Origin of the sequence: Myxococcus sp. XM-1-1-1, assembly GCF_020037095.1 — a bacterium.
Lineage (GTDB): Bacteria > Myxococcota > Myxococcia > Myxococcales > Myxococcaceae > Myxococcus > Myxococcus fulvus.
The window spans coordinates 1-57035 of the sequence record NZ_JAIQDH010000016.1 but is presented as its reverse complement, the minus strand read 5'-3'; the positions used below and the strand labels follow the sequence as shown (position 1 = coordinate 57035).

General features: G+C 68.5%; 49 protein-coding genes and 2 tRNA genes (1 of these 51 running past the window's edge). 25 read left to right on the top strand and 26 right to left on the bottom strand.

Annotation, left to right across the window (positions count from 1 at the left end; genetic code table 11):
• Positions 1-342, top strand: the end of a protein-coding gene (locus tag K8640_RS27375; RefSeq protein WP_223749752.1) for a Dickkopf N-terminal cysteine-rich domain-containing protein. The gene continues 852 nt to the left of window position 1, outside the view; the window shows 342 of its 1194 coding nt (coding positions 853-1194); the start codon falls outside the window, past its left edge; the stop codon is at positions 340-342.
• Between the two features lie 48 nt (positions 343-390).
• Here the strand turns inward: K8640_RS27375 and K8640_RS27370 are convergent, their stop codons facing one another.
• On the bottom strand, positions 391-1482 hold the full coding sequence (locus tag K8640_RS27370) for a hypothetical protein (protein WP_223749751.1): 1092 nt from the start codon (positions 1480-1482) through the stop codon (positions 391-393).
• Between the two features lie 288 nt (positions 1483-1770).
• Here K8640_RS27370 and K8640_RS27365 point away from each other — a divergent pair, with 288 nt between their 5' ends.
• Positions 1771-2457, top strand: a complete 687-nt coding sequence (locus K8640_RS27365) for a LysM peptidoglycan-binding domain-containing protein (RefSeq protein WP_223749750.1) — start codon at positions 1771-1773, stop codon at positions 2455-2457.
• A gap of 84 nt (positions 2458-2541) precedes the next feature.
• On the opposite strand, the gene K8640_RS27360 is transcribed toward K8640_RS27365, so the two are convergent.
• Positions 2542-3417, bottom strand: coding sequence for a LysR family transcriptional regulator (locus K8640_RS27360; protein WP_223749749.1), 876 nt, complete (start codon positions 3415-3417; stop codon positions 2542-2544).
• Positions 3418-3523: 106 nt separating this feature from the next.
• Between K8640_RS27360 and K8640_RS27355 the strand changes: the two genes are divergently transcribed.
• Together K8640_RS27355 and K8640_RS27350 are read left to right on the top strand one after the other, a co-directional pair.
• On the top strand, positions 3524-3823 hold the full coding sequence (locus tag K8640_RS27355; RefSeq protein ID WP_074948559.1) for a YiaA/YiaB family inner membrane protein: 300 nt from the start codon (positions 3524-3526) through the stop codon (positions 3821-3823).
• A gap of 51 nt (positions 3824-3874) precedes the next feature.
• Entirely contained in the window at positions 3875-4579 is a 705-nt protein-coding gene (locus tag K8640_RS27350) for an ATP-grasp domain-containing protein (RefSeq protein WP_223749748.1), read from the top strand.
• Between the two features lie 146 nt (positions 4580-4725).
• Here K8640_RS27350 and K8640_RS27345 read toward each other — a convergent pair whose 3' ends face one another.
• The 5 genes from K8640_RS27345 to K8640_RS27325 form a co-directional block, all read right to left on the bottom strand.
• Positions 4726-5502 (bottom strand): DUF4157 domain-containing protein, encoded by a 777-nt coding sequence (locus K8640_RS27345; protein WP_223749747.1) that lies wholly within the window; start codon positions 5500-5502, stop codon positions 4726-4728.
• Between the two features lie 10 nt (positions 5503-5512).
• Complete coding sequence (locus K8640_RS27340) at positions 5513-5977, bottom strand: hypothetical protein (RefSeq protein ID WP_223749746.1); 465 nt, start codon at positions 5975-5977, stop codon at positions 5513-5515.
• Between the two features lie 220 nt (positions 5978-6197).
• Positions 6198-7808, bottom strand: coding sequence for a DUF4419 domain-containing protein (locus K8640_RS27335; RefSeq protein WP_223749745.1), 1611 nt, complete (start codon positions 7806-7808; stop codon positions 6198-6200).
• 161 nt (positions 7809-7969) lie between these two features.
• Positions 7970-8782 (bottom strand): Sir2 family NAD-dependent protein deacetylase, encoded by an 813-nt coding sequence (locus tag K8640_RS27330; protein ID WP_223749744.1) that lies wholly within the window; start codon positions 8780-8782, stop codon positions 7970-7972.
• A 61-nt stretch (positions 8783-8843) separates the two neighbouring features.
• On the bottom strand, positions 8844-9983 hold the full coding sequence (locus K8640_RS27325; protein ID WP_255653508.1) for a metallophosphoesterase: 1140 nt from the start codon (positions 9981-9983) through the stop codon (positions 8844-8846).
• A gap of 180 nt (positions 9984-10163) precedes the next feature.
• Here K8640_RS27325 and K8640_RS27320 point away from each other — a divergent pair, with 180 nt between their 5' ends.
• The 3 genes from K8640_RS27320 (at position 10164) to K8640_RS27310 (ending at position 12039) form a co-directional block, all read left to right on the top strand.
• Complete coding sequence (locus K8640_RS27320; protein ID WP_141324679.1) at positions 10164-10610, top strand: cytochrome c oxidase assembly factor Coa1 family protein; 447 nt, start codon at positions 10164-10166, stop codon at positions 10608-10610.
• A 36-nt stretch (positions 10611-10646) separates the two neighbouring features.
• Positions 10647-11180, top strand: a complete 534-nt coding sequence (locus tag K8640_RS27315) for a hypothetical protein (RefSeq protein ID WP_223749742.1) — start codon at positions 10647-10649, stop codon at positions 11178-11180.
• 64 nt (positions 11181-11244) lie between these two features.
• Complete coding sequence (locus tag K8640_RS27310) at positions 11245-12039, top strand: TIGR00266 family protein (protein WP_046710615.1); 795 nt, start codon at positions 11245-11247, stop codon at positions 12037-12039.
• Between the two features lie 65 nt (positions 12040-12104).
• On the opposite strand, the gene agmC is transcribed toward K8640_RS27310, so the two are convergent.
• The 4 genes from agmC to K8640_RS27290 all read right to left on the bottom strand — a co-directional run bounded on the left by agmC (position 12105) and on the right by K8640_RS27290 (position 16460).
• Positions 12105-14492, bottom strand: a complete 2388-nt coding sequence (gene agmC, locus K8640_RS27305; protein ID WP_223749741.1) for an adventurous gliding motility protein AgmC — start codon at positions 14490-14492, stop codon at positions 12105-12107.
• A gap of 62 nt (positions 14493-14554) precedes the next feature.
• Positions 14555-15052, bottom strand: a complete 498-nt coding sequence (locus tag K8640_RS27300; protein ID WP_223749740.1) for a hypothetical protein — start codon at positions 15050-15052, stop codon at positions 14555-14557.
• A 13-nt stretch (positions 15053-15065) separates the two neighbouring features.
• Positions 15066-15569 carry a cupin domain-containing protein gene (locus K8640_RS27295; protein WP_223749739.1) on the bottom strand — a complete coding sequence of 168 codons (504 nt, stop codon included), beginning with the start codon at positions 15567-15569 and terminating at the stop codon, positions 15066-15068.
• 108 nt (positions 15570-15677) lie between these two features.
• Positions 15678-16460 (bottom strand): class I SAM-dependent methyltransferase, encoded by a 783-nt coding sequence (locus tag K8640_RS27290; protein ID WP_223749738.1) that lies wholly within the window; start codon positions 16458-16460, stop codon positions 15678-15680.
• Positions 16461-16569: 109 nt separating this feature from the next.
• On the opposite strand from K8640_RS27290, the gene K8640_RS27285 reads away from it, so the two are divergent.
• The 4 genes from K8640_RS27285 to K8640_RS27270 all read left to right on the top strand — a co-directional run bounded on the left by K8640_RS27285 (position 16570) and on the right by K8640_RS27270 (position 25586).
• Positions 16570-17880 carry a citrate synthase gene (locus K8640_RS27285; protein WP_223749737.1) on the top strand — a complete coding sequence of 437 codons (1311 nt, stop codon included), beginning with the start codon at positions 16570-16572 and terminating at the stop codon, positions 17878-17880.
• Between the two features lie 749 nt (positions 17881-18629).
• Positions 18630-24713, top strand: a complete 6084-nt coding sequence (locus K8640_RS27280; RefSeq protein ID WP_223749736.1) for an RHS repeat protein — start codon at positions 18630-18632, stop codon at positions 24711-24713.
• A 32-nt stretch (positions 24714-24745) separates the two neighbouring features.
• A complete protein-coding gene (locus tag K8640_RS27275; protein ID WP_223749735.1) occupies positions 24746-24988 on the top strand; it encodes a hypothetical protein in 243 nt (80 codons plus the stop codon).
• A gap of 301 nt (positions 24989-25289) precedes the next feature.
• The gene (locus K8640_RS27270) at positions 25290-25586 is read left to right on the top strand and encodes a hypothetical protein (RefSeq protein ID WP_074948531.1); all 297 of its coding nucleotides are present in this window, start codon (positions 25290-25292) and stop codon (positions 25584-25586) included.
• A gap of 100 nt (positions 25587-25686) precedes the next feature.
• Here the strand turns inward: K8640_RS27270 and ychF are convergent, their stop codons facing one another.
• From ychF to K8640_RS27240, 6 genes are all read right to left on the bottom strand, one after another.
• Positions 25687-26796 carry a redox-regulated ATPase YchF gene (gene ychF, locus K8640_RS27265; protein ID WP_141324687.1) on the bottom strand — a complete coding sequence of 370 codons (1110 nt, stop codon included), beginning with the start codon at positions 26794-26796 and terminating at the stop codon, positions 25687-25689.
• A gap of 45 nt (positions 26797-26841) precedes the next feature.
• Entirely contained in the window at positions 26842-27393 is a 552-nt protein-coding gene (gene atpF, locus K8640_RS27260) for a F0F1 ATP synthase subunit B (protein ID WP_223749734.1), read from the bottom strand.
• 125 nt (positions 27394-27518) lie between these two features.
• Positions 27519-27749, bottom strand: coding sequence for an ATP synthase F0 subunit C (locus K8640_RS27255; RefSeq protein ID WP_141324688.1), 231 nt, complete (start codon positions 27747-27749; stop codon positions 27519-27521).
• A gap of 137 nt (positions 27750-27886) precedes the next feature.
• On the bottom strand, positions 27887-28933 hold the full coding sequence (gene atpB / locus K8640_RS27250; RefSeq protein WP_223749733.1) for a F0F1 ATP synthase subunit A: 1047 nt from the start codon (positions 28931-28933) through the stop codon (positions 27887-27889).
• Complete coding sequence (locus K8640_RS27245) at positions 28933-29340, bottom strand: hypothetical protein (protein ID WP_046710601.1); 408 nt, start codon at positions 29338-29340, stop codon at positions 28933-28935. The genes atpB and K8640_RS27245 overlap by 1 nt, the downstream gene beginning before the upstream one ends.
• Positions 29337-29597, bottom strand: a complete 261-nt coding sequence (locus tag K8640_RS27240) for an AtpZ/AtpI family protein (protein ID WP_223749732.1) — start codon at positions 29595-29597, stop codon at positions 29337-29339. Before K8640_RS27240 ends, K8640_RS27245 begins: the two co-directional genes overlap by 4 nt.
• A 326-nt stretch (positions 29598-29923) precedes the next feature.
• On the opposite strand from K8640_RS27240, the gene K8640_RS27235 reads away from it, so the two are divergent.
• From K8640_RS27235 to K8640_RS27225, 3 genes are all read left to right on the top strand, one after another.
• The gene (locus K8640_RS27235) at positions 29924-30442 is read left to right on the top strand and encodes a YbhB/YbcL family Raf kinase inhibitor-like protein (protein ID WP_223749731.1); all 519 of its coding nucleotides are present in this window, start codon (positions 29924-29926) and stop codon (positions 30440-30442) included.
• Between the two features lie 268 nt (positions 30443-30710).
• Complete coding sequence (locus tag K8640_RS27230) at positions 30711-33347, top strand: ATP-binding protein (protein ID WP_324289132.1); 2637 nt, start codon at positions 30711-30713, stop codon at positions 33345-33347.
• Positions 33348-33367: 20 nt separating this feature from the next.
• Positions 33368-34204, top strand: a complete 837-nt coding sequence (locus tag K8640_RS27225; protein WP_223749730.1) for a hypothetical protein — start codon at positions 33368-33370, stop codon at positions 34202-34204.
• A 7-nt stretch (positions 34205-34211) separates the two neighbouring features.
• On the opposite strand, the gene K8640_RS27220 is transcribed toward K8640_RS27225, so the two are convergent.
• A complete protein-coding gene (locus K8640_RS27220) occupies positions 34212-36953 on the bottom strand; it encodes a protein kinase domain-containing protein (RefSeq protein ID WP_223749729.1) in 2742 nt (913 codons plus the stop codon).
• On the bottom strand, positions 36937-38232 hold the full coding sequence (gene hemL / locus K8640_RS27215; protein ID WP_223749728.1) for a glutamate-1-semialdehyde 2,1-aminomutase: 1296 nt from the start codon (positions 38230-38232) through the stop codon (positions 36937-36939). Before hemL ends, K8640_RS27220 begins: the two co-directional genes overlap by 17 nt.
• Before the next feature lie 238 nt (positions 38233-38470).
• Between hemL and rraA the strand changes: the two genes are divergently transcribed.
• The 8 genes from rraA (at position 38471) to K8640_RS27175 (ending at position 46947) form a co-directional block, all read left to right on the top strand.
• Positions 38471-38971 (top strand): ribonuclease E activity regulator RraA, encoded by a 501-nt coding sequence (rraA, locus tag K8640_RS27210; protein ID WP_223749727.1) that lies wholly within the window; start codon positions 38471-38473, stop codon positions 38969-38971.
• Between the two features lie 370 nt (positions 38972-39341).
• Complete coding sequence (locus tag K8640_RS27205) at positions 39342-40589, top strand: ABC transporter substrate-binding protein (protein ID WP_223749726.1); 1248 nt, start codon at positions 39342-39344, stop codon at positions 40587-40589.
• Positions 40576-41382 (top strand): ABC transporter ATP-binding protein, encoded by an 807-nt coding sequence (locus K8640_RS27200; protein WP_074948513.1) that lies wholly within the window; start codon positions 40576-40578, stop codon positions 41380-41382. Before K8640_RS27205 ends, K8640_RS27200 begins: the two co-directional genes overlap by 14 nt.
• Before the next feature lie 17 nt (positions 41383-41399).
• Positions 41400-42170, top strand: a complete 771-nt coding sequence (locus tag K8640_RS27195) for an ABC transporter ATP-binding protein (RefSeq protein WP_223749725.1) — start codon at positions 41400-41402, stop codon at positions 42168-42170.
• Positions 42167-43987 (top strand): long-chain fatty acid--CoA ligase, encoded by a 1821-nt coding sequence (locus K8640_RS27190; protein WP_223749724.1) that lies wholly within the window; start codon positions 42167-42169, stop codon positions 43985-43987. Before K8640_RS27195 ends, K8640_RS27190 begins: the two co-directional genes overlap by 4 nt.
• Complete coding sequence (locus tag K8640_RS27185; RefSeq protein WP_046710593.1) at positions 43984-44877, top strand: branched-chain amino acid ABC transporter permease; 894 nt, start codon at positions 43984-43986, stop codon at positions 44875-44877. Before K8640_RS27190 ends, K8640_RS27185 begins: the two co-directional genes overlap by 4 nt.
• Before the next feature lie 21 nt (positions 44878-44898).
• On the top strand, positions 44899-45987 hold the full coding sequence (locus tag K8640_RS27180; protein WP_223749723.1) for a branched-chain amino acid ABC transporter permease: 1089 nt from the start codon (positions 44899-44901) through the stop codon (positions 45985-45987).
• 42 nt (positions 45988-46029) lie between these two features.
• Entirely contained in the window at positions 46030-46947 is a 918-nt protein-coding gene (locus K8640_RS27175; RefSeq protein WP_141330198.1) for a transporter, read from the top strand.
• A 475-nt stretch (positions 46948-47422) separates the two neighbouring features.
• On the opposite strand, the gene K8640_RS27170 is transcribed toward K8640_RS27175, so the two are convergent.
• The 5 genes from K8640_RS27170 to K8640_RS27150 are packed head-to-tail and all read right to left on the bottom strand — an operon-like array spanning position 47423 to position 53498.
• Complete coding sequence (locus K8640_RS27170) at positions 47423-48517, bottom strand: Zn-dependent alcohol dehydrogenase (RefSeq protein WP_223749722.1); 1095 nt, start codon at positions 48515-48517, stop codon at positions 47423-47425.
• A gap of 32 nt (positions 48518-48549) precedes the next feature.
• Complete coding sequence (locus K8640_RS27165) at positions 48550-49968, bottom strand: aldehyde dehydrogenase family protein (protein ID WP_223749721.1); 1419 nt, start codon at positions 49966-49968, stop codon at positions 48550-48552.
• Positions 49969-50000: 32 nt separating this feature from the next.
• Entirely contained in the window at positions 50001-51197 is a 1197-nt protein-coding gene (locus K8640_RS27160; RefSeq protein WP_223749720.1) for a 3-oxoadipyl-CoA thiolase, read from the bottom strand.
• Between the two features lie 5 nt (positions 51198-51202).
• Positions 51203-52726 (bottom strand): 3-hydroxyacyl-CoA dehydrogenase, encoded by a 1524-nt coding sequence (locus tag K8640_RS27155; protein WP_223749719.1) that lies wholly within the window; start codon positions 52724-52726, stop codon positions 51203-51205.
• A 1-nt stretch (position 52727) separates the two neighbouring features.
• Positions 52728-53498 carry an enoyl-CoA hydratase gene (locus K8640_RS27150; RefSeq protein WP_223749718.1) on the bottom strand — a complete coding sequence of 257 codons (771 nt, stop codon included), beginning with the start codon at positions 53496-53498 and terminating at the stop codon, positions 52728-52730.
• Between the two features lie 106 nt (positions 53499-53604).
• Here K8640_RS27150 and K8640_RS27145 point away from each other — a divergent pair, with 106 nt between their 5' ends.
• From K8640_RS27145 to K8640_RS27135, 3 genes are read left to right on the top strand one after another with little or no spacing between them, the layout of a single operon-like run.
• Positions 53605-54456, top strand: a complete 852-nt coding sequence (locus K8640_RS27145) for an IclR family transcriptional regulator (protein WP_141331840.1) — start codon at positions 53605-53607, stop codon at positions 54454-54456.
• An 11-nt stretch (positions 54457-54467) separates the two neighbouring features.
• The gene (locus tag K8640_RS27140) at positions 54468-55625 is read left to right on the top strand and encodes an acyl-CoA dehydrogenase family protein (protein WP_223749717.1); all 1158 of its coding nucleotides are present in this window, start codon (positions 54468-54470) and stop codon (positions 55623-55625) included.
• 36 nt (positions 55626-55661) lie between these two features.
• Positions 55662-56621: an alpha/beta fold hydrolase gene (locus K8640_RS27135; protein WP_223749716.1), complete on the top strand. Its 960-nt coding sequence runs from the start codon at positions 55662-55664 to the stop codon at positions 56619-56621.
• 102 nt (positions 56622-56723) lie between these two features.
• Here the strand turns inward: K8640_RS27135 and K8640_RS27130 are convergent.
• Together K8640_RS27130 and K8640_RS27125 are read right to left on the bottom strand one after the other, a co-directional pair.
• Positions 56724-56798, bottom strand: a tRNA-Arg gene (locus K8640_RS27130).
• An 18-nt stretch (positions 56799-56816) separates the two neighbouring features.
• Positions 56817-56889 (bottom strand) — tRNA-Glu (locus K8640_RS27125).
• Positions 56890-57035: the final 146 nt, after the last annotated feature.

Below are 57035 nucleotides of genomic sequence, written 5' to 3'. Positions count from 1 at the left end.
GACGCGGACCCGTCCAACCCTGGACTGTGCCGTCCCCGCCGCGCCGAGCGGCAGGAGTGCCGTCTGGACACCGAGTGCCAGGAGGGGATGTGGTGCAAGGACGCCCGTCCCGAGGCGGGGGTCTGGGGCATCTGCGTGAAGGCCACGGGTCCCGACGACGCGTGCGACAACGTGAGCCGCTTCTGCCCCAGGGGCTACGCCTGCCTCGAAGGCAGCACGTCGCGCTGCCTGCCCATCGTCCACGAGGGAGAGCGTTGCGGCCCCACGCTGGGCTTGTGCGACTTCGACAACAGCTGCGTGAGCGGCCGCTGCGTCGGCGCCGAGGCCTCGTCCTGTCAGTGAGGCCCCAGCGCGGGGGACCCGGCGCTCGGGCCCGGGTCCCCGTGCGACTCAGGCCTTCCGGGCGGACAGCTCGCGCTCCACGTACAGCCGCAGGATGTGCATGAAGTCCTGGGCGTTGGTCACCACGCCGAAGGCCTGGTGGGTGCCCCGGTCCTTGAGCTTGCTGACCACGAACTCGGACGAGTCCACGCAGATGGTGGCCAGCTCGCGCAGCGAGCCGTCCTTCTCCGTGACGAACGCGGGCAGCATGTTGCCGGTGGCGATGGCGTGCAGCGCGGTGGCCACCAGCACCGCCATGGTGGCCTTCTTCGCGTGCTGGCGCATGGCGTCCTGACCGCCCACGTTGTCCGTCACCACGTCCGGCAGCGGGCCGTCATCCCGGATGGAGCCGGTGAGGACGAAGGGCACCTTGTGCACCACGCACGCGTGCATGATGCCGTTGGTGATGACGCCCGCCTCCACCGCCTTGGCGATGGAGCCCGCCGCGCGCACCTTGTTGATGGCGCGCATGTGCAGGCCGTGGCCTCCGCTGGTGGCCTCGCCCGTGCCGCTCATGCCCAGGGTGGTGCCGAAGATGGACGCCTCGATGTCGTGCACCGCCACCGCGTTGCCCGCGAGCAGCGCGCCCACGAAGCCGTTGGCGATGAACCACGTCATGTCCGCCCGGGCTCGCGAGTGCACCAGCGCCGGCCCCGTCACCCAGATGGGATAACCGCCGCGCTCGCGCTCCTCCACCAGCACCCGCGCCATCTGCGCGTAGTCGATGGGCTTCTCGCGAGACACCTCGCTCGTCATGAACTTGAACTCGCCCTCCCCGCCTCCGCCCAGGTAGGCCATGTTCACGTACACGCCCTCGGAGCCGTCCTCCGCGTGCCCCACCACCACGCGCTCGCCCGCCTTCACGCGGCGCCCCTCGCGAATCCACAACTCGCCCTGTGCATCCAGCACCAGCGCGCCGTCCATGCGCGGCTCCCGCGGCATGCGCCACGCGCCATCGATTCGCACGTAGGTGGGCAGGTTCGTGGTGGTGAAGAAACCCTCCGGCAGCACGCCGTCCGCGGGCGCGGGTTCGAAGCGGGCGTCCGGGCAGCGGGTGAACTGCTCGGCCGCGAAGTCGGGATGAGGAATGGAGGTGCTCACGCCGGCCACCATGCGCGGAGCGTCCCACCTGTTCAAGGACCTTGGTGCCACGGCCGACTCAATGGCGGCTGTGTGACAGCACGACTCGCAGCGTGCATGACGCAGGGGGCCGAGGTCACACCCTCGGTGAGCCGCGCTCGCGCAAGTGCGCGACATGTGTCGGGGTGATCGACAGATCAGCGGAATTGGGCCCGCACCCACGCAACTCGGGCTCTTGGCTTCCGAGAATAGGGGCAAGTTGTACGCGACCTTCCTCGCGCGTCACCGCCCCCTTCGGAGCCTTTGCACATGAGCTACCGCGTCCAGTCCGGCGACAACCTGTCCACGCTCGCCCTTCGCTACGGCACCACCGTGGACGCCCTGCAGAAGGCGAATCCGCAGATCAAGGACGTGGACCTCATCTACACGGGGGACACGCTCAACATCCCCGGCGCCAAGGACGGCTTCGACTCGGCGCCGTCGCGCTCGGGTCCGAACCTCACGGGCGGCACGACGAACTACCCGGCCAACATGACGACGGGCGAGGGCACCAAGGGCCCCGGCGGCAGCCCGTTCGACATCGCGCGCTCGCACCTGAACAAGAACGCGGGCTCGCTGAAGCTCGAGGGCAGCGGAGTGGGGGCGGACATGGAGGACTGGGTCCCCAACAACGTCAACTGCGCCAACTTCGTCTCCGCGTGTCTGGAGCAGGCGGGCCAGATTTCCGACGCGCAGCACGACAACAGCGTGATGGGCCTGCAGGCCAAGCTGGACCGGGACCCGAGCTTCAAGCGCGTGTCGCTCCAGGACGCCAAGCCCGGCGACGTGGTCTCCATGAAGGTGGGCAGCGGCCAGCACGTGGTGATGTTCGCCGGCTGGGAGAACGGCAAGCCGATGTTCATCGGCTCCAACAACGTCAACTCCGACGGCTCGCAGCGCATCACCATCAGCAGCATGAACTACCCCATCATGTCGGTGCACCAGTACCAGGGCTGAGCCCACGCCGAGCCTTCGCTGTCCCCACGGGGCTTCGCCTCCGCCACGCGCGGAAGCGAGGCCCCGTCGCATGTCAGGGGCATCTCAAGGCTTCGGCGCGAGCGTGAGCGCGGCCTGGATGAGCGGGCTGCGCGCGGAGGACCGCCGCCACGCGGCGTGAATCGCGCCCGACGGTGCGCCCGGCAGCGGCCTCGCCACCACGCCCGCTTCGCGAGGACCTCCCGGCAGCAGCGAGGCGAGCAGCGAATAGCCCAGCCCCGCCGAGACGAAGCCGAGGATGGTCTCCGACGAGTCCGCCGCGTGCAGCCGCCGGGGCCGCACGCCCGCGCGCGCCAGCTCCGCCAGCTGGAGTTCGCGCAGGTACTTGTCCGTGCTGTACGCGATGAAGGCGTCGTCCCGGAGCAGGTCCAGCCGCACGCGCCGACTCTTCGCCTGGGGATGATTCGAGGGCAGCACCAGGAAGGGCGCGGTGTGGCCCACGACGCGGGTCTCCACGTCCTCGGGCACCTCCGGGAGGTGGTCCACCACCAGGTCCGTGTCGCCCGCGGAGAGGATGTCCACGGCGGGCACCTTGGACTCGTGCAGGACGACCTCGATGTCCGGGCGACGCGCCTGCAGTCGCCGCAGCCACGCGGGCAGCAGGTGACGCAGGACGTGGCCGGAGGCGTGGATGCGCAGCGTGCCGCCCACCTCGCCCTTGCGCAGCGACTGCACCACGGCGTCGAGCCCCTCCAGGAACGGCGCGACGTGCGAGTACAGCGCGCGGCCCTCGGGGGTGAGCACCACGCGGTCCTTGCCCACGCGCTCGAAGAGGGCCACGCCCACCTCGGACTCCAGTCGCTTGACCTGCTGATGGATGCCCGGCTGGGTGATGGGGTACGGGAATGAGCGGACGGCTCGGGCGTAGCCTTCGGCGCGGGCCACGCGGTAGAAGCCCTCGAGGCGCTGGAGCTGAATCATACACTCCAGGTTATCAATCACGCATCGATTAGTTCCATGCGCTTTGCGATGGGACGCGGCATGTTTTCCCCATCAGCGAGCCAAGGCTCGCTCCCGAGGAGAAACCATGTCCCGTTCCACGCCCAAGGTCGTCGTCGCGCACAGCTCCGCCTGGGTCATCCAGACCTGGCTTTCCTTCGCCCTCTCCGTGGGAGTCACCGCCATCGGCATCTGGCACCTGCCGGTGGACACGTGGGTGAAGTCCTTCATGGCCATGGGGCTGCTGTTCAGCGTGGGCTCCGCGTTCAGCTTGTCGAAGACGGTGCGCGACCAGCACGAGATGGAGCAGCTCGGCGCCCGTCTGGACGAGGCGCGCGTGGCGAAGATGCTCTCCGAGCACGACCCCATCGCGCCTCCGAAGCTGTAGCCGGCTTCCGCGTCACCTTTGGGTCCGCGCGGGATGCGTTAACGTCGAGCGATGATGTTCCAGGGACTCCAGTTGTTGATTCCAGCCAAGGTCGACCCGGAGCGCGACGCCGTGGCGCGCGCCTGGGAAGATGGGGGCGGCACGGTGCTGCGACTCGACCGCTTCTGGAGCCCGCCCGACGTCGAGCCCGCGCGGACCCGTCTGTATGGCAACGACACGTTCTGCCTCGTGGTCGCCCAGAAGCTGGGACTCACCCTCGTCTCTCCGCCCGATGACCTGTTGCTCCAGGCGGAGGCGGTCTGGGTGAAGCGCGAGGTGCACGGCTCCACGCTGGAGCGTGTCGTCACGGGCCCCTTCCCTCGCTTCATCAAGCCGATGGTCCCCAAGGTGTTCCGCGCGGCCGTGTGGCCCGGGCCAGGACCCTTGATGGAAGAGTGTCGGGGGTTGCCACCCGAGACGCCGGTGCTGTCATCCGAGGTCGTCGTCGTGCGAGCCGAGGCCCGTGCGTGGATGCTCGACGGCCGCGTGCTCACGTGCGCACTGTACGAAGGTGAAGGCAGCGTCGAGGACGCACGGGCATTCCTCGCCACCGTGGCGGCGTGGGAGAGGCTCCCGAGAACCTGTGTCCTCGACACGGCCCTCGTCGAGGGACGAGGCTGGGTCCTCCTCGAGGCCAACGCCGCCTGGGGCGCCGGGCTCAACGGCTGCGTGGCGAGCGAGGCCGCGCGGTGCATCGCCTGCGCCACCCAGGCCTGAGCGACGACCGCCCACAAGGGCCTCGTCGTGGGCTGGCTCCGAGCATCTTCACCGCGTCGCGGGCCTGGCGACGGAGGCGCCGCCACCGCGCCAACGTCCCGCGAGTTCGCGTGACGCCCCCTCACCCTGTCCGCGAGCCAGCGCTTCTACGGCGCGCCCCGCCCTGCCCGCAGGCTCGCGAGGGCCTCATCGAGCACCGGCAGCGCGGCCTCGGTCCATCCCTTCAATCGAACCCGCTGGGACAGCGCCGCCTGGCCCGGGTGGACCAGGCCCGACACGGTGGCGTCCTCGACGAGCTGCGCCTGCTGCTCGGGATTGAGTTCCTCCCAGCGCAGCCCCGCTTGCACGCCCTTGCGCCAGTCGTACCCGTCTCCCCAGAACTGCGCGGCGAGCGCGGCGCTCAAGTACGCCGTGCCACCGTGCTGGTGTTGCCACACATGCGTCAGCTCGTGCGCCAGCAACGCCGCGTCCGTGGGCCCGCTCCTGGGCGGGATGAACACGGTGTCCCCATGCACGAAGGCCCGCCCGGGAATGCCCAGCACGCCCACCGGTCCCTCCTTCACCCGCACCGCCGCGTAGTCGAGGCTCGTGCCGAACACGGGCCGCAGCAGCGACACCTCGAAGCCTGTGAGTCGACGCCCCACCGGCTCCAGGCCCAGCAGCACCTGCACCGCGCTGACCAGCCGCCCGGCCATCATCAGCACCGCGTCCACCGGCAGCTGCGCCACGCGCACCAGTCCCCGCCGCAACTGGAACCACCCCTCGCGGCGACGCCCCAGGACGAGCGCGACGAGCCCTCGCACCACGCCCGAGAGCACCACCACCAGCCCCAGCACCAGGCCGCGCACGGCGCTCAACGCACCGGTGAGCAGACCCCACCCCGCGTCCGCCAGACGGGCGGGAACCCCAGACACCCGACTCACGACGAAACCCTCAGCGCCCCGCGGCGGCGCGAAGCGGTGCGCGCTGTCCCAGCACCGACTCCACCAGCGAGCGCAGCATCCCCGGACGCCACGGCCGCGCGAGCGCGAAGTGCGTCAGGCACGAGCCGCTGAACGCCTCCGCCAGCTCCGGACAGAAGCGCGACGACACCAGCACCCGCGGCCCCTGGAAGTCCTTCTCCACCAGCCGCGCCAGGAACGCGTGCGAAACGGCACGAGGCTCCGAGTCCAGGTCCACCACCACCGCCGCCGGCACCGTCCCCATCTCCAGCCTGCGCCCCGCCGACGCCACGCCCTGCGCGTGGATCAACCCGAAGGACGGCGCCAGCTCCCGCCCCATCAGCAGCCGCGAGAACGGCGACTCGGAGACCACCATCACCGTCGGCCCACCCGAGCCCTTCAGGGAACGTCGCGCCCCGGACACGCCCAGGACGCCCACCTCCCTCAAGCGAGGCACGGAAACGGACTCGAGCAGCCGGGGCTGGGCAATCGTGGAGGGGGGCACGCATCGGACTGTAGCCAGCAATAGCGGAAATATCAAATTTCACTTCAATTATCCGATTAGTCCGCTCTTGCTCCAGGCAGCCATGGCACATCCCACGAGCCCCGTCACAGGCCCGTGGGATGTGCCATCCGTTCAGTGGGTCTCTTTCAACCCAACCCCTCGCAACACAGTGTCAGGGAGACGACGGTCGCCGTCGGGCCCCGGGGTTCTCCCAGGCCTCCAGCTGATCAGCGAGCGAGCCCGAGGCGGGCAGCTCGGTGGCGCCGCCCTGGTCCAGCGCCTGGAGGAGCAGCGCTGTCAGCGAGGTCCCCACGACGGGGATGTCGGTGGCCCGCTGGCGGGAGCGCAGGGGGGTGCGCAGCGTCTCGCAGTCCAACATCACCGTCTCCGCGGCCGTCACGCCGGGTGCCAGCACCATCGGCTCGAGCGCATCCGCGCGCAGCCGGACGAAGCAGGAGGGGCGCCGGCCACTGCAGGAGCGCAGCGCGAGCACCGTCCCGTCCGGAAGGTCCGCCACGCAGCGCACCGGCGTGAAGTCGTCGCCCTCGAGGGGGATGTGGACCTCGACATGCTCGGCGGTGGGCCGCACGCGCCAGGGCCGTGTCCCCGGGAAGAGCGTGGCGCTGGCCAGGTGGTCATAGAGCGCGTTGAGCTCCGCGAGGCCCCGGTACGTGCTCGGCTGGGTGGCCCGGACGACGGAGTGCTCCGCGACGAGCCGCTCGATGAGCAGGTCCACCGAGGCGCCCCCCGAGCGGACCATGACGCCCGCGCGAGGCATGAGGGCCCCGTCGGCCTCCACCGTCACCGCGAGCACGCCCGCCTCCAGGGACCACGTCTCCCGCCAGGTCATCGGCTCGTCCTGGACGCGCAACGGCACACACGACAAGCCCGCGGGCACCCAGTGCAGCGCGACGCCCGGCACATCGAAGTCGTCCAAGGCCGCGTCCCGCGACTTCAGGAACTCCGCGTGGGACTGCGCGAGCAGCGGGTTTCGCTGGTCGAAGCTCCCGGACTGGCCGATGTAGGGGAACAGCCGCATCACCCAGCCCGCCATGCGGTCCCAGCCATACGCGGCCGCGGGCTTGTAGAGCTCCGTCCAGAGCTGACGGTCCGGCTGCCCCTCCGAGGCGCGCACCAGCTCGTCCGCGATGGGGATGAGCGAGGACGTCCACCAGGCCAGGTCCAGCTCGGCGATGACGTCGATGCGGCGACGGATGGCCCGCCAGTCCTCGGGCGTGCCCAGCAAGGTGACCCGAGGGATGCCGCACCGGATGGCCAACGTGAAGTCGAAGTAAGGCGACATCGCATCCATCAGGACGACGTCGCCAGCCATGCGCTCGATGTCGGTGCTGGTGGAGAAGTCACACGACATCAGGCGGGGGAGGCCCGGTCCCATCGCCTCGCGGAGCTGTCCCCGGAAGTCCTCCAGGATGGCGAGGAAGTCCTCGTCCGTCCGAGGCACCGCGCCCACCTGGACCTTGAGATTCCGGCGCCCCTCGTGACGGACGAGTCGCTCCCGGAGCCGCTCGGCATTCAACCGGATGTGCTGGGCCACGCCCTGCGCCAGCGTGAGCCACACCACGTCCGGGGAGAGCACCAGGGGCCGGTGCTCGGCGAAGGCCTGATGCACCGCGGCGAGCAGCGGGTGGATGCCCTGGGGGTCCACCACCGGGGTGTCCGCGCCAGGCGCCATCCAGTGCGTCTTTCCCACCAGCGTCCCGAGCGGAACGGTGTCCAGCGGAGTCCTTGCTTCCTCGACAGCGTCCACTGCGAAGGTCGTCACGGTTACGCTCCCTCGTCATGTCGTGTGAACTCAAGCCGCCCGACGGCGGACGCCACCCGACGAGGGGTTTCTCATCGACCTGACAGGTGCGTCCGCGTGCCTCGGTTCGACATACAGCAGCACCTCCGGGCCGCAAGGGTGCCCGGAGGTGCTGGGATGACTCAGGACTGGAGCGCGCGAACCAGCTCGGGCAGGGCCTCCTCGGCGCGGGCCGTCACGGGCTCGATACCCCGGTCCAGCGACACGTTCGAGGGGTCGATGCTGAACATCCTCGCGTCCAGCTTCCGGCCCCGCCGGTAGACGAGCTCCGTCACGCCCACGGAGAAGGACGTCCCGACGAAGACAATCACGCGGCTCTGTCGCGCCAGGATGAGCGTCCGCTCGATTTCGTAGGTGTCGTGCTCCGTGTAGTTCTCATCGAACCAGAGCACGTGCGGCCGCAGGCGGCTGTTGCAGCGAGGGCAGCGCGGCACCGTCTCCGGGCTCGGGTTCGCGTGGAACGCCGAGAAGTCCACCGACGCCATCGGCACCGTGCCGCGAGGAGCGCCCAGCTCGCACCCCTGGGCGGAGCAGCGCGCCAATCGCAGGCTCCCGTGCACCTTCACGAGCTGCCGGCTCCCGGCGTCCTCGTGCAGCGAGTCCACGTTCTGGGTGACGACGGCGAAGCCGCGCCCCTGCGCCTCCTGCCACGCCTCCCACGCCACGAGCGCCCGGTGCGCCGCGTTCGGCTTCGCGGCCCGCGCCAGCTCGAAGCGCTGGAGGTACATCTTCCAGGACTCGTGCGGCGCGCGCTGGAAGAACGCGTGCGTCCCCTTCTCCATCACCTCGTTGGACCAGACCGCGCCCGGGTCCGTGCCCCGGAACGTCGGAATGCCACTGGCCAGGCTGATGCCCGCGCCGGTGAGGACCAGGACATTCACCGAGGCCGGTCCGCGCACGGCCCCGAGGAGCGCCTCGAATCCCGAAGACGTCATGTGAACACCTCCCCACGGCTCGACGATGGCACGTCGCCGAGCATGACACGCCCGGCCCCGTTCACGCCGTGGCCGGCACCAGCGTCAGCTCGGCGATTTCGGGCGACGGCCCCAGGCGCAAGGGCGGGCCCCAGTACCCCGTGCCCCGATGCGTGTACACGCGCACGCCGGCGATGGTCGCGAGCCCCCGCACCACGGGCTGCTGCAGCTTGATGAAGAACATGAACGGGAACACCTGCCCGCCATGCGTGTGTCCGGACAGCTGCAGGTCCACGCGCACGCCGTCGCGCGCCACGTGCAGCGCCGAGCGGGGCTGATGCGCCAGCAGCACCACCGGCACGCCCTCGGGAGCATTCGCGAGCGCCACGGAGGGACGGCTCGCATGAGCCGGGATGATGTGTCCCGCGTCGTGGTCCGTCACGCCCGCGACGACCAACCGAGCGCCGTCGCGATCCACCACGCGGTGCGAGTTGCGCAGCACGGTGAGCCCCAGCCGCGCCACCTCCGCCTCCCAGGCGGGACCTCCGTGGTAGTACTCGTGATTGCCCGTCACGTAGAACACGCCGAGCGACGCGCGCAGCTCCGCCAGGGGGCTCACCTCCTCGCGCAGCGCCTCCACATGTCCATCGACCAGGTCCCCCGTCACCGCGATGATGTCCGGCTTCAGCGCGTTCACCTGCTCCACCACACGCCGCAGCCATTTGCCATCCAGCGTGGGCCCCACGTGGACATCTGAAATCTGAACCACCCGCAGGCCATCGAGCCCCGGCCCGAGCCCCGTCATCGGCACCGTCACCCGCTCCACCGTCGCGCGCCCCCGCGCCGTCACGAACGCGTAGAGCACCGCGGGCACCGTCACCGCGCCCACCACGAGCGCCTTGCCTCGCGCGAGCACCAGCGCGTCCGGCACCACGCCCGTCCACCCCAGCACCGCGCCCACGAGGTCCGCCACCACCACGGCGCTGAGCAGGATGCCGAAGCTCCCCAGCCACAGGAACGACGTCCACTGCAACACGCGCTGGGCCGCAGAGGGCTCACCCCGCCCCGCGAACAGGCCGGCCGGAATCGACACGAAGAGCAGCACCATCAGCACCACGCCCAGCGCGCCCCAGGGCGGGGGCCACGCCGGGCTCACGAACAGGCGCACCGCCAGGTACGCGTGCAGCCCGCCCATCAGCGCGAGGATGCCGCCCAGGGACATCAGCCAGCGCAGCACCCGCCCAGGGCCCGCGCGGCGCTGTCGTGACTCCTGCTCCACCGCTCGAGACTGCTCCGCCACGTCCAGCACCTCCGCTGCGAAGGCGGAGCATAATGGCCGCCCGTGTCGCCTGCCCGGCAACCCGCGCGCCCGCCCGTTAGTGTGGGGCTCCCGGAGACCCGAATGCCTTCGCGCCGCGTGGACAGCCCCTGGCAGAGCTGGATGGTGGCGGCCGCGCTCGTCCTCGGGGGGCTCGGCTGCTTCGCCGCGGGGGTGGCCTGGGTGTCGCGCTCGCTCTTCCAGGACATCGAACAGGCGCTGCGCCGGGACGACGTGCACCGGCTCGCGCTGCGCACCGCGGAGGCCAGCCCGCTCGCCACCGAGCGGCTGGGCGCGCCCCTGACGAGCAGCTTCATCACGCTGCGCTCCCATGACGCCACCGACCGCCGGGGAGGACAGGTGGACTTCGACCTCACCGTGCAGGGCCCCAAGGGGCGCGGCGTGCTGGAGGCCCAGGTGGTCTACACCTCGGAGACATGGACGCTGCGCAGGCTGGTGCTGCGTCCGGAGGGAGAAGATTCCGTGGAGCTTCCCGCCGGAGGCAGCACGCCCGCCCTGCCAGCGGACTGAGCACACCCACGCCACGGGCTGCGTAGGTTCAAGGACATGAAACCCTCGCGCTTCCTCGCCCTCGGCCTGCTCGCCAGCGCTCCCGTGCTGGCGGCGAACTCCCCGGACCAGTACCTCGACCTGCGGACGCGGGAGCGCGCCGTGAGCCTCCGCGTCACGGAGGACAACCTCTCGGGGCCTCAGCTCCAGCTCTACTTCGGCGATGACGTCGTGCGCGGCCGGGCCTTCGGCCGACCGGTGAACCTCCAGGTGGAGGGCGACACCGTGAAGGGCATCTATGGCCAGGGGCCGGTGGACCTGAAGGTGACGGAGGACGGGGACATGCTCGAGGCCGTGGGGACGTTCGGCGGCCAGCTCTCCAACTTCCGGGTGAGCCCCGACCAGATCGCCGGGAACGTCGGCCGATGCAGCTATGAGCTCGTCACCAAGAGCAAGAGCAAGGACCTCTACACCGGCTGGCGCACCTGCGGCGGCAGGTTGGACAACGCCGTGACGCTGTCCATTCCTCCCGCGCTGGCCGAGGACGACGCCGGGCTGGTCACCGCGCTCTCCATCGTGCTCGCGCAGTAGACATCGGTTGAGCCTCGCGAGGGGGCGGCTATGGTGCGCCGACCCTTTTCGGCGGAGCAATCCCATGGCGCAGATGCACGAGGTCGACTTCCACATCTACGGCGATGACCTGCAGTTCGTCGAGGTGGAGCTGGACCCGCAGGAAGCGGCGGTGGCCGAGGCCGGCACCCTCATGTACATGGAGGACGGCATCGAGATGGAGACCATCTTCGGTGACGGCTCGGAGAAGAAGAGCGGCTTCCTGGGCTCGCTGCTCGGCGCGGGCAAGCGGCTGCTGACGGGCGAGTCGCTGTTCACCACCGTCTTCCTCAACCGGGGCGGCGGCAAGCGCAAGGTGGCCTTCGCGGCGCCCTACCCCGGGAAGATCATCCCGGTGAACTTGGGTGAACTCGGCGGCGAGCTGATTGCGCAGAAGGACAGCTTCCTCGCGGCGGCGAAGGGCGTGTCGCTGGGCATCGCGTTCCAGAAGAAGCTGGGCACGGGCCTGTTCGGCGGCGAGGGCTTCATCATGCAGCGGCTGCAGGGTGACGGCCTCGCGTTCATCCACGCGGGTGGCACGCTGCGCGAGCGCACGCTGGGCCCGGGCGAGGTGCTGCGCGTGGACACCGGCTGTATCGTCGCGTTCCAGCCGACGGTGGACTACGACATCCAGATGGTGAGCGGCATCAAGACGGCCTTCTTCGGCGGCGAGGGCCTGTTCTTCGCCACGCTGCGGGGCCCGGGCAAGGTGTGGCTCCAGTCGCTGCCCTTCAGCCGGCTCGCGGGCCGCATCCTCTCCGCCGCGCGCCCGGGGGGTGCGCGGGACGAGGGCAGCGTGCTCGGCAACGTCGGCCTGGGCTCGCTGCTCGGCGACGACTGAGGGACGGAAGTCTCCAGCGGCGGCGGAGGTCCGTGAGGCCTCCGCCCTACGCCCCCCTTCGAGTGCTAGCTGCGCCGACGACGCAGGAGCGCCAACCCGCCCACGAGCAGCACCCACGCCCCCGCGCCCACGGGCGATGCGCCGCAGCCGCCGCAGCCCACGTCCAGCGCCATGGGCCCGCGCACCTGGAACGCCGTGTCGGCGGACCGGGGCCCCGGCGTCCCGGACTCGCCGTTGAGCATGTACGCGGACACGGCATGCTCACCCGAAGCCAATGCGCTGTCGCTGGGCACCGAGTGACGGAACGCGCCCGTCGAGTCAGCGGTGACGGTGGCCACGCGAGTCCCGTCCACGTCGAGCGACACGGAGGCACCGGGCCGAGCCACACCCGCGAACAAGGGCGTCGGGTCGACGACCTCGCCTTCCGCGGGCACCACGAGCACGGGCGTGTCACCCGAGAACACGGAGCCTCCGTCCCCTGTACCCGGCGTACCAGCGTCCGGAGAACCCGCGTCCGGCGTTCCCGAATCAGGCGGCGTCGTTCCACCGTCGACATCCTCCACCACCTCGAAGACGGTGTTGGGCGAGTCCGGTCCATAGTCCTGGTTGTTCGCGGCATGCCCATGCGCGTTGACACGGTGGGGGCCGGGCCCGAGCGGCGCGTCGTCGGGGATCTGGTAGCGGAAGCGACCGAACGCGTCCGCGGAGACGATGACCTCCTCGCGGTCATCCACATACAGGCCCACCGTGCTCGCATTGAGCGCCACGCCCGCGATGTAAGGGGTGGGCCCCACCACTTCGCCCTCCTCGGGCACGACGATGATGGGCTGGGGAATGGCGCCCGCATCCAACCCCGAGACATTGAAGGCCACCAGGTCCGCGGGCTTGCTGTACGCGCCCAGCGAGTCGGCGATGGCCGTGACGGAGTGGCCTCCCGAGGACAGGGGCGGATGCCCATCGCCCACCGCGGCGGAGAAGTCACCACTGGCGCCCGAGGTCACCTGGGCCACCTCCACGCCATCCACGTAGATAACGATGCGCATGCCCGGGTCCGCGAGGCCCGTGATGCGGGGACGCTCGGAGACGTTGGTCTGATTCTGGGTGGGCGCGGTGATGACCGGCCTGGTCGGCGTGGCGTACGCATACGAGTACAGCTTCGCGTCACCTCCGCCACCGACGCCCGCCCCGTGCGTGGGGCCATGCGCCCCCACCGTGGACGTCACCCCCGCGGCGCCTCCCGAGCTCCCCATGTCACACGAGACCGACGAGCCATGGAGCAGCAAGGAGCCGCCCGCGCCGCCACCGCCCGGTCCGAACTGGGAGGTCGTGCCGCGCACATCGCCCCCGCGCCCGCCGAGCGCCGCGACCTTGCACGCCAGCGTGCCCGAGGTCCTCACGATGACCGAGCCACCCGCACCGCCGCCACCCGCACCGTCCTCCCCCGTCACCGAGAGCGCGGCCTGACCGTTGGCGGTGATGCTCCCGCTTCCAGAGAGGGAGGCGCTCCGGAAGAACACCGCGCCGCCGCCCGCGCCACCTCCGGTCGCCACGGTGTTGTCACCCTCGCCCGCGCCGCCACCGCCGCCGAAGAGGAAGGCGTCGACGATGGAGTACTCCATCAACGTGCCGCCCAGGCCACCCACGTCACGCGAGTTGTCGAGCGTGGAGGAGGAGCGTCCGCCCGTTCCACCGAAGCCCCGGTGTCCGCCACCGCCGCCACCGGAGTTGTGGCAGATACCGCCGCCGCCCGCGTTCACCAGGTTGCCGCGTCCGGAGGCCGTGCCGTAGCGCTGCACCACCACGCCCTCGCCCTTGAAGGTGCCGCCCTGGGACGGAGCGAGGTCGTTTCCCGCGCAGCCGGACCTCGAGATGTTGTTGATGGCGGCGCCTCCACGGAAGCCCGCGCCGTCGGCGGAGATGTTGCCCTCGAGGCTCACCGCGCCCGTGGAGAGGAAGGCCACGATGCCCCCGGAGCTCCCATCCCAGGGCCGCGCGACGAGCGAGCCCGAGGAGGACACGGTGACGCGGGAGTACTCGGGCACCGTGACGACCTGCGCGCCAGGCGCGGTGTAGGGATTCACGAGTGGCGCGGAGAGCTCGAGCACGGTGGGACTGCCAATCGTCACCCGGGACACGCGCGCGAACTCCCAGCGACCCACGCCACCGGGACTCGTCTGGCCGGTGCTGCCCGAGGGGGTGCTCGCCGGGAAGCCCATCGTCTGGTGCACCATCACCAGGCCGCCCACGGGAGGCGCCGCGGAGGACGTCACCGCGAGCGACCTGTCCCCGCGCGCCGAGCCGAGCGCCAGGGGCATCGCGGTGTTGATGACGGTGTTGGCGGTGGTGACGCTGAGCGCGCCGTTAAGCGCGTCGCCCAGACCGAACGAGTCAGGCTCGGCCAGGGCGGCCGAGGACCACAGCAACAGCAGCGGGAGGCAGGACACGAGACGCATGTCCCCCCATGCTGCCTCAGAACCCGGGATTATCGCGAGAGCGTGACAGGTCCTCCCGCACCTCACTCCCCCGTGCGGGAGCGCAAGTCTCGGGCGTTCCGAGGGGCGAAGAAGGGCTGCCGCGCGAAGCGTTGCAGGGTGCGCTTGTCGACACACCAGAGCTGGAGCGCGTCCTCCCACTCGCCCAGCTCGGCGATGGCGCGGGCGTCGGGGGCGTCCCGGTAGAGGTCGTTGAGGTTGTGGACGAGGACGGAGAGGTCCTCGACCTCCCACTTCTCGGTGACGTCGCCGACCTGGACGTGCAGTTCGAGGACGGGGCGCTCGCGGACGTCGACGACCTTGAGGTTTCGAGCGGGGCCACCCATGGCGGTGGTGAGGGGGCCCATGAGCTCATCGGGGCGGACGCCGTAGGCGACGGAGAGGCCACCCTGGAGGAGGCCCGCGTCGCACAGGCGCAGCAGGGAGACGTGGGGCGGCTCGCCGTGGCGCACGAGCTCGGCGGCGGCGGCGCGGTCCTTGAGGAGGCGCTCCTTGGCGAGGGTGTCGAGCAGGGAGGACATGAGGGCGCGGAGCCTATCGCTCCTCGCCGCTCCAGTAGTCCACTTCGGCGGAGAGGGGCAGGACGGTGAACAGCGTTCGAGAGGCCTTGTCGCCCCCGGGCGCGGAGCCCGCGGTGACACAGAGCTTCTTCGAGTCCGGGTACACCATGACGTCCGGCTCCACCATGGTGGAGAACGCGAGGTAGCGGAGTGTCCCGGTGCCGTCGTTGAGGAGCTGGTGCGCGGACTGTGCGCCCGGGGGAAGGGCCACGTAGTCACCGGCCTTCACGGGGAGCGTCGAGTCACCGAGGCGCAAGAGGCCGGTGCCGGAGAGGATGAGGTAGGCCTCCTCGTTGGCCAGGTGGAAGTGGAGCGGGAAGGCGTGCTTGCCCGGAGCGAGCTCCATGAGGCTGCAGCCGAGCTTCTGTCCCTTCGCCGCGGCACCGAGCTGCTTGCGACGGTAGGCCACGCGGGGGCCCTGTGTGACTTCCGTCCACGGGAGGTCCGGCTCGTGGATGAGGTGGGGATGTGAGGACATGGGGTGTGCTCCGTGAACGCGGGGAGGTGCGGCGCCCGAGGTGCAAGCACCGTGGGGATGTGACAGGGACGCGCGGCGAGGAAGATGGAGGGATTGACGGGCCCCCTCTCAAGGACGCGTGGCGAGGAGCGCGAAGACGCGGTGAGGGATGTCGAGCGTGTCCTGTGGGAAGCGCTCGGTGAGGAGACGAGCGTGGGCGGCGTCGAAGCGCTCCACGTCGTCGGGAGGCAGGGTCGCGGCGACCAGGGCGCTGGCGCGGCAGCGACCGCGCCAGGACTCGTGGGTGTAGGGCAAGAGCACATCGAAGGAGAAGGTCTCCAGGGGCGTGAAGCCAGCGTCGGTGACGTCGCGGAGCCACTGGGGATAGAGTCCCACGCCACAGCCGAAGCGTGCGTGGTCGGGAGGGTCGGGATTGAAGGCGCTCATGAGCGCCTCGGTGGCCTCGACGACATTGCCAGGCAGTGGAAGCCAGTCGAGGTGGGCGATGATGAGCCGACCACCAGGGACGAGCAGGCGCAGTGCCTCGCGAGCCGCTGCGGGGCGGTCGAACCAGTGCCAGCACTGTCCAGCGGTCACGAGGTCGAAGGCACTGGCGGGGAGCCCCGTGGCTTCGGCGGGGGCCTCACGGAAGTCCATCGAGAGCGCCGCGTCCGAGGCGAGCTGACAGGCCGCCGAGAGCATGTTCGCCGAGATATCGGTCGCGGTGACAGCGCAGCCATGGCGGGCGAGCCCCCGAGCCACAGTGCCGGTGCCGGAGCCGACGTCGACGGCGCGCAAGCCAGTGCGCAGCACGCCTTCACGAGCGAGGCGGGAGAAGAAGGCGTCCGGGAAGCCCTGGCGGTGTCTCGAGTAGTCGGAGGACGTACGTCCGAAGTCGACGACAGAAGGCATGACGGTGCTCCTCTCGGCGCAATCACGAGTGGGACGCGAGCGGAAAGGCTCACATCGACAAGTGAATCGAGTCGAGTCGAGAATGGAGAGACGGGGAGGTTGCGAGAGAATGAGTAGACGCAAGGGTGGACGCTCTCAATCTCGATTCGTCCATCGACCTGAGGACGAACTGGTGACGGCGGTGGAGGCCGCGGCGCTCCTGGGAGTGAAGCGGGCGACGCTCTACACCTACGTGAGCCGGGGGCTCGTGCGCTGCGTGCCGGAGCCGGGCTCGAAGGAGAACCGCTATGTGCGCTCGGACCTGGAGCGGCTGAAGGTCAGACACGACGCGCGGGCGGGGCACGCGGCGGTGGCGTCAGGTGCACTGAGGTGGGGAGAGCCGGTCATCGACTCATCCGTGTCCCAGGTGGGAGCGGAGGGGCTCGCGTACCGGGGGCACTCCGCGGTGGAGCTGGCGACGAGTGGGAGGAGCCTCGAGTCCGTGGCGGAGCTGCTGTGGTCGGGGGCGCTGCCCGAGGAGGACCCACGCTGGGCAAGCGAGGAGCCCGCGTTGCCGCCTTCCGAGTTGGCGAGACTGTTGCCGCGAGGAACGACGCCGGTGGCGGCGTTGTCGGCACTGGTGCCGTTGCTGGCGGCAAGGGATGCGGGGCGTTTCGCGGCGCCTCCGGAGCAAGAGAAGGCGCGGGCGCGAAGGCTGCTGCGACAGTTGGCGGGCTGGGCAAGCGTGGCGCAGGCACCCGGGCGCGTGGCCCGAGCCCTGCGAGCACCGACGGTGGCCGAGTCGCTCGCCATCGCGTGGGACACCCAGGTGAAGCGAGCGCCGGAGTTGCTCAATCGAGCCCTGGTGTTGTGCGCGGACCACGAACTGAACGTGTCGACGTTCACGGCCCGGGTGACGGCCTCCTCGGGAGCGGACCTCTATGCCTGCGTGAGCGCGGCACTGGCGGCGTTGTCAGGGCCGAGGCACGGCGGGGCCTGCGACAGGGTGGAGGCGCTGTTGTCGGAAGTGGGGAAGCCCGAGCGAGCGACGGCGGTGGTGCACGAGCGCCTACGTCGAGGTGACGCGGTGCCAGGCTTCGGGCACCAGCTGTACCCCGACGGCGACCCGAGGTCTCCGCCCATCATGGACGCGGCGCGAGAGGTGAAGCCCGAAGCGCAAAGTGTGCGCGTGGCGAGGGCGGTCCTCGATGCGATGCGCAAGGCCGGGCATCCGGAGCCGACGATAGACCTGGGGTTGGTCATGCTCGCGGAAGCCCTGGGCCTCCCACCCGGTGCCGCGGCCACCTTGTTCGCCGTGGGGCGCATGACAGGATGGGTCGCGCACATCCTGGAACAACGTGAGCAGGGACACCTGCTCCGCCCCAGGGCGCGATACGTGGCAAGCGGAACCACGACCAGGGACTCCATCCCAAATCCCTGAATAGCTGCGTCGTACACTCCTATTGCAACAAGAATGATGAGAGTGGCCCGACAGGTTCACGCCGAGGCGCGTCTCGCTACGCGGACTTGTGTCCAGCAATTTGGACGGCCGCTTTCATCAGAGCATCAACAATCCCTGGCACGAATCGTGCGTACCCAGGAAAGCGCCAGAACCCGTCGACGGCGCTGAGCAGCCAACCCATCGAAGTCAACGACAAACAGCGTATCGCCCACTCGCTGCCTCACTTGTCAGCCCGAGGGGGCAACATCGTCGTCCCCCGTTCCGGCGTAGCTGTGAGCCGATTCCCCGACCCGAAGGAGTCCATCCCACCCAATGGCCAAACGGCACCTCGCTCTCGCAGTCCTGCTGATTCCACTCTCATTCCTGATCACCCATTGCACCAAGGACACGGAGGAGCCCACTCCGAGCCCCCCCAAATCCACATCCTCGACAGCACACGTACTCAGCGAGCATCGCTTCAAGCCCGCCAGCAAAGAGACGCTCAAAGCCCTCGGCGAATCCTGCTCCGCATCCGGCCCCGCCGAATGCATCTCCAACGTCTGTATCCATCTCGGTACGTCCCGGGAGAGTGGCTACATCTGCAGCCAGCGCTGCGATCAGGACAGTCCGTGTCCGCAAGGTTGGCGGTGCGGGCGTCTCCATCCGTCCGACCCAACGGCCGCAGCGTGTCTTCCATACGAAACACCTCCCGACACAGTTCGTCCGTGAAAGAGCGTGAAGAGAACCGCATGAAACCAGACTCAATCGATCCCACCACCCATAGACGTCTACTCCCCATCACCCTTCCCTGGTGCAGCACACTTCTCCTTCTCTCTCTGCTCATCCCTTCTTGGGCAGCAGCCGGACAGTTCAACGTCTGCCATCCTCCCGATCCTGATGATCCTGCGCAGAGAAGCTACGTCTGGGTTTGTGCCTGCGGCAAAGATGCAACCGGCGAAGATGCCCAGATGTACTGCGACGGGCTTCATCAGCCGTCCTGCAGTGGCGGCAACTGCCTCTATCCTCCCTCGGGCAACCTCGAGGACATCGGCTACTACGAATGTTGCGTAACAGGCCTGCTTTGCAACGACAGCGATTCCTTCGCCATCCTGGGCGGAACAGAAACCTGCGACGAGCCGTGGGCAGACTGCACGGTCAACGAACGGTGCCAAAGCCAGACGGACTACTGTCAAGAAGGCACCTGTGCTGGCAGCGTCGGCAACATCAATCAGGACGGCGAGTACAGCTCTCCCGAAACCCACTGCAAGTACGAAGCCGAGCGCGACTGCTCCGACGAGAATGAAGGAGACGACGAGACGTGTACTCCTGACTCTCCGCGCGGAGGGGCTACACACATCGGAAATCCGGTCGTCCTGGGCTCTCGGACGACGCGACATGACTCGACCGACGTGGTGATTCCCGGCGTGCTGCGCAACCTGGAATTCAAGCGCAGCTATGTCACGACCGAGAAGAAGTGGGCTCTCGGCAAGAGCCTCCTCGATGACAATGAAGACTCCATCCCCACTCCTTTTGGGAACTCACCCGCCTACCCCAAGTCGCTGCACTGGTGGCACAACTTCTACAGTTTCATCTACCCCCACGCCACGCTCCCATCATCGTCAAGCGAAACCTGGCAGGTCCGAGAAGGCAGCGGCAAGCTGTTGGATTTCATCGGCTGCCAGCGCTCCCCTTCCTCGTGCCTCGCCCACCCCGCACCGAGCTCCGGAGAAACCGAAGGACGGCTTCTCTGGGAGAGCACGGGTTCCAGCAGCGGCTACTTTGTTCTGCACAAACCCGGCATCGGCCGCTTCATCTACGCAAGCATCTGGCAATCGAGCGGGAGCAGCACCGATACACGGTACTTTCTGACACGTATCGAGGATGAAAAGCAGTTGACTCCGTCTGGACAGGCCCGAGTCCTCGCGACCCTGACCTACGCCGCGCCTTCGGGACTCCTATGTCCTGGACTGAGCGCGGGCCCCAACAGCGGCGTCCCCTACCTCGCCTCTGTGGAAAGTACCGAGGGGACCCGACTGCGATTCGAGTACAAGTCTGTCTCGAGTGGCGCGCCCACCCAACCCGCGCAGTGTGTCCTCTCGCAGGTTCTCGTTGACTCCTCCGCCAGTCCCTCACCAGCGACCCCTGTCGTATCCTACAACTACACCAAGAATGACGCGGGAGTTGAGATCGCAGGGCTCATCGAGAGTGCCCCCCTCCATCATGAGGGCAAGGGGACCGACAGCTATACCTATCCAAACTTCCAAACTGGAAACGGTCAGTGGACCCGTCGTATCGACGGCGCAGTCATCACAAGCCACGTGACCCAGAATCGAAGAGTGAGCCAGGGCTCCTCATCGCGCAGAGGCAAGCGCGGAAGTGGCAGCGTCTCTTTCATCGGCCCGATGAGCTTCCTCGAGCCTTGTGACATCCTCTCATCCCCTGCCTGCGTGAAGCGAAAATCCGAGGCCGCCTACCTTTATGGCTACACAGGAGACGGAAACATATTCAGTCCCCTCGGAGGCTATCTTCATTCCTTCGAGATGGAGAAGACCACCTTCGCTGAATCCTGGCGGGTTCGCACCGTTGCCAGGCCTTGTCCAGAAGCATCATCTTGCACGCAGACGCAGGAGTTCGTCTGGCACCAGTTCGATACGGGACCTGCGGTAGTTCGCGCGGAGAAGGACTTCGAGGACAACTGGACCGTCCGCGAGTGGGAGGGTCCCGCTGATGGAGGAGTCGGCGGGTACGCCGAGCTCAAACGCGTCCATATCGGGGCCGAGGACCGCGACGGAGGAAGCGCCCTGGAGACGGTCAGCTTCGACTACACCGACGCCATGGCCGGCACGGGAAGCGTTGTCGGCGAGCGGATGCGCACCGAGGAGCGTCAGGACTCGATACTCTCCCCCTCGGGGGAAGTCGTCACCCGGTACGCGCATGACCCCGCCACGAATCGCCTGAAGTCGGTGATTCGAAGCGGCTACAGCCAGGGTCTGCAGGGTTCGACCTGGGATGCCACTCCTGTGCTCAAGCATGTGGCTACCTTCTATCTGACCAGGCACGCGTGCACCGGTTCATCGGTGGATGACCCGCTGGGCCGTGTTCTTGAGATTCAGGGGCCCTGCTGGGTCGATGGACCCACCGCGACCTCGTGCTCCACGAGCTTGAACAGCCAGGTTCCTGTCGCCCAGTACCACTACTGGCCAGCGAGCGCTTCTGGCTACAATGCACATCGACTGCAGAAGGTCGTTCGGTTTGCGTCGACGACTGGCAGCGCCAGCTGTACGGGGCATACGGGCCTTGAGACCGCCTACTCCAACTACAATCTCTGGGGACAGCCCCAGCTCGTGGTTGACCCCAATGGAGTCCAGACCAGCTACACCTATGAGCAGGAGCGAGTCACCTCCATCACGACCCAAGGGGCCACCTGGAATTACACCTATGACAACGGTGAACTGACGCTCGTCCAATCTCCTCGGGGAGACTACGAGCTCTTTTGCTATCGCGACAACTCGGGGGCGACCAACACTTGCACTGGGAACTGGTATGACGGCTTGCGCAGTCGAAGCAAGATCCCGTTCCTGGGAGGAATCCCCTATGAGTCCATTAGGTACTCCAAGGGAGACGACGGGCTTCCCAGGGAAGCAACTTATGTTGTCAGGTACGGAGGACAGGGTCTCGAACGACGCGCGCAGTATACACAGGCGAACCTTGATGGGATGCCTGCCTATACGCGCATCGGTGGCTCCTACGAATCCCAGCAGAGCCACTATGTGAAGCCGCAGCTCTTCGATGGAGCCCAACGGCTTGTCGGTGCCGGTGCGCCCTATGCGAGCCCTCCTGTCTCGTGTGGAAGGCTTGGCACGGACGGACGGCCCGTCTCTCCACTTTGCATGGCGTTCAGCTATGACCGGGCCAATCGACTGACAGGGACCGAGCAATACCCGAACATCGGCTCTCGCACGGATGGCGTGCGAGCCTGTTTCGCCTACGACGGCCAAGGCAATGTCCGTTCCGTACGCACGGGATGCCCAGCAGCCAGTGGCTCCGTGGGCGACTGCTCGGCCTGCACACAACCGGAGTCGCTCTATCAGTACGACGACTTCGGCAACATCATCGAGGTGTTCCTCCCCTGGCAGGGAGGTAGCGGCAAGACGCGTTTCAGCTATGACGCCATGGGACAGCTTCGTGCCAAGCAGACTCCTCAGATGGCTCTCGGCATGGAGTACCTCTCCTATGCCTATGACTCCATGGGGAGACCGCTGTCCTCCGCGCGTATCGTCACCGGAGCGAATGCCGTCACCGAGGTGCTCTACACGCTGGGCTACGACGCCAGCGAAGCACCCGACGCAAGCTGTCCTCAGCCCCAGAACACCCAGGGACGTCTGCGCTTCCGGAACGACTCCTTCGGGCAGACCTGGTACTCGTACGATGCTCACGGGCGTGTGACGCGCGAAATCCGCGCCCGCAGGAGTTCCACGAATGCGTTCACCTGCCCGGTCGACAATCCGGGTAGCACGCTTCACACGACCTATGGCTACTCAGCCGCGGGAGACTTGACGTCCATCGAGTACCCCTACGGGCACAGGGCCATCTACCAATACCGCCTCCATGAGGGCACATCCATCTCCTCCGACCGCGTGAGCGACATCCGATTGGAGCGTTGGTCCGGCTCGGCCTGGACGCTGCTGGCGTCCATCTCGAACATCGAATGGGAGCCCTACGGAGATGTGCGTGGATACCAGATCAATGCACCGTCTTCGGCGCAGCCAGTGGCTGTCGATTACTCCTACAGTTCCAGCACGGAAACGGCTCCCGCCTCATGCGCGGTCACGGCGGAAGGATGGCCAGGCACCTGGGATTTCAGTGGCCGGGTTCGGAGTCTCTTTGTCTCCACCGGTTCTCTGGCGCTGAATCAAGGCTCGGGAAACCTCTACAAGAGGTTCTACACGTGGAAGGCCGACCAGATCGTGCGGACGGACACGTGCCTCCTGGGTGCGACGACGCCCGTGACGGAGCAGTTCACCTACGATGGGCTCCTGCGACTCACCAGCGCGACGCGCCCAACCGGAAACTTCGCGGCGACAGGTGGAGCGTTCAGCTCGCGCGGCTACACCTATGACGGACGCGGGAACCGCCTGACAGAAGAGGTAGACGGACAGACGCTCTCGCTGACGCACGGGACGGGCGCATTCGTGGACAGGCTGAGCACCCGGACGGGCACGGGCACCTCATCCGCCTTGAACCTTGGCTACACTCACGATGCGGACGGTCGAGTGACGGTGAAGCGCTGGGGTCCATTGAGCGGGACGCCCACTCATCAGGTGGAGTTCAGTTCGGGACCTTCCGCCAATGGCGGCAACGAGACGGTCTTCCGCTCCGTTCAGGTCAACGGAAGTACTTATGAGTACTTCTACGACGCATTGAATCGGCGCCGACTCAAGCGGTATCCGAGCACGGCGGAAGATGAGTTCTTCCACGACATCTCGAACCGGCTCCTCATCGACCGTGGAAATCCCAGCGCGATTCCTCCCAGCGGGGGCTACGACCACTACGTGGACGACACCTATGTCTGGCTCGGACAGCGGCCTGTCATGGTGGTTCGAGGGAGACTGTCTCCTCAGATGAACCGGGAGACCGGATCCTCCGTCGACTGTGCGCGCAATGGAGAGGCAGCGACTTGTGGCGTCTACTTCCCCGTCACCGACATGATGGGCAAGACACTGGTGATGCTGGACGCCGCTGGCAAGGTCTCTGGCGCGGCGGACTACGACCCTTTCGGGTACGTCAACCGCGTCACCCAACCCGCCGAGACATCACATCCGTATCTTCCGAGCACGAACTCCACCCTCGCAACGTTCTCACAGGCTACGACCAGTTCTCTGATCAGCACACGGTTCCGCGCCCTCTTCGGGGAAGTCGACATCAAGGACAGTGCGGACACAGTTACCCTCGTAGACGTTGGCACGGGATTGCCGCAGGGTTCTGCCATTTCCCAACCTGCGAGCGGGCGGGTCTGGAGCCATTGGGCACAATCTTCCACACCAGCGCTTCGCGTACAGTTCGTCTCAGATGCACATCCGTCCATCTGCGGGACGTGTGACCTGAACCAAGCCCCCTGCAACATCAAGTGCGGCTCGGCCAATGGAGTCACAGTGGAGGGCTACGAGTATCAGCGGTTCCAATCGGGGGCGACGCCATTCTGGATTCCACTGCGATTTCCTGGTCAATACCACGATGCCGAAACTGACCTTTTCGAGAACTGGAACCGTTATTACGAGCCCACTGCAGGCAGATACATTCAGCCAGAACCGATGCTCGAAATCCCCGAGTTCGCAACGCTCCGCCACCCTGCGGGCATTCAAACGCCGACCTACACATATGCCAACTCAAACACCAATGCTCGTTATGATATAAATGGTCTCTACGACACTGGAGTAGGTGACATTCTCGCATACAATGCCATGACGCCGGAGCAGCAAGCCTCCGTCGATCTTGCACAATCAATCACTGGCACAGTGTCAGGAACAGCCATTTTCGGCAGCTATCTCCTGCTAAAACTTGGCATCATCTCAACGTCAACCGTTCTGCAACCCCCATTTGTCGGATTTGCTGTTTGGGGCAAAGAGGTTGCCAAATGGGGCAGTACACAAGCTGGAGCTATCGAGCGTACAGCCAAGCTGACCTGTGAAGAAGCGCAGAAAATGGACCCTGTGAAAGTAAAACTAGCTCTTGAATTCTACATCAAGGCAACGAAAGTGAACCGCGGCGGGCCTGCAGCAGGCGCACGTGCAGACTTGATGAGAAGAATTCTGGAGCTACAAGCAAAAAAGTAGCACCTCACTTCACATTTCACTGAGGATTCACCATGACCAAAGAGCGACTAACGCTAAACATCCAGAACACGACACACAATAAGCTCGAGATCATTCTGGAGCCCTGGACAGGGCAATACTTCTTGCACCCCGGTGAGGCATTCGACGTCGTTGCCGAAGGCGACATAGCCCTGCCCTTGGGGATTGAGATCGCCGAAAATCGTGTCTCCATCACCTGCTTCGACACAGTTGATTCTGACATGTATGTCCTGCGCAATGGCAAGAGGGAAGGCTAGATGCGCACACTGCTTGTTTCGATGAGCATGGTTCCAGCCTCAGAAAACCAACCGCGAGTCTCATGTTCTCGAATGGCCTACAGTAAAGGGCGTGGGTTTACATGGCGCCTGCGGAGATAGGTACAGGCGGCTGCACGACGCCTGTTTCATGTAATTCCGAGTAATAGCCAGTAGCTTCCCTGCATCTGACTGCAACACTGAGTTTGGGGAGGGGAGCACTGCTGATTCACGGCTGTCACCTTCCGGCCAACCCGCCCACTCCCGGGTTGGCCGGAGGCCCTCCACAGTGGACACTGTCCCCGTGGACCCTCGACGCACCTACCCGCGCTTCGCCGTCGCCGCCCTGCTGGGCAACATCGCCTTCCTCGCCTCCTGGGGCGTGCTCCTGTCCCGGCCCACGGGCTGGGCCGTGGTCGGCGGCATCCTCATCACCCTCTTCTTCGTCCTCCGCGTGGGCGGCATGTGGCTCTACGCCTCCCGCCAGACGGACACCGCCCCCCAGGCCCGGCGCGCCGCCATCTTCACCACCCTCATCGCCCTCGTCGGCCTGGGCCTCTGGGTCTTCACCGCCGTGCGCGGCCCCCGCATCACCCTCTGAACCCCACAAACGCCTCGCGGGCGCTCCCAGACGGCCTCAAGGCCCTCCAGAACGCGCCCGCGCGGTACACCCGGCTCGCGGCCCCCAAGGGCCGCCACCGTCACACGTTGAAGCGGAAGTGCATGCAGTCACCGTCCTGCACGACGTACTCCTTGCCTTCCATCCGCAGGAGCCCCTTCTCCTTCACCGCGGACTCACTGCCCAGCTTCACCAGGTCCTCCCAGCGCATCACCTCGGCCTTGATGAAGCCGCGCTCGAAGTCCGAGTGGATGACGCCCGCCGCCTGCGGCGCCTTGTAGCCCTGGTGGATGGTCCACGCGCGGCACTCCTGCTCGCCCACCGTGAAGTACGTCCACAGGCCCAAAAGCTTGTAGCCCGCCCGCACCACCTTGTGCAGACCCGGCTCCTTCAGCCCCGCGCTCTCCAGGAAGCCCGGACGCTCGGCCTCGGGCAACTGCTGAATCTCCGACTCCAGCGCCGCCGCCAACACCACCACCTCGAAGCCCTCCTTCGCGGCCATCTCCTTCACCGCCGCGACGTGCTTGTTGGCGTCCTCCTTCCCAATCTCCCCTTCCCCGATGTTCGCCACGTACAGCACCGGCTTGTCCGTCAGGAGGAACAGGTCGTGGATGACCGCCTTCTCCTCCTCCGTCAGCTTCTGCGCGCGAACCGTGACGCCGTTGTCCAGGCCCGCCTTCACGCGGTCCAGGAGCGCCATCTCCGCCTTGGCCTCCTCGCCCGCCTTGCCACCCATCTTCGTGTTCTTCTGGGTGCGCTCACGGCGCTTGTCCACCGTCTCCAGGTCCTTCAGGCACAGCTCCGTGTCGACCACGTCCCGGTCCCTCACCGGATTCACCCCGCCCTCGACGTGGGTGACGTTGTCGTCCTCGAAGCAGCGCAGCACGTGCAGCACCGCGTCCACCTGCCGGATGTTGCCCAGGAACTGGTTGCCCAGGCCCTCTCCCTTGGAGGCGCCGCGCACCAGGCCCGCGATGTCCACGAACTCCAGCGACGTGGGGATCTTCTTCAGCGGCTTGATGAGCTCGGAAAGCTTGTCCAGGCGCTCATCCGGCACCGGCACCACGCCCACGTTGGGCTCGATGGTGCAGAACGGGTAGTTAGCCGCCTGCGCACCCGCGGCCGACAACGCGTTGAACAGGGTGGACTTGCCCACGTTGGGCAGCCCGACGATGCCGATGGATAGCGCCATGGTGTTTCCCTGGAACAAGCGCGCCTGTGGGCGCGCTTCCCCGAACTAGGCCGACCGGCGAACGCCGGCGTTGCCGGTGCCGCTCAGGGGGAGGCCCTGCACGAACTGCTCGGCCAGCGCGCGGTGCTTGCCGTCGTCCATGCGCTCGTTGATGAGCTTGCCGGCCACTTCCATCGCCAGGTCCACGGCCATGGAGCGCACCTCGGCGATGGCCTTGGTCTTCTGCTCGTCGATCTCCCGACGCGCGGACAGCTTCAGCTCCTCCGCCTCCTTGCGGCTCTTGGCCATCAGCTCCTCGCGGAACTTCTCCATCTCCTGCTGGTTGCGGCGCGTCTCCTCGGCGGCCTGACGGCGGGCCTCGGCGATGGCCGTCTTCTGGTCGGCCAAGAGCTTCTCCGCCTCGGCGCGCTCACGCTTGGCGCTCTCCACGGCGGCGGAGATCTGCTTCTCACGCTCCTCGACCAGCTGGAGGATGGGGCCCCACGCCTTCGACTTCAGGACGAAGAAGACGATGACGAAGGTGACGAGGGTCCAGAAGATGAGGCCCGGCTGGACGCTCACGAGGTTGCTGGCGGCGAGGACGGAGGGCAGGAACATGGCGGCGTGTCCGGCGTGAGGGAGTCAGTCAGACGGCGAAAGTCTCGAGGGTTCTACCACCGGGAAGCACCGGCCCCCGCGAAGTCGCGAGCGCCGGCGCGTTCCAGGCTTGCTGCGAACTGGCCTTAAGCCTTGGTGGCCAGAAGCACGCAAACGACCAGCGCGAACAGCGTGGCGCCTTCGATGAGGGCCGCGGCGATGATCATCGTGGTGCGGATGTCGCCACCGGCGGCGGGCTGACGGCCCGTCGCGTCCATGGCGGCGGCGGCGAGCTTACCGATGCCGAGGGCGGCGCCGATGATGGAGAGACCGGCACCGAGGCCGGCGGCGAGGAAGGCAAGAGCGAGGTTGGTCATGGCGGTGCTTCTCTTTTCGTAGCGAAGGACCCGCTTGTGGGGGGGTCGTGATGCCCTTCAGGACTACCTCTGGCGACCTTTCGAATCGCCAGGTCTCCGACCGGAGCGCCCGACTGCCGGCGCCCCGCTAACTTGTCTCAGGCGTGCGCCTTGCCGTGGTCGTGGCTGGGGCCCAGCTCCGAGTGCCCGTGGCCGTGGTCGTCCGCGTGGCCGTGCTCGTCGTGGTGGTGGCCCGTCGCCACCGCCATGCCGATGAACAGCGCCGACAGCAGCGTGAACACGTAGGCCTGCACGAAGGCCACGAACAGCTCCAGCAGGTAGATGGCGAACGCGAACGGCACGCTCACCACCGCGACCGCGGGGTGGCCCAGGATGAAGATGAGGCCGATGAGGAAGAAGAGGACGATGTGACCCGCCAGCATGTTGGCGAACAGACGCATCGTGAGGGCGAAGGGCTTGGTGAACAGGCCCAGGATTTCGACCGGAATCATGATGGGCCAGAGCAGCCAGTGCACGCCGCCCGTCAGGTGCTTCAGGTAGCCGCCCAGGCCCGCCGCGCGGATGCCCGCCGCCTGCGTCACCAGGAACGTGCAGATGGCCAAGCCCGCCGTGACGGCCAGGTTGCCCGTCGCCGTGGCCATCCAGGGCACCAGGCCCAGGAGGTTCATGAAGAGGATGAAGAAGAACGCGGTCAGGAGATAAGGCACGTAGCGCGGGCCATCCTCCTTGCCGATGTTCTTGATGGCCATCTCGTCCCGGACGAAGAGGACCAGCATCTCGATGAGGTTGGCGCCCGCGCCGCGCGGCACCAGCTTGGTCTTGTCGCGGTTGCTCCACACCAGCATGGAGCCCAGCAGCAGCAGCGCCGCCAGCCACATCATCACCGTGTGCTTGGTGATGGAGAGGTCCAGGCAGCCCGCGAACAGGCCGCTCCAACCGGAGGGGGCCACCAGCCCGTGGTCCGTCATGACCGGCTCGCAGCTGCCGATGCGCAGCGGCGGAATCGCGCCCAGGTGGATGGGCTTGCTGAGCGGGACCTCGAGCTCGAAGTCGTTCGTGTCCGAGACGTGGTGGAGGATGTACTCCGGCACACTCGGCTCGTGCCCCTCGCCGTGGCCTTCCGACCCGGCGGCCCACGCGGTGGCCACGAACAGACTGGCGAACAGCACCATTGCCTTGCGCATCACTCGTCTCCGCCCGCCGCGCTTTTCGACGCGGCCATCACGTAGCTGACTTCAATCCATTGCAGCGCGAAGTAGACCCCGAAGAAGCCGGCGATGAACGGCACCGGCTGCATTCCTCGCGACACCATCCCCAAGAGCCCCGCCACCACCGCCACCATCCTCAGGCCGAACACCACCCCGACCACCTTCAACGCCGCCTTGAGGTCCTGCTTCATCGCCCGCCGCTTGAGCAGCAGCGCCACCACGCCCGTCACCGACGCCAGCCCCACACCCCACAACGCCGACACCCGGTCCTCCACCACCGTCGGGAGCAGCCCACCCACCGCCACGCCCACCACCATCACCCCGGCCGCCAGCCCCGCGTGGGACTTGAACGGGTCCTTCTCCTCGCCGTCCTGCCCCGTCACTTGCGCTTCCCCAGTCGGGCCATCTCCCGGAGGAATCCGTAGAAGCCCACGCAGATACCCAGGAAGCTCAACCCCACCAGCAACCACGGCCCCGACCCCAGCTTCCGGTCCAGCCAGTAGCCTCCCAGCACCCCCACCACCGCCCCGCCCACCAGCTTCCACACCGCGTTGATGTAGGGCTGCGCCGCCCTCATCTGGCGAGCCGTGGTCCCCAGCTCGCTCCCATCCGACTGCTCCCGGGGTTCCTTCGCCGCCATTCGGACGCCTCCCCAAACCCTGGGAAACCCTCGGATTTCCATGCCACCCGATCCAACCCCTTCACACGCGGGCGCCGCTTAACACCGAATGCGCGACAGGTGCAACCGGTACAAGCTCACTGGAGGGGCCACCCCCAGCGGGGGTTGAGGGAGCCGCAAGCGCAGCTATCACCTCCAGCGCGGGCAGGCAGGACTCCCCGGGGTACACCGAGGGCCCGGCCGCTTCGTCCCCCTGGTGCCCGGCGCTCCAGCGGCTGGGGTGTCGCCCCTCCGCGCCGGGGTGGGCGCATCGCCAGCTTGCTCCTGGCCCACTTCAGGAGGACTCCATGCCCAAGCCCCTCGTGCTGTCGTCCCCCCGCTTCAACGACGGGGACCTCATCCCCATCGCCTTCACCGGCGAGGGTGAGGACATCGCCCCACCCCTGCGCTGGGAGAACCCGCCCGCGGGGACCAAGAGCCTGGCGCTCATCGTCGAGGACCCGGACGCGCCGGACCCCCAACGGCCCCAGCGCGTCTTCTGCCACCAGGTGCTCTACAACATCCCCCCTGGCGCCCGGGAGCTGCCCGAGGGCGCCCAGTTGGACACGATGCCGCCGGGGATTCGCGTGGGCCTGAACGACTTCGGCCACCAGGCCTACGGCGGTCCCATGCCGCCCGTGGGCCGGCACCGCTACTACTTCAAGCTGTACGCGCTGGACCTGGTGCTGCCGAACCTGGGGCGGCCCACCCGCCGGGACCTGCTCAAGGCCATGGAGGGGCACATCCTGGGGCAGGCGGAGCTCATCGGCCTGTACGAGAAGGTCCACCACCGCGCCGCCGAGGCGGTGCCGGGCGCGTCGGCCTGAGCCGGACGCCGGACGTTCCCGGGAGCCTGCCCGCTGGGAACACGGGCGGGCCTCGACCTCAATGAATTGCGGGTGTGGCTGCGGGAGGGCGGCCCGCCCGCATTCCCTTGCATCCATCCAAGGACGGTCCAGGCGGCTGGATATGTCCTGACAGACGTTGGATGTAAGGGAAAACCGCGAGTCGTTGGCCGCGTCTGTGGTCTGGTCATCGAAGCGCGGGCGGGTGCACTTCTCGACGCTTGCACGCGGTGGAAGAGTCGTGGGTGCCGTGAATCCATCCCTCCGGGGCGGGGCCCCCTATGGCTCCTTCGACGAGATGTCCGTGGGCGTTTGCGTCATCCGCGAGCGCTGCTTCGTGTATGTGAATGACGCGCTGGGCATGTTGGTGGGGCACCCGCGCGAGACGCTGGTGGGCCGCCCGGCGACGCTCCTCCTGACGGAGTCGAGCGTGATGGAGGTCACCGAGCGCCAGTCCCGCAGGCTCCGCGGCGAATCGGTCCCCAGCACCTATGAGGCCGCGCTGCGCACGGCCACCGGAGAACGACAGGTGGAGATGACCCTCATCCCGAGCGGCCCGGACTGGGTGGCGCTGGTCCGCGACGTCACGTCCCGCAGTCAGCGCAGGGGCGTGCTGCAACGACTGGCGGAGCTGGGCGCGGGGCTCCCCTCGCTGCGCACCGAGGGCGAGGTGCTGCGGCGGATGTTCTCCGGGCTGGAGGAGCTGGGGTTCGCCTTCGCGTGGCTGTCTCCCGAGGGCGAGGGCGTCCGGCTGGGACAGACCTATGTCCCCATCCCGTTGGTTCCGCCGGACGCGCGGCAGCTGAGCGGCAGGTGGGTGCGGGACGTGGTGGGGCGCTGGCCGACGATGCTGGCCCGGGCATGGAAGGAGGGCTCGGCGTACTCCGAGGACTTGTCGGTGGAGGTCGGCCACTTCCTGGAGGGCGCGCTGGCGGAGGAGGCTCGCGGCGTCCTGTCGCGGGCGAGCACGTCCCACACCGTCGCGGTGCGCATCGACGTGGAGGGACGTCCCCGGGCGATGCTGGCCCTGGCGGGGGACTGGCTGCGCGAGGAGGAGCTCGCGCCGGTGCGGCTGTTTGGCGCGCAGGTGTCCGCGGCGCTCGACGCGGCGCTCACCATCTCCCGACTGTCCGCGCAGAACAACGCGCTGGCGGCGCTCAACCGGCTGGCGTCGGAGGCGGCGTCGGCGCCCCACCCTCGCGCGTTCTTCGGCCCGGGCACGGAGGAGATTGTCGGGCTGGTCGCCTGTGACGCGGTGACCATCCTGCTGCCGCAGGACCACGGGATGGAGGTGACGTACGCGCGCGGGATGGACCTGGAGGAGGCGGACACGGAGCGCTTCGCGCGGCTGTGGCTCGCGGGCGGGCTGTGCACGCAGGCGCAGCAGGAGGGTGCGCCCCGGGTGCTGGAGACACGCGAGTGCCCGGACGGGCTGCGTGAGGATTTGCAGCAGCGCGGCTTCCACACCGTGGTCATCATCGCGCTGCGCGTGCGCTCGCGCGGCGTGGGCACGCTGAGCGTCCTGTTCCGGGAGCCGAGGACGCTCACGCCGCTGGAGCTGGAGACGCTCCAGGCCATGGGCACGCACTTCGCCGCGGCCATCGAGACGCATCGGCTTCTGCAGGAGCTGCGCGGGCGCGCGGAGGACATGGCGCTGCTGCACGAGGTGGCGCGCGCGCTGGCCACCACGCTGGAGCTCGACAAGCTGCTCGCCACGGGCGTCACCAGCCTGGCGCGCATCATCGACACACCGGATGCATACGTGCTGATGCCGGACCCCTCGGGTGAGTGGCTGGAGGTACGCGCGGTGAGCGGCAGCCACCCGGAGCTGCTCGGGCGGTGTCTGCCCGCGCGCGCGCCGGACAGCTCCGCGACGGGGCTGGCCTATCTGACGCGCGAGCTGCTCATGGTGGAGGAGGCCATCACCGACGTCCGGGTGGACCAGGACCTGCGCGAGAGCGCCTCCGCGCAATCCTTCCTGATACTGCCGCTGGTGGTGCGCGAGCGGCCCGTGGGGGTGATGGTCGCGTCGGAGACCCGGCGCACCCGGCGCTTCACGCCCGCGGAGGTGGAGCGCGCGAGCGCCATCGCCAACCAGCTCGCGCTGGCGCTCGAGGGCGCTCGGCTGGTGGAGGACCTGAAGGACAGCTACGTGGAGCTGGCCCGGACGCAGGAGCAGCTCGTGCGCCGTGAGCGATTGGCGGCCCTGGGCGAGCTGTCCGCGGTGGTGGCCCACGAGGTGCGAAACCCGCTGGGCGCCATCTTCAACTCGGTGGCCTCCATCCGGCGCATCCTCGGGCCGGACAGCCCCGCCGAGCCGCTGGTGGACATCGTCGCGGAGGAGGCCGACCGGCTCAACCGCATCGTCGCGGACCTGCTCACCTTCGCGCGGCCGCCCGCGCCCCATCCACATCCGGTGCCCCTGGCACCGCTGGTGGAGGACGCGGTGCGCGGGGCGCTCGCGGAGTCTCCTGGCGCCGTGCGGGTGGAGCTGGATTTGGAGGAGGACGTGCCGCCGGTGACGGTGGACGAGCGGATGATGCGACAGGCCTTCCTCAACCTGGCCATCAACGCCATGCAGGCCATGCCCCAGGGTGGACGCCTGCGAGCAGCGGTGCGCAGGGCGGCCGGCTCGCCCGAGGTGATGGTGGAGTTCAGCGACACCGGCCCGGGAATCACCGCCGAGGTGCGCGCGCGCATCTTCGAGCCCTTCTTCACCACCAAGGCCAAGGGCACGGGGCTGGGGCTCGCCGTGGTGAAGCGCATCATCGAGTCGCACCAGGGTCACCTCACCCTGGACTCGCAGCCGGGAACCGGCACGTGCTTCCGGCTCTACCTGCCGCTGGAGGCACCCGCGTCCTCGCGTCCACTGCTCGCCGTCCCGTGATTCCTCGAGAAGGAAGGTCCATGCTCCGTCCTGTCGGCGTCCTGGTCGTGTTGCTGTGTCTCGGGAGCATCCCCGCGCGTGCGGAGCCGCGCACGTCCCTGCGGTTCGTGGGTGAGCTGGGCTTCCTCGACGTGCTCTCGCACAGCCTGCGCCAGGGGCGGGATGGGACGCTGTTCCGCTACACGGAGGATGGCGGACAGGACAACCTCTACACCTTCGTGCGCCTGTCGGCGGAGCTGACGCTCGGCAAGCGACACACGGTGGGGTTCCTGGTGCAGCCGCTGTTGTTCGACACGGACGTGGTGCTGCGCCGCGACGTGCGCATCGACGCGCTCACCTTCCCCGAGGGGACTCCGCTGAACGTGCGCTACAGCTTCCCCTTCTATCGGGCCAGCTACCTGTTCGACCTGCTCGGGGTCTCCGAGGACGAGCTGGCCGTGGGTGTCTCATTGCAGCTGCGCAACGCGAACTTCGTCTTCACGTCGGCGGATGGGACGCTGCGGCGGGCGACTCGCGACGTGGGGCCGGTGCCATTGCTCAAGGTGCGCGGGAAGTGGGCGCTGAGCGAGCGGTGGTGGCTGGGATTGGAGGCGGATGGGAGCTATGCGCCCACGGCCCTCATCAACGGGGATGACAACTCCGACACCACGGGCGCGCTGCTGGATGCGTCGGTGCGCGGTGGGATTCGGGTGACGCCGCAGCTGGAGGCCTTCCTCAACCTGCGCTACCTGGGCGGCGGCGCGCGCGGCGTGTCCGATGACAATGACGACGAGTTCGGAGACGGGTTCACCAGCAATTGGATCTCCACGGCCACGGTGAGCCTGGGCTTCAGCTACCGGATGGCGGTGACGGACTGAGCGGGACCTACCGCCACACCGTCAGCCAGACCACGAACAGGCCTACCAGGGCCGCGCCAACGAACAGCGCCAGGGCGAGCCCGAGTCGAGGCGCCTGGAGCCAGCGCCCGGATGGGCGCTCGGGTTCGACCACGGGCGCCTCGTCCTCTCCGGTGATGGCGCGGACCAGCTCCAACCGACGGGCCTCGATGGCCTGGGTGGCCACCGTCTGGGAGATGTCGATGCCGAAGCCCACCTGTGTCTCCCGGGGCGCGCGCCTGGGGTGGGGGCTCGGCATGGCGGGAGTCACGGTGTCCTCGGACCTGGGGGCGCTGGCCCGCGCGGCGTGGACCTGCTTCTCGATGGCCACCAGGACCTTCGCGGCCTCGAGCGCCTCGGTGGCTTCGATATTGGTTTTAGGCGCGGCTCGCGGCGCTCCGGTGTCGACGCCGTATTGCGCGGTCCGCGACTCGATGGCCTCGATATCGAGCGGGAGCGTGATGGAGGGGTCGGCCGCCACCACACGCGGAGGCACGGCGACAGCGGTGGGCTCGTCCTCGTCGGCGAGTCGCCAGCCCTCTTCGTGCGCCGGCTCCGGACGGCTCGACGTGGGGATGACCGGGCTTCGCATCGCGCCCTGCGGCCCCATACCACGAGCGGCCTCGGTGTCCGCCCCCGGGTGACCCAAGCGGCGTCCGTCGACCTCCGTTCGCGTCGGTTCATCGTCGCCAGGACCTCGAGCACCCTGCGTGGGAGTCGGCTCGTCGACTCCGCGACCGGGTCCGCCAACCGCATGCGTCGGCTCATCATCGCCCGGCCCCGTGTTGCCCCGCCGAAGCGTCGGGACTTCGTCTCCGAGCCGTGGGCTCCCGCGCGCATGCATCAGCTCCGCATCACTTGGGGTCGCGCTCCCTCCACGAAGCGTGGGGAGGTCGTCTCCGAGCCCAGGCTTTCTCGCCGCGTGCGTCGGCTCATCGTCAGTCGAGGCAGCGCCCCCACCACGAAGCGTGGAGACGTCATCTCCGAGCCCGGGCTTTCTCGCCGCGTGCGTCGGCGCATCTCTCTCTGAGCCAGCGCTCCCACCGCGAAGCGTGGGGACTTCATGGCCGAGCCCCGGCCTGCCGCTTGCGCGTGTCGGCTCATCATCACCAGGCGCCGCAGCGCCTCCACGTAGCGTGGGGACTTCATCTCCGCGTCCCGACCTGCCGCTCGCGCGCGTCGGCTCATCATCGCCAGACGCCGCACTGCCACCACGAGGCAGACGGACGTCATCTTGGAGCCCAGGCCGACCACTCGCGTGCGTTGCCTCATCATCGCCGAGGCCCGCGGCTGAACCGCCGACACGCGACGGCCCGGTATCACCCGCCCCCGTTCGTCCACCCCGAAGCGTGGGCAGCTCATCCGCGCGCCTGGGCCTGTCCATCGCATGGGTCGGCTCATCCTCACCGGGGCCCGCGGCGGACCCGCTGACATGCCCCGTGCGCCCGCTCCGAAGCGTCGGGGCTTCGTCTCCGCGCCCGGGCCTGCCCATCGCGTGCGTCGGCTCGTCCTCGCCGAGACCCGTGCGCCCATCCCGCTCACGAATCGTCTCGTCGCCGCCGGGCCTCGCGCCCCCACCCCGCTCACGAATCGTCTCGTCCTCGGCCGTCGGCGCGGGGCCCACCTGGACGCGCTCGGACGGGACGAAGTCATCCGGCGTGTAGATGGCGTTGTGCTCGAACGCGAGCGCCGTCGGCGGCGCCAGCGTGGCCACGAGCTGCGGCTCGGTGTTCGTGCGCTTCGCCTCCTCGCGCAGCAGCTCCTCGAGCAGCGTCTCCTCCGCCTTCTTCTCCCGCGGGAAGACCAGCGCCAACAACTTCCCCAGCTCCGCGTCCCCCACCCCGGGCGCAAGCTTCGCCTTCAAGCGCGCCAGCTCCGCGCCCATCGCCGCCGCGTCCGGGAAGCGCTGCGCCGGCTCCGACGTCAGCGCCTTCGCCAGGAACGCCTCGATGCTCGACGGCAGCCCCTCCCGATGCTTCCCCGCCGGCTCCCACTGCGGATACGCCGCGCGCCGCCACCGCTCCACCGGGTCTCCCCGCTGCGACAGCGGCTTCCACGCGAACAGCTCCCACAGCAACACGCCCACCGCGTACACGTCCGCGCGCCGGTCCACGAAGCGCTTGCGCGCCTGCTCCGGCGACATGTACGTCAGGTTCCCAATCACCACCCGGGGCGCCGTCTGCTGCTCCTTCAGCGTGGACTGCGCCGCGCCGAAGTCGATGATCTTCACCTCGCCCGCGTAGCTGATGCACACGTTCGCCGGAGACAAGTCCCGGTGCACCAGGTGCAACGGATGCCCTTCCTCGTCCGTCGCGTCGTGCGCGTACGCCAATCCCTCACACAGCCGCTCGCCCAGGTGCAGCACGATGCCCAAGGGCATCATCCGCGCCAGCTGCCGCAGCCGATACGACAGGCGGCTGAGCGTCTTGCCGCGCACGTACTCCATCGACAGGTAGAGCTGCCCCTCCACCTCGCCCATCGCGTACACCCGGGCGATGTTCGGGTGCGTCAGCCGCACCACCACCCGGGCCTCGTCGCGGAAGCGCCCCACGAACTGGGGGCTCTCCATCAACTGCGGCAGGACCTTCTTCACCACACAGGCGCGCCGAGGGCCCTCCTCGCGCGCGAGGAAGACCTCCCCCATCCCTCCGGCGCCGATGCGGCGCACCAGGGTGTAGGGACCGAAACGAACAGGCCCCTCCAGGGGCGGAGGCTCAACCGGTCTGGCCAAGCGCGCGGAAGGCCTTTCTCGCCGCTCCCAGCACGTGCGCCACCTCCGCCTCGCCCATCGCCAGCGAGACGAAGGCCGCTTCGAACTGGCTCGGCGGCAGGTACACGCCCGCATCCAACATGGCGTGGAAGAAGCGACCGAAGCGCCCCGTGTCGGACGTCTTCGCGCTCGTGTAGTCGAACACCGGCTGCTCGGTGAAGAACACCGTCAGCATGCTGCCCACGCGGTTGACGGTGACGGGCACCCCCGCCTCCTTCGCCTCCGCGATGAAGCCCTCCTCCAACATCCGGCTCACCTGCTCCAGCCGCGCGTACGTCCCCGGCGCCGCCAGCGCCTTGAGGCACGCGAGCCCCGCCGCCACCGCCACCGGGTTCCCCGACAACGTGCCGGACTGGTACACCGGCCCGGCCGGCGCCACCTTGCGCATGACGTCCGCGCGGCCACCATAGGCGCCCAGCGGCATGCCGCCGCCAATCACCTTCGCCATCGTCGTCAGGTCCGGCTTCAGCCCGTACAGCTCCTGCGCCCCACCGCGCGCCAGCCGGAAGCCCGTCATCACCTCGTCGAGCACCAGCAGCACGCCGTGCTTCTGACACAGCGCCTGCAGGCCCTGCAGATAGCCCTGCTTGGGCACCAGCACGCCCATGTTGCCCACCACCGGCTCGATGATGGCGCAGGCGATGTCCTGGCCCTTCTCCTCGAAGATGCGCTCCACCGCGGCCAGGTCGTTGAAGGGCGCGGTGAGCGTGAGCTTCGCCAGCGCCGACGGCACGCCCGGCGAGTCCGGCAGGCCCAGCGTCTCCACGCCGCTGCCCGCCTTCACCAGGAACGGGTCTCCGGCGCCGTGGAAGCAGCCCTCGAACTTGAGGATGTGCTCGCGGCCGGTGAAGCCGCGCGCCACGCGGATGGCGGCCACGGTGGCCTCGGTGCCGCTGGACACCAGCCGCACCATCTCCACCGCCGGCATCGTCGCGCAGATGAGCTCCGCGAACTCCACCTCGCCCGCGTGCGGCGCGCCGAACGACGAGCCGCGACGGGCCGACTCGATGATGGCCTCGACGATGGGCGGGTAGGCGTGGCCGAGGATGAGCGGCCCCCAGCTCCCCACCAGGTCGACGTAGCGGTTGCCGTCCACGTCGGTGAGCCAGGCGCCCGAGCCCTCGCGGAAGAAGACGGGGTCTCCTCCGACGCCACGGAAGGCGCGCACCGGGGAGTTCACTCCGCCCGGGATGCGCGCCTGCGCGCGGGCGAACAGGGACTGGCTGTGAGCGTGATTCATGTGGGTTCCATAGCACGCGCCGCGAGGCGAGCCTCCCTCCGAGTAGCCTGCCCCCATGCCCGCCCCTTCTACGGCCCATCGACCGCCGCCCGCGTTGACCCTTCGTCAACGTATCCCCGGGGAATCACACCAGAACGCACATCGGCGTGATGCCGATGTCCCGGGGGCTGGACACGGGGGTGATACAGCGCTGTGACGACGACGGCCCCGAGGCCACCCTTCCCAGGAGAGCAGCCCCATGGACTTCAAGACGGCGGACCTGTGTGACACGCACGCGGGCACGGCCCACTTCCAGGTCGCCGAGCCCGGCTTCATCGACTTCGGCGGACGCACCACGTTCACCGGCCCCATCAGCACCGTGCGCGCCCCCGAGGACAACTCGCTCGTGCGCAAGGCCCTGGAGGAGAAGGGCAACGGCCGGGTGCTCGTGGTGGATGGCGGTGGCAGCCGCCGCTGCGCGCTGGTGGGGGACCAGCTGGCGCTGCTCGCGCAGCAGAACGGCTGGGCGGGCGTGGTGGTGAACGGCTGCATCCGTGACTCGGAAGAGGTGGGCCGCATGGCGCTCGGCGTGAAGGCGCTGGGCACGCACCCGCTCAAGAGCTTCAAGCGCAACGAGGGCCAGCGCGACGTGGAGGTGCGCTTCGCGGGCGTCACCTTCCGCCCCGGACACCACCTCTACGCGGACGCGGATGGCATCGTCACGTCGGAGACCGCGCTGCCGGAGTCGTCGCTGGACTGAAGCGCCCCGCGTGCGGGACACGTGGCTTTCCACCAGGTGGGAAACCACACGCCCGGGTGGGCCACGTGTTCGCTGGACTGGGAGGACCGCCGCCACCGGCGTGTCCCCGTCCGCTCCTCCTGACAAAGCACATCCAGGCTGCGCGCCGCGCGCCTTGCGCGATGCATCATCCGCGCGAGACATTTCGCCGTGCGAAACACAGTCAAAACACGCCGCCGAGAAGTTCCGCCCTGCGAAATACAGCCATCGAATTACCGGTGACTGTCTTTTCTCTTCCGAGCGAGTGTGGTTACTGTGCCGCCACGAATCTGACGGGGAGGTTGCGATGCAACGGCTCGTGGTCGGACTCCTGGCGACAGCTCTCTGCTTGATGGCTTGCAAGAAGGAAGAAGCTCCGGCTCCGGAGGGCACGCAGACACGCCCCGCCGCCCTGTCGGACATCAAGACAGACAAGGGTGTCGACCTGGAGAAGAAGGTCGTCTACATCGGCGCGCTCAACGACGAGAGCGGTCCTGGCGCCGCCATCGGCAAGCCCTTCGCCGCGGGCAAGCGGCTGCTCGCGAGGCAGGTGAACGCGGGGGACTCGGGGCTGTTGCCGCCGGGCTGGCGCGTGGAGCTGGTGGAGCGCGACCACGCCTACAACCCGCAGAACGCGGTGCAGGCGTACAGCGACCTCCACGAGCAGGTGCTGTTCCTGGGCACCAGCTTCGGCACGCCCAACACCCTGCCCCTGCGCGACAAGCTCACGGCGGACAACGTGGTCGCCTTCCCCGCGTCACAGTCGTCGGAGATGGCGCGGCACCAGTACACGCCGCCCATCGGCGCGTCCTACAAGCTGGAGGCGATGCGCGCCCTCGACTGGGCGGTGGAGCACGCGGGCGGCGCGGACAAGGTGAAGGCCGCCATCGTCGCGCAGGGCGACGACTACGGGAAGGACGGGCTGGAGGGCTGGACGGAGGCAGCGAAGCACCACGGCGTCACCGTCGTCTCGCAGCAGAGCGTGGCGCCAGGGCAGAAGGACTTCGCCGCCGTCGTCACCGCGCTCCAGCAGTCCGGCGCCAACTACGTGCTGCTCACGGTGCTGCCCGGGGCCTCCGGTCCCATCCTCGGCACGGCCGCGCAGCTCAAGTATCAGCCGACCTGGATTGGACAGACGCCCGCGTGGGTGGACCGCTTCTTCGACCCGAAGGTCATCCCCGCGCCCGTCTTCGCCAACTTCTACTGGGCCACCGGGCTCACCTTCTGGGGTGACGACGTGCCGGGCATGAAGGACTTCATCGCGCTGCACGCGAAGTACCCCGACACGCCGAAGGACTTCTACACGCTGGCGTCCTACGTCCAGGGCCGCGTGCAGTTGGAGGCGCTGAAGGCCGCCATCGAGGCGAAGGACGTCACGCGCGCCGGCTACCTCAAGGCGCTCAGGAACATCCAGCGCACCACCGCGGGCGGCCTGACGGCGGAGCCGGTGGACCTGTCCCGCTTCCCCTACGCGACGGCGCTGGAGGTGCGGGTGCTCAAGCCCGTGCTGAACCAGGGGAGCTGGAGTGTCGTCGCGGGCTACGCGCCGCCCAAGGCGCTGGGCACGCCCGCCGCGAAGGCCGCCGATGACAGCAAGTAGTCCTCCGCTGCTGCGCGTGCAGAACCTCCAGGTCGTCTACCACTCGGCGGTGCGTGCCTTGCGAGGCATCACCCTGGAGGTCCCCCACCAGGGCGTGGTGGCCCTCCTCGGACCCAACGGCGCGGGCAAGTCCACCGCGCTGCGCGCCATCAGCGGCCTGCTCGACCTGCACGACGGCGCCATCACCCAGGGCCGTGTCGAATTGTCCGGGCGGGATTTGCTGGCCCTGTCCACCGACGGCCGCGTGCACGCGGGCGTGGTGCAGGTGCTGGAGGGCCGGCGAATCCTGGGCGAGCTGTCCGTGGAGGAGAACCTGCTCGCGGGCGGCTTCGGCATGGGCGCGCAGGCGCGCAAGGAGCTGGTCGAGTCCGCCTACTCGCGCTTCCCCGTGCTGCGTGAGCGGCGGCGACAGAAGGCGGGCTACCTCTCCGGCGGTGAGCAGCAGCTGCTCGCCATCTGTCGAGGGCTGATGCGCAGGCCCCGGGTGCTGTTGTTGGACGAGCCCTTCCTGGGCCTGTCGCCGAAGGCGGTGGGCGAGGTGTCGGAGCTGATTCAGCGCATCGCCGCCGAGGGCGTGTCGGTGCTGCTCGTCGAGCAGAACGCGCGCGTGGCGCTGGGCATGGCCAGCCACGGGTACGTGCTGGAGACGGGCAAGGTGGTGCTGGACGGGCCGGCGGAGAAGCTGCGCGAGGACCCGGACGTGCAGGAGTTCTACCTGGGCTTCGGCCGCGAGGGGCAGCGCGGCTACCACGAGCTGAAGCGCTACCGCCGCAAGCGTCGCTGGTTGTCCTGAAACGTGAAGGGTGAAGCATGGCCTTGCTGGAGCTCGACAACGTGGGCCTGTCCTTCTCCGGGGTGCGAGCCCTGGATGGAGTCTCGTTCTCCATCGAGGCCGGCGCGCTGCATGCCGTGATTGGTCCCAACGGCGCGGGCAAGAGCAGCCTCTTCAACTGCGTCAGCGGCATCCACCGGCACATGGAGGGACGCGTGCGATTGGAAGGACAGGCGCTCACGGGCCTGGAGCCGCCGGAGATTGCCCGGCGCGGTGTGTCGCGGATGTTCCAGAACCTGGCGCTCTTCGAGCACCTCACGGTGCTGGAGAACCTGCTGCTCGGCCGTCACCCGAAGTACCGCACCGGGCTCTTGCGTCACCTCTTCTGGACGCGCGGCGCGAGACAGGAGGAGGTGCGTCACCGCGAGAAGGCCGAGGAGGTCATCGACTTCCTCTCCCTGGAGCACTACCGGTGGATGCCCGTGTCGGTGCTGCCCTACGGCATCCGCAAGCGCGTGGAGCTGGGACGCGCGCTGTGCATGGAGCCGAAGCTGCTGCTCCTGGACGAGCCCACCGCCGGGCTCAACCAGGAGGAGACCGAGGACATGGCCAACCACCTGCTCGACATCCGTCACGAGCTGGGGGTGACGCAGGTGCTCATCGGCCACGAGCTGCGCTTCGTGATGGACCTGGCCACGCAGGTGACGGTGCTGGACCGGGGGCGCGTCATCGCGAACGGGCCGCCCTCGGCGCTGCGTGAGGACTCGCGCGTGCTCAGCGCGTACGTCGGCGGGGCGGTGGCGGCATGAGCACGGCGCTGCCGCTGAGCCTGCCGGGCCAGCTCTACCTGCGCGCGGAGCGGCATCCGCAAGCAGTGGCCATTCGCGAGAAGCGCCTGGGCATCTGGCGGGAGCTGTCCTTCCAGGGCTACCTGGAGCGCGTCGGGTGGACGGCGAGGATGCTGTGGGAGCTGGGCGTGCGCGCCGGTGACTCGGTGGCCATCCTGAGCGACAACCGGCCCGAGTGGCTGTTCACGGACCTGGGCGCGCAGGTGCTCGGCGCTCGCGGCGTGGGCATCTACCAGACGAACCCCGCCGCGGACGTGGCGTACATCCTCAACGACGCGCGCTGTCGCGTCGTGCTCTGCGAGGACCAGGAGCAGTACGACAAGGTGGCCGCCGTCGCCGACGAGACGCCCTCCGTCGAGCACGTGCTCGTCGTCGAGCCGAGAGGCCTGCGCGGCGTGGAGGACTCACGGCTGCGCCACTGGGAGCGCTTCCTGGAGGAAGGCCGCGCGCTGTTGGAGCGGGAGCCCGGGTGGCTGAAGGCGCAGCTCGCGGCGCGCAGTCCGGATGAGCCGGCGATGGTCATCTACACCTCGGGCACCACGGGCTCACCGAAGGGCGCGCTGGTGTCGAGCCGCAACATGCTGGAGGGCTCGGGGACGTTCACCTCGCAGCTCGGGTTGGGGCAGGAGGACAGCGTCGTCTCGTACCTGCCGTTGTGTCACGTCGCGGAGAAGCTGTTCAGCCTGCTGCTGCCCCTGACCGTCGGTGGCAAGGTCCACTTCGGCGAGGCGCTGGAGACGGTGCAGCAGGACGTGGCCGAGGTGTCCCCGACGGTGTTCCTGGGCGTGCCGCGCATCTGGGAGAAGATGCACGCGGTGGTGATGGTGAAGATGCGCGACGCCTCGTGGCTCAAGCGCACCTTGTTCGAGACCTTCACCCGCCTGGGCGCCGGGATTCGCGAGCGCGAGCGGACAGGACAGCGTCGCTGGTGGGACGCGCTCTTGTGGCGCGTGGGCGACCTGCTCGTCTACCGCCCGCTCCAGGAGCGACTGGGGCTGAGGCGCTGCCGCTTCCCCATCTCCGGCGCGGCGCCCATCTCTCCGGAGCTGCTCGCCTGGTACGACAGCGTGGGCGTCCGCATCTACGAGGGCTACGGGCAGACGGAGAGCGCGGGCACCAGCCACCTCAACATCCCGGGCGCGACGCGACTGGGCACCGTGGGACGTCCGGTGCCGGGCGTGGAGTGCCGGCTGGACGAGGACGGCGAGGTGCTGGTGCGCGGCAGCAACGTGTTCCTCGGCTACCTCAACAAGCCGGAGGCCACCGCCGAGGTGCGTGACGCGCAGGGCTGGCTGCGCACGGGGGACCTGGGGGAGATCGACGCGGACGGGTATCTGCGCATCACCGGCCGCAAGCGCGAAATCCTCATCACGTCGGGTGGGAAGAACCTGTCGCCCGAGCGCATCCAGAACGCGCTGAAGAACAGTCCGTACATCAAGGAGGCAGTGGCCATCGGCGACCGGCGGCCCTTCGTCACCGCGCTGGTGCAGGTGGACCCGGAGACGGTGGCGGACTGGGCGCTGCGCCGCAAGCTGGCCTTCACCTCGTACACGGACCTCACGCAGCGGCCCGAGGTGCGCAAGCTCATCGAGGAGGAAGTCACCCGCGCGAACGAGACGCTGGCGCGCGTGGAGCAGGTGCGGGCGTTCCGACTGCTCGAGCGCGAGATGACGCAGGACGCGGGCGAGGTGACGGCGTCCCTCAAGGTGCGCCGCAAGGCGGTGCTCGAGCTGCACTCCCAGCTGGTGGAAGAGATGTACGCGAGGACACGCGAATGACGCAGCTTCTCCAGCTCGGCATCTCCGGACTGGCGCTCGGGGCGAGCTACGCGCTCATCGCCCTGGGCTTCTCCGTGGTGTATCGGGCCTCCCGGCTCTTCAACTTCGCGCACGGCGAGCTGCTCGCGCTGGGCGCGTTCCTGATGACGGCGCTGGTGGAGGTGCTGCCCTGGTGGCTGGCGCTCGCCGCGTCCGCGTGTCTCACCGGTGGCCTGGCCGCGCTCCTGGAGCGCACGGTGCTGCGCCGCATGGTGGGGCGCCCTGTCTTCACCACCATCATCCTGACGTTGTTCCTGGGCCTGCTGCTGCGCGCGGGCATCGTCATCGCGTTCGGCACGGACACGCGTGGCATGCCCACGCCGTGGGATGCAATGGCGGAGGTGCAGGTGGGCAACGCCACCGTGCTGCTGTCCTCGCTGGTGTCGCTGGGCGCGACGACGGTGGTGCTGGTGGGGATGCACGCGCTGGTGCAGCGCACGCCGCTGGGCGTGGCGATGCGCGCGGCGAGCGAGAACCAGGAGGTGGCGCTGGTGCTGGGGATTCCGGTGGGCCGGGTGCTCGGATTCACGTGGTTCCTGGCGGGAGCGACGGCGGCGGTGGCGGGCGTGTTCCTGGGGATGTTCCCGCGCTCGGTGGACTCGAACCTGGGCTACGTGGCGTTGAGGGCGTTCCCCGCCATCATCGTCGGAGGACTGGAGTCGGTGGTGGGCGCGGTGGTGGCCGCGTTCATGCTGGGGCTCTTGGAGGTGCTGTCCCAGGCGTATGTGAATCCGCACCTGGGCGCCTTCGGGCACAACTTCCACGCCGTCTTCCCCTACGCCGCGATGATTCTGTTCCTGGTCCTGCGTCCGCGCGGACTGTGGGGCGAGCACGAGGTGCGCCGCGTCTGACGACGCGCGCGAGACGACATCATGCCAACGCGCCCCCTGGTGATTCGGTACGAGGACGACCTGAAGCTCTTTCCCGGCCTGTGGCAGCGGGCCGGACTGCTGCTGACGCTGGCCGTGGGGTTGAGCTACCCGTGGCTGGCGAGCACGCGGTGGCTCACCGTGGGCAACCTGGGGCTGGTGGCCATCGTGGGCGCCGCGTCGCTGATGGTGCTCACGGGCTTCGCGGGACAGGTGAGCCTGGGGCACGCGGCGTTCCTGGCGCTGGGCGCGTACACGGCGGCGGTGCTCGGCACGAAGCTGGGCTGGCCGTTCTGGTTGGCGTTGCCACTGGCGGGCGGTGTGTCCGCGCTGGTGGGCGTGGTGATTGGCGCGTTCGCGCTGCGGCTCAAGGGGCTGTACCTGGCCATCGTCACGTTGGGATTGGTGTTCCTGACGCAGCACGTGTTGCTCGCGTATCCGGAGGTGACGAGCGGGCTGAGCGGGACGGCGGTGCCGATGTACTGGTGGTTCCGCGACGAGACGGGCGCGGCGGCGTCGATGAGCACCGCGTGGAGCGTGGGCGGCGTGCGCTTCGGCTTCGAGCGGAAGCTGTACTTCCTCTTCGCGGGGCTCGCCGCGTTCACGGTGTGGCTGACGAAGAACCTCCAGCGCTCGGACAGTGGCAGGGCGATGATGGCGGTGAGGGACCAGGACCTGGCGGCGGAGGTGCTGGGGGTGGGGACGACGCAGGCGAAGCTGCAGGCGTTCGGCGTGTCGTCGTTCCTGGCGGGCATCGCGGGGGCGATGTTCGCGTTCCAGCAGCAATACATCACGGTGGAGCCGCCGTTCGATTTGAACCTCTCCATCCAGTACATCGCGATGATTGTGCTGGGAGGGGTGGGCACGGTGTTCGGCGCCGTCAGCGGCGCGCTCGCGTTCACGTTCCTGAGCCCGTTGGCGGAGACGGTGGGCGGCGCGATTCCCTTCGTGAATCAGCTCACGTCCGCGCAGCAGTCGACGGTGCTGCTGTCGCTGGTGGTGGTGCTAGTGCTGGTGCTCGAGCCCCTGGGGCTCTTCGGCGTGTGGCTGCGGGTCCGCCGGTACTTCCAGGCGTGGCCGTTCCGTTACTGACGCAAACCGTATCGACGACGTTCCTCGAGGGAGGGAATCACCATGAAGCGCATGCTGCTCAGTGTCCTGTTCGCAGTGCTGTTCTCGGCCACCGGGGCTCAGGCCCAGCAGGCGGACCTGCGAGACTACGAGGCGGGATTTTTCGTCCCGCACCGGGGCATCATCACCAACATGTATCTGCGTCACGTCTCCGCGTCCGGCGAGCGTGACTTCTCACAGCTCCAAGCGGCCTTCCGCGCCACGTACGTGCTGAAGTTCGGCGACCTGGTGGTGGTGCCGCTGGACTTGAGCCTGCCGGTGGTGGACGTGACGGTGTTCCAGGCGAACCCGGCGTCGCCCGCGGGTCCGAAGACGGCGCTGCGCGCCTCGGGCGTGGGGGATGTGACGTACATCCCGACGATTGGATATGGGTTGGTGCAGAACGCCGAGGACAACACGCACACGTGGTTCGCGCTCACGCCGTACGTCACGGTGCCGGTGGGCAGCTATGACAGCAACCGGCTGGTGAACATCGGGGCGAACCGGTGGGTGGTACGTCCGCAACTGGTCGCGGGTCAGCGATTCAAGAAGATCTTCACGGCGGAGCTGATGGGCAGCGTGGCGTTCCAGGGGGACAACGACGAGTTCCTGATTCCGAGCGCGGAGGGTGGCTCGAAGGTGGTGATGAGCCAGGCGCCGTCGTTCGGCGGCATCCTCCACCTGGGCATGGACCTGTCGTCCACGTTCTTCACGGGCGCGGGCTACATCGTCGAGGCGTCCGGCAAGCGCACCATCGACACGCCGGCGGGTGAGCTGGAGATCGCCAAGAGCACCACGGTGCAGTCGCTGCGGCTGACGATGGGCATCCGGCTGGAGAAGGCCTCCACGCTGATGCTCCAGTTCCAGCCGGACGTCGCCGCGTCCGAGGGCGTGACGAAGAGCCAGTTCATCGGCGCTCGGTTCACGCACGTGTTCTTCTAGAGCTGGCGTGAGTCAGTGCGGCACCAGTGGGCTCGATGCCTTGCCCCTGGTGCCCATGCCACCGGACGTCATAGCGTCGGTCGTGAGCCCCTATGACGACCCAGCACCAGGAACTTCTCGACGAGCTCGGGCGACGTCTCGAAGCCAGGGGGTTCAGCTTCTCCAGGCGCGCCTTCTTCGCTCCCTCGGGCATCTTCGTCACCACACCGCCACGACGCTCGGCACCTGAGACCGAGACTCGCGACGGTGAGTACACACTCGCCGACGTCTGGCTCTTCGACAGGTCGGTCCACCTGCTTCCCTGTGGAGACGCCTGGGAAGCTCGCGTCACACCTCACGGAGGCCCTCACTGGGTGCGCCGCACGGCGACCCTCGATGAGCTGGAATCCGTCGCGGTCGAAGCATTGGGGACCTCCAGGGTCCCCCCAAGTCCGGAGTGGCGCGTCGCCGAGGACTGGCTCGACTGAGCGTGGCCTCAGAACAGGACCACGCCCCGTGCATTCACTCCGTTCTTCATGTCCGTAAAGGCCTGGTCGAGCTGGTCCAGCTTGTACGTCGTCGTCACCAGCTCATCCAGCTTGAGCTTCTTCTGTTTGTAGAGGTCCAGCAGCCGAGGCATGTCGCGGTGCACATCCGCGGTGCCGAACCAGGAGCCGAGCAGCCGCTTCTCGAACAACGGCAGCACGAAGACGTTGAGGGAGATCTGCTCCTTCACGCTCCCCACGCCGACGACGACGCACGTGCCCGCCTTGCGCGTGCACTGGTAGGCCTGCTCGATGGTCTCCTTGCGGCCCACCGCTTCGTACGCATAGTCCGCGCCCCGCCCTCGCGTCAGCTCGCGGATGCCCACCACCGGGTCCACGCTCGTCGCGTCGATGACGTCCGTCGCGCCGAACACCTTCGCGAACTCCAGCTTCTTCGGGTGCACGTCCACCGCGATGATTCGCTCGGCGCCGGCAATCACCGCGCCCTGGATGATGTTCAATCCCACGCCGCCCGTGCCGAACACCGCCACCGTCGCCCCTGGCGGCATCTGCGCCGTGTTGAACACCGCCCCCACCCCCGTCGTCACCGCGCAGCCCACCAGCGCCGCCTTGTCGAGCGGCGCGTCCTCGGGGAGCTTCACCGCCGCCCGCGCCGGCACCACCGCGTACTCCGACAGCGCCCCCAGCGCGGAGAACACGTTCAGCTCGCGCGAGTCCTTGCGCAGTCGCGTGCTCCCGTCCGGCATCCGGTTGCCCGCGTTGATGCGCTCGCCGAGCTCGCACAGGTTCGGCCGTTGGATGCGACAGAAGTAGCACTCGCCACACTGCGCCACCCACGAGAGGACGACCTTGTCCCCCTTCCGCAGATGGGAGACCTCCTCCCCGACTTCCTCGACGATGCCCGCGCCCTCGTGCCCCAGCACACAGGGCAGCTTCATCTTCACCGTGCCGTTCACCACCGACAGGTCCGTGTGACAGACACCACAGGCCACCATGCGAACGAGCACCTCGCGCGCCTTCGGCGGCTCGAAGCTCACGTCGGTGACGGTCAGCACGTCCTTCTCGAAACACACCGCGGCCTTCATGGGGACTCCTGACTCGGATGAGGGGGACTGCGTCAGAGCTGCATCGCCTTGAGTTCCTGGAACTCCTCCAGCCCGTAGCGGCCGAGCTCTCGACCGTTGCCGGACTGTCGATACCCACCGAACGGAGCCAGCGGGTTGAAGCGTCCGCCGTTGATGTCCACCTGTCCGGTGCGCATCCGGCGCGCGACTCGCTTCGCGTGCTCCACGTCCTCCGACCAGACACCGCCGGCCAGGCCGTAGATGGTGCTGTTCGCGATGCGGACCGCGTCGTCCTCATCGTCGTACGGCAGGATGGCGAGCACGGGACCGAAGATCTCCTCCCTCGCGATGGTCATCTCCGGCGTCACGCCCGCGAAGACCGTGGGCTTCACGTAGTAGCCCTTCGGCAGGCCCTCGGGCTGCTCGGGCCCACCGGCGACGAGCTTCGCGCCCTCGCGAATGCCTTGCTGGATGTACTCACGAACGCGCGCACGCTGCGCCTCGGAGATGACGGGACCGAGCTTCGCCTCTCCCTGGAACGGGTCGCCCACGGTGAAGCTCGTGGCCACCTCCACGGCGAGGCGCGCCGCCTCATCGTGCAAGGCCCGCGGCACCAGCATGCGCGTGTGCGCCGTGCACGTCTGACCCGAGTTGAGGAAGCAGTTGCCCACCGTCCGCTTCACCGCGTTCTTGAGGTTCGCGTCCGCGAGGACGATGGACGCGGACTTGCCACCCAGCTCCAGCGACACGCGCTTCACCGTCGCCGCCGCCAGCTCCGACACCCGGCGTCCCGCTCGCGTCGAGCCCGTGAAGGACACCATGTCCACCTCGGGATGACGCACGAGCGCCTCGCCCACCACCGCTCCCGTTCCGGACACGAGGTTGAAGACCCCAGGTGGCAGCCCCGCCTCGTGGAGGATCTCCGCGAGCATGAACGCGTTGAGCGGCGCGACCTCGCTGGGCTTGAGGACCACGGTGCAACCCGCCGCCAGCGCCGGCGCCACCTTCGCGACAATCTGATGCAGCGGATAGTTCCACGGTGTGATGCAGGCGACGACGCCCACCGGCTCGCGCACCACCAGCGAGTTGCCCACCTGCTCCTCGAAGGCGTGCTCCTGGAGGAGCTGCACGTAGGTCCCCGTCACGGTGATGGGCGTGCCCACCTGGATGGCCTTCGACAGCGCCAGGGGCATGCCCACCTCGCCCGTCATCGTCCTCGCGAGCGCATCCTGTCGCTCCGTCAGCCCCGCCTGGAGCCTCCGCAAGAACGCCGCCCGCTCCGGGACGGTCAAAGAGGCCCAGGCCTCGAAGGCACCACGCGCCGCGCGCACCGCGCGGTCCACGTCCTCCGCCGTGCCCTCGGGAACGCGTCCCATCACCTCTTCTGTGGATGCGCTGAGCACGTCGATGTGCCCACCGCCTCGCGACGCCACCCACTCACCCTGGATGTAGAGCTTGTCGTAGACCTGCATTCGGTTCTCCCAACGTCAGAAGAGGAAGCCACTCACACGCGCTCGAGGACGGCGGCGATGCCCTGCCCCACCCCGATGCACATGCTGACGAGCGCGTAGCGCCCACCGGAGACCTGGAGCTGTCGCGCCGCTGTCAGGGCCAGTCGCGCACCCGAGGCTCCCAGTGGATGTCCCACGGCGATGGCTCCACCGTTCGGGTTCACCCGGCTGTCGTCCTCGCCCAGCTCCAGCAGCTTGAGGCAGCCGAGCACCTGCACAGCGAAGGCCTCGTTGATTTCGATGATGTCCATGTCCGACAGCGCCAACTGCGCCCGCTCCAGCGCCTTGCGCGCGGCCGGCACGGGCCCCAGTCCCATGGTGCGTGGCGGGACTCCCGCGATGGCGGCCGAGACGATGCGTGCCAGCGGCTTGCATCCCACGGACTCGCCGACACAAATCGAGCCGACGAGCAGCGCCGCCGCGCCGTCATTGATGCCCGAGGCGTTGCCCGCCGTGACGACCCCCTCCGCGGCCAGCGGCTTGAGTGTGGATAACTTGTCGAGCGTCGTGTCCGGGCGGGGATGCTCGTCGACCGTCACCGTGGTGACCGCCCCCTTGCGTCCCGGCAGCTCCACGGGGACCAGCTCTCCCGCGAAGAACCCCCGGGCCTGCGCCGTCGCGAACTTCTGCTGCGAAGCCAGCGCGAACCGGTCCGAGGCCGCGCGGCCGATGCCCAGGTCGCGCGCGATGTTGTCCGCCGTCTCCGGCATCGTGTCACCACCGAAGCGAGCCACCACGCGGGGGTTCGGGAACCTGGCACCCATCGTCGTGTCGAACACCTGGGTGTCGCGACTGAACGCCGACTCGGCCTTGGGCAGCACGAAGGGCGCACGGCTCATGCTCTCCACGCCCCCGGCGACGAAGAGCTCTCCCTGCCCCGTCATGACCGCGCGCGCCGCGTCCAGCACCGCCGCGAGCCCGCTGCCGCACAACCGGTTCACCGTCACACCGCCCACCTCGATGGGCAGCCCCGCGAGCAGCGCGGCGTGGCGCGCCACGTTGCGGCTGTCCTCCCCCGCCTGGTTGGTGCAACCGATGACGACATCCTCGATGTCCCCCAGCTCGAACGGGCCGCGCGTGAGCAGCGCGCGGATGACTCCGGAGAGCAGGTCATCGGGGCGAACAGGCGCCAGCGCTCCCGCGTGACGACCGAACGGCGTGCGCAACCCATCGTAGATATAGGCGCTCATGCGAATCACCTCTCCGGCGTGAGGAGGGAGACACCGAGCCGGGCTCGGCGGGACAACCATGGGCTCGCGCGATAGCGCGGGTCTCCGGAGGCGGCGTGGATGGCGTCCAGCACCTTCAACACGCGTCGCGGACCGAGCGCGTCACCCCAGGCCAGCGGTCCGAGCGGATAACCCAGCCCGAGCGTCACCGCGGCATCGATGTCCTCCGGGCTCGCGATGCGCTGCTGCGCGATGTCGCACGCGATGTTCACCACGGTGGCGAGCACCCGCTGCGCGACGAAGCCCGTGCTGTCGTGGATGCGCGCCACCAGCGTTCCATCCGCCCCGAGCAGCGCGAGCGCCGAGTCCAGGAACGCGGGCCGCGTCACCGGCGTCGTCATCACCGTGCGCCGACGCTCCGGACCGAACAACAGGTCCACCGCCACCGTGCGCTCGGGGTCCAGCTCCAGCGCCAGTGCCGTGGTCGTGGCGTCCCGCCCCAGCGGCGCGAGCAGGCACAGCGACTCCGGCGCGGGATGCTCTCCATCATCTGGGAACCAACCCGCCGCGCGCACCACGGCCAGCAGCGCCTCGCGCCAGCCGGGCTCATCGGCGGCCACCCACACCGGCCGCTGCTCTCCCTTCGGAAGCGCGGGCTCCGGCACGGAGTGAGGCCGTCCTCCCTCGTGGGAGTAGAAGCCCTGCCCGCTCTTGCGCCCGAGCAGTCCCGCCGTGAGCCGCTGACGCAGCACGTACGACGGACGGAAGCGCGGCTCCTGGTAGAACTGCTCGTACACGGACTCCATCACCGGGTGCGAGACATCAAGCCCCGTGAGGTCCAGCAGCTCGAACGGCCCCATCCGGAAGCCCGCCGCGTCCCGCAGCACGCGGTCAATCACCTCGAACGAGGCCACGCCCTCCTGGAGGATGCGCAGCGCCTCCGTGCCGAAGCCGCGCCCCGCGTGGTTCACGATGAAGCCCGGGGTGTCCGCCGCGCGCACCGGCCGGTGACCCAGTCGCCTCGCGAGCAGCACGAGCGCCTCGCCCACCCAGGGCTCCGTTCGCGCGCCCTCGATGACCTCCACCACCTTCATCAACGGCACCGGGTTGAAGAAGTGGAAGCCGCCGACGCGGCCTGGTCGCTCGCACACCGAGGCGATGGCCGTCACCGAGAGCGACGAGGTGTTCGTGGCCAGCAGGCACTCCGGCCCGACGATGCCCTCCAGGCGGGTGAACAGCGCCTGCTTCACACCGAGGTCCTCGACGATGGCCTCCACCACCACGTCACAGCCCGCGAGCGACGCTTCGTAGGGAACAGGCTCGAGCCGAGCCGTCGCCGCGCGCGCCTCCTCGGGCGACAGGCGACCCTTCGTCACCAGCATCTCGAGCGTCGACGCGACAGACGCGCGGGCCTCCTCCGCGGCCTGGGGACGCGCATCGAACAGGCGGACGGTGATTCCCGCCTGCGCGGCGAGCTGGGCGATGCCTCGACCCATGACGCCCGTTCCGACCAGTCCCAACGTGAGCGAGGGTGCTTGGACGTCGACCATGTCAGCGTCCCTCGAAGGCGGGCTTGCGCTTGTCCAGGAAGGCCCGCATGCCCTCCTTCTGGTCGCGCGTGGCGAAGAGGAGCTGGAAGGCCTTGCGCTCCAGGAGCAGCGCCTCCGCGAGGGACGCGTCCTGTCCCGCGAGGACCACCTCCTTGATTTGTCGCACGGCCAGGGGCGGCATGTTCGCCACCTTCCGCGCGAGCGTGAGCGCCCGCTCCAACACCTCCGCGTCGGGGACCACCTCGGTGACCAGGCCCATGGCCTCCGCCTCCCGCGCCGTCATCGGCTCGCCGGTGAGCAGCAGCTTCATCGCCTTGAACTTCCCCACCGCGCGCGTCAGCCTTTGCGTGCCTCCCGCCCCCGGCATGATGCCCACCCGAATCTCCGGCTGACCGAAGCTGGCGCTCTCTCCCGCGACAATCATGTCCGCGTGCATCGCCAGCTCGCAGCCACCTCCGAGCGCGAAGCCATTCACCGCGGCGATGACCGGCGCGGGGCACTCCGCCAGGGACTGCCAGAGCCACTGGGTGTCCCGCAGCAGCAGGTCCACCGGCGTCGCGTCCACCAGGGCCCGCAGGTCCGCACCCGCCGCGAAGAACTCCGGTCCGCCCGTCAGCACGATGCAACGCACCGCCGCGTCCGCGCCCAGCTCCCGGAAGGCCACGGACAATTCCTGGCGCAGCTCCAATCCCAATGCATTGCGGACCTCGGGACGATGCAGTCGCACCAAGGCGATGCCTTCCTCGGGCCTCTCGACGAGCACGTGGGACATGGTTGGATATTCCTTGTTTCGCTATGCGAAACTGAATTTCGCAGACCTTGACCCATTTGTACTGTCTGTTTATCGTGATGGCAATCCCGCTCTTGTCAGGACTGTCATGAGACGCTTCGCAGCCCCCTCATCTCCGCCCAGTGACGCCGGTGCCCCGTTCGTGGAGTCGCTGGAGCAGGTGAGCGAAGAGGAAGTGAAGGACCGTCAATTCGTGACGGCGCTCGCGCGTGGGTTGGAGATTCTGCGGGCCTTCACCCCGCAGCGCCCCATGCTCGGCAACCAGGAGCTCGCGGCGAGCACGGGGCTGCCCAAGCCCACCATCTCGCGGCTGACCCATACGCTGACGCGGCTGGGCTACCTCACGTACTCGGAGCGGCTGGGCAAGTATCAGCTCGGCACGCGGGTGCTCGCGCTCGGCTTCGCGGCGCTCTCCAACATGGGCGTGCGCGACGTGGCCCGGCCGCTGATGCAGGACCTGGCGGACTACGCGAACGTCCCGGTGTCGCTGGGCAGTCGGGACCGGCTCAACGTGGTGTACGTGGAGCACTGTCGCTCCACCGCGGCGGTGACGCTGCGGCTGGACATCGGCTCCAGGCTGCCGCTCGCCACCACGGCGATGGGACGGGCGCTGCTCGCCGCGCTCCCCGAGGGCGAGCGTCGCTACCTGATGGGACACATGGCCAAGCGCGAGCCGGAGAAGTGGCCGCGCCTCCAGGCGAGCATCGAGCAGGCGCTGGAGGAGTACCGCACGCACGGCTTCACGCTCTCCGTCGGAGACTGGGACCGGGACGTCAACGCGGTGGGCGTGCCGTTCATCGCGCCGGATGGCAGCGGGCTGTTGGCCTTCAACTGTGGCGGGCCGTCGTTCCTGTTGCCGCGTCAGCGACTGCTGTTGGACATCGGTCCCCGGCTGGTGAACCTGGTGCGCAACGTCGAGGCGGCACTGCAGCACCGCTGACAAGGACCACCATGCTCACCGCCCGCGAGGACGAGACCCTGGAGCAGCTGCTCTCCATGCTGGAGCGCTTCGTGAAGGAGCGCCTGATTCCCAACGAGCACCGCGTGGCGGACGAGGATGCCATCCCCCGGGACATCATCGAGGAGATGCGCGCCCTTGGCCTGTTCGGCCTGTCCACACCCGTGGAGTTCGGCGGCGTCGGGCTGAACATGAGCCAGGAGGTGCAGGTGGCCTTCGTGCTCGGACAGACGTCGCCCGCCTTCCGCTCGCTCATCGGCACCAACAACGGCATCGGCTCGCAGGGAATCATCCTGGATGGCACGGAGGAACAGCGGCGCAAGTACCTTCCTCGACTGGCCTCGGGAGAGATTGTCGGTGCGTTCGCGCTGACGGAGCCCAACGCGGGTTCGGATGCTTCCTCGTTGAGGACCACGGCCCGGCGCGAGGGCGACGTGTACGTGCTCAACGGCACCAAGCGCTTCATCACCAATGCGCCCGAGGCGGGTCTGTTCACGGTGATGGCGCGCACCAACCCGGACGAGAAGGGGGCCGCGGGCATCTCCGCGTTCCTCGTCGAGGCGGGCACCCCGGGGCTCATCATCGGTCCGTCGGACCGGAAGATGGGACAGAAGGGGACGCACACCGCGGACGTGCTCTTCGAGGACTGTCGTGTCCCCGCGACGCAGCTGTTGGGCGGCGTGGAGGGACAGGGCTTCAAGACGGCGATGAAGGTGCTGGACCGGGGCCGGCTCCACATCGCGGCGGTGTGCGTGGGTGTGGCCGAGCGGCTCATCCGGGAGAGCCTGCGCTACGCCATGGAGCGCGAGCAGTTCGGCAAGCCCATCGCGGAGTTCCAGCTCATCCAGGCCATGCTGGCGGACAGCCGCATGGAGGCCTACGCGGCGCGCTGCATGGTGCTGGACGCGGCCCGGCGCAGGGACGCGGGCCAGAACATCAGCACCGAGGCGTCCTGCTGCAAGCTGTTCGCGAGCGAGATGGTGGGGCGCGTCGCGGACCGCGCGGTGCAGATTTTCGGAGGGGCGGGGTACATCGCGGACTACGGCATCGAGCGCTTCTACCGCGACGTGCGCCTTTTCCGCCTGTATGAGGGCACCAGCCAGATTCAGCAGCTGGTCATCGCGCGAAATATGATGCGCGAGGCGACCTGAGCCGTCCGTTCGAGGCCTGGCCCCCTGGGAGTCTGCATGTCCGTGGCCATCGCAGTCCTCGTCGGCATCGTCGTTCTCGTGCTCGCCCTGCGGCAGTGGCTGCTCGTCCGCGAGTGCACGCCCTGTCCGAGCGAGGCCTTCGACGGGCACATCCACCGGGTGGGCAAGGCGGTCATCGCGGAGCGGCGCTGTGAGAACCCGCGTGCCACGGTGCTGTGCATGCACGGCTTCGTGGCGGACATGCGCTACTTCACGCGCCACTACGAGGACCCGGGGCTCCAGCTCATCCTGGTGACGAGCTGCGACTACCACCTGCCGATTACAGGTCCTCGCGAGGTGCCAGCGCCCTGGGCGAAGGTGCCGAGCGCTCCGGAGGGCACGATTGCCCACGACGCCGCCGTGCTGGTGCAGGCGCTGGAGCATCTGCCGAGGACGGACCAGGTGCGCGTCCATGGGCATTCGCGCGGAGGCGCGGTGGTGCTGGAGGCGGCGAAGCTGCGGCCGGACCTGTTCGAGAAGGTAGAGGTGGTGCTGGAGGCGCCCGTGCTTCCGCGTGCTCGTGCGTACACGCGCCTGACGCGGGCGCAGCTGTGGCTGCTGCCGTTCTTCATCCCGCTGTGGCGCCTGGCGCCCATCTCCCGGCACAACCGGGGGGCGTGGGGGCCGCTGGAGGATGCGCGCAAGCGCGAGCTCATCATGGCGTTCCCGTTCAATCCGAAGCGGGTGTCGACCATGCTGACCAACCTGGTGGACCTGGCTCGCTGGTTCGAGGAGCGCGACGAGTCGCTGTTCCGCAACGTGCGGCGCGGCACCGTGCTCGTCCCGGGGAAGGACCGGGTGCTGGAGTCCAGGTCGATGCTGGAGAGCGCGCAGAAGGGCCGTCCGGAGCTCGAGGTGGTGACGCTCGACGGGTGCAGCCACTTCGTGTTGTGGGACCGGCCCGATGCGCTGCCCGCGCTGGAGCGGCTGCCGGAGCGACCGTCCGCGACCGCGTGAGGTTTCGGGAGTGCACGCCCCGGGAGTCGAACCCGGCCAAGTCGGTATGTCGAACCGATGCCGTCGCCCGCTGGCTCGGCGTGCATGAAACAGATGAAACAGTGGTCCTGGCAGGAATCGAACCTGCGGCCTCTCGGTTCGCACCCGAGCGCTCTGAATCCGCTGAGCTACAGGACCTGAAGATGTCGCGAAGAGTGCCCCGTACGGGAGTCGAACCCGTCTTCCCGCATAGAGAGTGCGGTGTCCTGCGCCGATAGACGAACGGGGCGGCAGGTACTGCGAGAGAGGGAACCCGGAAACGAGAAGAGGCCGGGTCCCCTCTGGGAGCCCGGCCTCTGACTCGACTTTCGCCCTTTTGGGGTGGGATGCCCAAGCAGGGGGCCGAGAGGAGAGAGGGCTGAGGGTTGGTAAAGA

What these genes read in the sequence shown, in the direction of transcription:
- K8640_RS27140 (WP_223749717.1), top strand. Translation starts at nt 54,468, where the DNA reads ATGCTCACCGCCCGCGAGGACGAGACCCTGGAGCAGCTGCTCTCCATG.
- atpF (WP_223749734.1), bottom strand. Translation starts at nt 27,393, where the DNA reads ATGTTCCTGCCCTCCGTCCTCGCCGCCAGCAACCTCGTGAGCGTCCAG.
- K8640_RS27295 (WP_223749739.1), bottom strand. Translation starts at nt 15,569, where the DNA reads ATGTCCTCACATCCCCACCTCATCCACGAGCCGGACCTCCCGTGGACG.
- K8640_RS27170 (WP_223749722.1), bottom strand. Translation starts at nt 48,517, where the DNA reads ATGAAGGCCGCGGTGTGTTTCGAGAAGGACGTGCTGACCGTCACCGAC.
- K8640_RS27300 (WP_223749740.1), bottom strand. Translation starts at nt 15,052, where the DNA reads ATGTCCTCCCTGCTCGACACCCTCGCCAAGGAGCGCCTCCTCAAGGAC.
- K8640_RS27155 (WP_223749719.1), bottom strand. Translation starts at nt 52,726, where the DNA reads ATGGTCGACGTCCAAGCACCCTCGCTCACGTTGGGACTGGTCGGAACG.
- K8640_RS27180 (WP_223749723.1), top strand. Translation starts at nt 44,899, where the DNA reads ATGCCAACGCGCCCCCTGGTGATTCGGTACGAGGACGACCTGAAGCTC.
- K8640_RS27355 (WP_074948559.1), top strand. Translation starts at nt 3,524, where the DNA reads ATGTCCCGTTCCACGCCCAAGGTCGTCGTCGCGCACAGCTCCGCCTGG.
- K8640_RS27160 (WP_223749720.1), bottom strand. Translation starts at nt 51,197, where the DNA reads ATGAGCGCCTATATCTACGATGGGTTGCGCACGCCGTTCGGTCGTCAC.
- ychF (WP_141324687.1), bottom strand. Translation starts at nt 26,796, where the DNA reads ATGGCGCTATCCATCGGCATCGTCGGGCTGCCCAACGTGGGCAAGTCC.
- K8640_RS27330 (WP_223749744.1), bottom strand. Translation starts at nt 8,782, where the DNA reads ATGACGTCTTCGGGATTCGAGGCGCTCCTCGGGGCCGTGCGCGGACCG.
- hemL (WP_223749728.1), bottom strand. Translation starts at nt 38,232, where the DNA reads ATGAATCACGCTCACAGCCAGTCCCTGTTCGCCCGCGCGCAGGCGCGC.
- K8640_RS27175 (WP_141330198.1), top strand. Translation starts at nt 46,030, where the DNA reads ATGAAGCGCATGCTGCTCAGTGTCCTGTTCGCAGTGCTGTTCTCGGCC.
- agmC (WP_223749741.1), bottom strand. Translation starts at nt 14,492, where the DNA reads ATGCGTCTCGTGTCCTGCCTCCCGCTGCTGTTGCTGTGGTCCTCGGCC.
- K8640_RS27200 (WP_074948513.1), top strand. Translation starts at nt 40,576, where the DNA reads ATGACAGCAAGTAGTCCTCCGCTGCTGCGCGTGCAGAACCTCCAGGTC.
- K8640_RS27190 (WP_223749724.1), top strand. Translation starts at nt 42,167, where the DNA reads ATGAGCACGGCGCTGCCGCTGAGCCTGCCGGGCCAGCTCTACCTGCGC.
- K8640_RS27280 (WP_223749736.1), top strand. Translation starts at nt 18,630, where the DNA reads ATGAAACCAGACTCAATCGATCCCACCACCCATAGACGTCTACTCCCC.
- K8640_RS27350 (WP_223749748.1), top strand. Translation starts at nt 3,875, where the DNA reads ATGATGTTCCAGGGACTCCAGTTGTTGATTCCAGCCAAGGTCGACCCG.
- K8640_RS27325 (WP_255653508.1), bottom strand. Translation starts at nt 9,983, where the DNA reads ATGTCCCTGGGCGGCATCCTCGCGCTGATGGGCGGGCTGCACGCGTAC.
- K8640_RS27185 (WP_046710593.1), top strand. Translation starts at nt 43,984, where the DNA reads ATGACGCAGCTTCTCCAGCTCGGCATCTCCGGACTGGCGCTCGGGGCG.
- K8640_RS27235 (WP_223749731.1), top strand. Translation starts at nt 29,924, where the DNA reads ATGCCCAAGCCCCTCGTGCTGTCGTCCCCCCGCTTCAACGACGGGGAC.
- K8640_RS27225 (WP_223749730.1), top strand. Translation starts at nt 33,368, where the DNA reads ATGCTCCGTCCTGTCGGCGTCCTGGTCGTGTTGCTGTGTCTCGGGAGC.
- K8640_RS27290 (WP_223749738.1), bottom strand. Translation starts at nt 16,460, where the DNA reads ATGCCTTCTGTCGTCGACTTCGGACGTACGTCCTCCGACTACTCGAGA.
- K8640_RS27275 (WP_223749735.1), top strand. Translation starts at nt 24,746, where the DNA reads ATGACCAAAGAGCGACTAACGCTAAACATCCAGAACACGACACACAAT.
- K8640_RS27320 (WP_141324679.1), top strand. Translation starts at nt 10,164, where the DNA reads ATGCCTTCGCGCCGCGTGGACAGCCCCTGGCAGAGCTGGATGGTGGCG.
- atpB (WP_223749733.1), bottom strand. Translation starts at nt 28,933, where the DNA reads ATGCGCAAGGCAATGGTGCTGTTCGCCAGTCTGTTCGTGGCCACCGCG.
- K8640_RS27255 (WP_141324688.1), bottom strand. Translation starts at nt 27,749, where the DNA reads ATGACCAACCTCGCTCTTGCCTTCCTCGCCGCCGGCCTCGGTGCCGGT.
- K8640_RS27285 (WP_223749737.1), top strand. Translation starts at nt 16,570, where the DNA reads ATGAGTAGACGCAAGGGTGGACGCTCTCAATCTCGATTCGTCCATCGA.
- K8640_RS27315 (WP_223749742.1), top strand. Translation starts at nt 10,647, where the DNA reads ATGAAACCCTCGCGCTTCCTCGCCCTCGGCCTGCTCGCCAGCGCTCCC.
- K8640_RS27360 (WP_223749749.1), bottom strand. Translation starts at nt 3,417, where the DNA reads ATGATTCAGCTCCAGCGCCTCGAGGGCTTCTACCGCGTGGCCCGCGCC.
- K8640_RS27145 (WP_141331840.1), top strand. Translation starts at nt 53,605, where the DNA reads ATGAGACGCTTCGCAGCCCCCTCATCTCCGCCCAGTGACGCCGGTGCC.
- K8640_RS27365 (WP_223749750.1), top strand. Translation starts at nt 1,771, where the DNA reads ATGAGCTACCGCGTCCAGTCCGGCGACAACCTGTCCACGCTCGCCCTT.
- K8640_RS27195 (WP_223749725.1), top strand. Translation starts at nt 41,400, where the DNA reads ATGGCCTTGCTGGAGCTCGACAACGTGGGCCTGTCCTTCTCCGGGGTG.
- K8640_RS27205 (WP_223749726.1), top strand. Translation starts at nt 39,342, where the DNA reads ATGGCTTGCAAGAAGGAAGAAGCTCCGGCTCCGGAGGGCACGCAGACA.
- K8640_RS27240 (WP_223749732.1), bottom strand. Translation starts at nt 29,597, where the DNA reads ATGGCGGCGAAGGAACCCCGGGAGCAGTCGGATGGGAGCGAGCTGGGG.
- K8640_RS27310 (WP_046710615.1), top strand. Translation starts at nt 11,245, where the DNA reads ATGGCGCAGATGCACGAGGTCGACTTCCACATCTACGGCGATGACCTG.
- K8640_RS27135 (WP_223749716.1), top strand. Translation starts at nt 55,662, where the DNA reads ATGTCCGTGGCCATCGCAGTCCTCGTCGGCATCGTCGTTCTCGTGCTC.
- K8640_RS27165 (WP_223749721.1), bottom strand. Translation starts at nt 49,968, where the DNA reads ATGCAGGTCTACGACAAGCTCTACATCCAGGGTGAGTGGGTGGCGTCG.
- K8640_RS27150 (WP_223749718.1), bottom strand. Translation starts at nt 53,498, where the DNA reads ATGTCCCACGTGCTCGTCGAGAGGCCCGAGGAAGGCATCGCCTTGGTG.
- rraA (WP_223749727.1), top strand. Translation starts at nt 38,471, where the DNA reads ATGGACTTCAAGACGGCGGACCTGTGTGACACGCACGCGGGCACGGCC.